General features: G+C 64.1%; 47 protein-coding genes and 1 pseudogene (1 of these 48 only partly in view). 30 read left to right on the forward strand and 18 right to left on the reverse strand.

Features of this window, described 5'->3' with window-relative positions; genetic code table 11:
• Nucleotides 1–72: 72 nt before the first annotated feature.
• Nucleotides 73–1,424, forward strand: a protein-coding gene (locus tag C163_RS27045) for an IS3 family transposase (RefSeq protein WP_371257950.1) whose coding sequence is annotated in 2 segments (ribosomal slippage) — nucleotides 73–544 and nucleotides 544–1,424 — 1,353 coding nt in all. Because the reading frame shifts where the segments join, the coding sequence is not laid out codon by codon here.
• A gap of 95 nt (nucleotides 1,425–1,519) precedes the next feature.
• Here the strand turns inward: C163_RS27045 and C163_RS06265 are convergent.
• On the reverse strand, nucleotides 1,520–2,809 hold the full coding sequence (locus C163_RS06265) for a M18 family aminopeptidase (RefSeq protein ID WP_025338066.1): 1,290 nt from the start codon (nucleotides 2,807–2,809) through the stop codon (nucleotides 1,520–1,522).
• A 285-nt stretch (nucleotides 2,810–3,094) separates the two neighbouring features.
• Between C163_RS06265 and C163_RS06270 the strand changes: the two genes are divergently transcribed.
• Complete coding sequence (locus C163_RS06270) at nucleotides 3,095–4,057, forward strand: IS110 family transposase (protein ID WP_025337484.1); 963 nt, start codon at nucleotides 3,095–3,097, stop codon at nucleotides 4,055–4,057.
• A 93-nt stretch (nucleotides 4,058–4,150) separates the two neighbouring features.
• Here the strand turns inward: C163_RS06270 and C163_RS06275 are convergent, their stop codons facing one another.
• The 4 genes from C163_RS06275 to minC form a co-directional block, all read right to left on the reverse strand.
• Entirely contained in the window at nucleotides 4,151–4,786 is a 636-nt protein-coding gene (locus tag C163_RS06275) for an RluA family pseudouridine synthase (protein ID WP_025338067.1), read from the reverse strand.
• A gap of 160 nt (nucleotides 4,787–4,946) precedes the next feature.
• A complete protein-coding gene (gene minE / locus C163_RS06280) occupies nucleotides 4,947–5,201 on the reverse strand; it encodes a cell division topological specificity factor MinE (protein WP_025338068.1) in 255 nt (84 codons plus the stop codon).
• A 3-nt stretch (nucleotides 5,202–5,204) separates the two neighbouring features.
• The gene (gene minD / locus C163_RS06285; RefSeq protein WP_013971423.1) at nucleotides 5,205–6,017 is read right to left on the reverse strand and encodes a septum site-determining protein MinD; all 813 of its coding nucleotides are present in this window, start codon (nucleotides 6,015–6,017) and stop codon (nucleotides 5,205–5,207) included.
• A 101-nt stretch (nucleotides 6,018–6,118) separates the two neighbouring features.
• Nucleotides 6,119–6,877: a septum site-determining protein MinC gene (gene minC / locus C163_RS06290; RefSeq protein WP_025338069.1), complete on the reverse strand. Its 759-nt coding sequence runs from the start codon at nucleotides 6,875–6,877 to the stop codon at nucleotides 6,119–6,121.
• A gap of 111 nt (nucleotides 6,878–6,988) precedes the next feature.
• On the opposite strand from minC, the gene C163_RS06295 reads away from it, so the two are divergent.
• Both C163_RS06295 and C163_RS06300 read left to right on the forward strand, forming a co-directional pair.
• The gene (locus C163_RS06295; protein ID WP_024086430.1) at nucleotides 6,989–7,924 is read left to right on the forward strand and encodes a lipid A biosynthesis lauroyl acyltransferase; all 936 of its coding nucleotides are present in this window, start codon (nucleotides 6,989–6,991) and stop codon (nucleotides 7,922–7,924) included.
• Nucleotides 7,925–8,071: 147 nt separating this feature from the next.
• On the forward strand, nucleotides 8,072–9,220 hold the full coding sequence (locus tag C163_RS06300) for a patatin-like phospholipase family protein (protein ID WP_025338070.1): 1,149 nt from the start codon (nucleotides 8,072–8,074) through the stop codon (nucleotides 9,218–9,220).
• A 159-nt stretch (nucleotides 9,221–9,379) separates the two neighbouring features.
• On the opposite strand, the gene C163_RS06305 is transcribed toward C163_RS06300, so the two are convergent.
• Nucleotides 9,380–10,204 (reverse strand): VacJ family lipoprotein, encoded by an 825-nt coding sequence (locus tag C163_RS06305; protein WP_025338071.1) that lies wholly within the window; start codon nucleotides 10,202–10,204, stop codon nucleotides 9,380–9,382.
• On the reverse strand, nucleotides 10,197–11,495 hold the full coding sequence (locus C163_RS06310; RefSeq protein ID WP_025338072.1) for a serine/threonine protein kinase: 1,299 nt from the start codon (nucleotides 11,493–11,495) through the stop codon (nucleotides 10,197–10,199). The genes C163_RS06305 and C163_RS06310 overlap by 8 nt, the downstream gene beginning before the upstream one ends.
• A gap of 190 nt (nucleotides 11,496–11,685) precedes the next feature.
• Here C163_RS06310 and C163_RS06315 point away from each other — a divergent pair, with 190 nt between their 5' ends.
• Entirely contained in the window at nucleotides 11,686–12,063 is a 378-nt protein-coding gene (locus C163_RS06315; RefSeq protein WP_025338073.1) for a hypothetical protein, read from the forward strand.
• 121 nt (nucleotides 12,064–12,184) lie between these two features.
• On the opposite strand, the gene C163_RS06320 is transcribed toward C163_RS06315, so the two are convergent.
• The gene (locus tag C163_RS06320) at nucleotides 12,185–13,753 is read right to left on the reverse strand and encodes a beta-1,6-glucan synthase (protein WP_025338074.1); all 1,569 of its coding nucleotides are present in this window, start codon (nucleotides 13,751–13,753) and stop codon (nucleotides 12,185–12,187) included.
• Between the two features lie 197 nt (nucleotides 13,754–13,950).
• Here C163_RS06320 and C163_RS06325 point away from each other — a divergent pair, with 197 nt between their 5' ends.
• From C163_RS06325 to C163_RS27455, 9 genes and pseudogenes are all read left to right on the forward strand, one after another.
• A complete protein-coding gene (locus C163_RS06325) occupies nucleotides 13,951–14,811 on the forward strand; it encodes a glycine betaine ABC transporter substrate-binding protein (protein ID WP_025338075.1) in 861 nt (286 codons plus the stop codon).
• Between the two features lie 250 nt (nucleotides 14,812–15,061).
• Entirely contained in the window at nucleotides 15,062–15,373 is a 312-nt protein-coding gene (locus tag C163_RS06330; protein ID WP_003260090.1) for a DUF485 domain-containing protein, read from the forward strand.
• Complete coding sequence (locus C163_RS06335) at nucleotides 15,370–17,034, forward strand: cation acetate symporter (RefSeq protein WP_013971432.1); 1,665 nt, start codon at nucleotides 15,370–15,372, stop codon at nucleotides 17,032–17,034. Before C163_RS06330 ends, C163_RS06335 begins: the two co-directional genes overlap by 4 nt.
• Nucleotides 17,035–17,250: 216 nt before the next feature.
• Complete coding sequence (locus C163_RS06340; RefSeq protein ID WP_025338076.1) at nucleotides 17,251–17,727, forward strand: CS1 type fimbrial major subunit; 477 nt, start codon at nucleotides 17,251–17,253, stop codon at nucleotides 17,725–17,727.
• A gap of 99 nt (nucleotides 17,728–17,826) precedes the next feature.
• Nucleotides 17,827–20,319 carry a TcfC E-set like domain-containing protein gene (locus C163_RS06345; RefSeq protein ID WP_025338077.1) on the forward strand — a complete coding sequence of 831 codons (2,493 nt, stop codon included), beginning with the start codon at nucleotides 17,827–17,829 and terminating at the stop codon, nucleotides 20,317–20,319.
• Nucleotides 20,316–21,533 carry a hypothetical protein gene (locus C163_RS27290; protein ID WP_025338078.1) on the forward strand — a complete coding sequence of 406 codons (1,218 nt, stop codon included), beginning with the start codon at nucleotides 20,316–20,318 and terminating at the stop codon, nucleotides 21,531–21,533. The genes C163_RS06345 and C163_RS27290 overlap by 4 nt, the downstream gene beginning before the upstream one ends.
• A 197-nt stretch (nucleotides 21,534–21,730) precedes the next feature.
• The gene (locus C163_RS06355) at nucleotides 21,731–22,417 is read left to right on the forward strand and encodes a pilus assembly protein (RefSeq protein WP_049866788.1); all 687 of its coding nucleotides are present in this window, start codon (nucleotides 21,731–21,733) and stop codon (nucleotides 22,415–22,417) included.
• A gap of 39 nt (nucleotides 22,418–22,456) precedes the next feature.
• The gene (locus tag C163_RS06360) at nucleotides 22,457–23,083 is read left to right on the forward strand and encodes a response regulator transcription factor (RefSeq protein WP_025338080.1); all 627 of its coding nucleotides are present in this window, start codon (nucleotides 22,457–22,459) and stop codon (nucleotides 23,081–23,083) included.
• Nucleotides 23,084–23,275: 192 nt separating this feature from the next.
• Nucleotides 23,276–26,164: pseudogene (locus C163_RS27455) on the forward strand (ATP-binding protein); the annotation flags it as partial.
• A gap of 108 nt (nucleotides 26,165–26,272) precedes the next feature.
• Here C163_RS27455 and C163_RS26235 read toward each other — a convergent pair.
• Nucleotides 26,273–26,425 carry a DUF3309 family protein gene (locus C163_RS26235; RefSeq protein ID WP_013971433.1) on the reverse strand — a complete coding sequence of 51 codons (153 nt, stop codon included), beginning with the start codon at nucleotides 26,423–26,425 and terminating at the stop codon, nucleotides 26,273–26,275.
• Nucleotides 26,426–26,740: 315 nt separating this feature from the next.
• On the opposite strand from C163_RS26235, the gene C163_RS06370 reads away from it, so the two are divergent.
• A complete protein-coding gene (locus tag C163_RS06370; RefSeq protein ID WP_025338082.1) occupies nucleotides 26,741–27,550 on the forward strand; it encodes an SDR family oxidoreductase in 810 nt (269 codons plus the stop codon).
• A gap of 120 nt (nucleotides 27,551–27,670) precedes the next feature.
• A complete protein-coding gene (gene csrA / locus C163_RS06375; RefSeq protein ID WP_025338083.1) occupies nucleotides 27,671–27,859 on the forward strand; it encodes a carbon storage regulator CsrA in 189 nt (62 codons plus the stop codon).
• Nucleotides 27,860–27,973: 114 nt separating this feature from the next.
• Here csrA and C163_RS06380 read toward each other — a convergent pair whose 3' ends face one another.
• The 5 genes from C163_RS06380 to mnmC all read right to left on the reverse strand — a co-directional run bounded on the left by C163_RS06380 (nucleotide 27,974) and on the right by mnmC (nucleotide 35,624).
• Nucleotides 27,974–28,201, reverse strand: a complete 228-nt coding sequence (locus C163_RS06380; RefSeq protein ID WP_003252629.1) for a YheU family protein — start codon at nucleotides 28,199–28,201, stop codon at nucleotides 27,974–27,976.
• Nucleotides 28,202–28,368: 167 nt separating this feature from the next.
• Nucleotides 28,369–29,553 (reverse strand): osmoprotectant NAGGN system M42 family peptidase, encoded by a 1,185-nt coding sequence (locus C163_RS06385; RefSeq protein ID WP_025338084.1) that lies wholly within the window; start codon nucleotides 29,551–29,553, stop codon nucleotides 28,369–28,371.
• A gap of 129 nt (nucleotides 29,554–29,682) precedes the next feature.
• Complete coding sequence (ngg, locus tag C163_RS06390) at nucleotides 29,683–31,428, reverse strand: N-acetylglutaminylglutamine synthetase (RefSeq protein ID WP_025338085.1); 1,746 nt, start codon at nucleotides 31,426–31,428, stop codon at nucleotides 29,683–29,685.
• A 3-nt stretch (nucleotides 31,429–31,431) separates the two neighbouring features.
• Nucleotides 31,432–33,219: an N-acetylglutaminylglutamine amidotransferase gene (locus tag C163_RS06395; RefSeq protein WP_025338086.1), complete on the reverse strand. Its 1,788-nt coding sequence runs from the start codon at nucleotides 33,217–33,219 to the stop codon at nucleotides 31,432–31,434.
• Nucleotides 33,220–33,659: 440 nt separating this feature from the next.
• Nucleotides 33,660–35,624 (reverse strand): bifunctional tRNA (5-methylaminomethyl-2-thiouridine)(34)-methyltransferase MnmD/FAD-dependent 5-carboxymethylaminomethyl-2-thiouridine(34) oxidoreductase MnmC, encoded by a 1,965-nt coding sequence (mnmC, locus tag C163_RS06400; RefSeq protein ID WP_025338087.1) that lies wholly within the window; start codon nucleotides 35,622–35,624, stop codon nucleotides 33,660–33,662.
• Between the two features lie 153 nt (nucleotides 35,625–35,777).
• Between mnmC and pap the strand changes: the two genes are divergently transcribed.
• Together pap and C163_RS06410 are read left to right on the forward strand one after the other, a co-directional pair.
• Nucleotides 35,778–37,271: a polyphosphate:AMP phosphotransferase gene (gene pap / locus C163_RS06405; RefSeq protein WP_025338088.1), complete on the forward strand. Its 1,494-nt coding sequence runs from the start codon at nucleotides 35,778–35,780 to the stop codon at nucleotides 37,269–37,271.
• 254 nt (nucleotides 37,272–37,525) lie between these two features.
• Nucleotides 37,526–38,491: a DMT family transporter gene (locus C163_RS06410; protein ID WP_025338089.1), complete on the forward strand. Its 966-nt coding sequence runs from the start codon at nucleotides 37,526–37,528 to the stop codon at nucleotides 38,489–38,491.
• Nucleotides 38,492–38,623: 132 nt separating this feature from the next.
• Here the strand turns inward: C163_RS06410 and C163_RS06415 are convergent, their stop codons facing one another.
• Nucleotides 38,624–40,018, reverse strand: a complete 1,395-nt coding sequence (locus C163_RS06415) for a class II fumarate hydratase (protein ID WP_025338090.1) — start codon at nucleotides 40,016–40,018, stop codon at nucleotides 38,624–38,626.
• Nucleotides 40,019–40,173: 155 nt separating this feature from the next.
• Between C163_RS06415 and C163_RS06420 the strand changes: the two genes are divergently transcribed.
• The 7 genes from C163_RS06420 to C163_RS06450 all read left to right on the forward strand — a co-directional run bounded on the left by C163_RS06420 (nucleotide 40,174) and on the right by C163_RS06450 (nucleotide 48,172).
• Nucleotides 40,174–40,698 (forward strand): DUF2059 domain-containing protein, encoded by a 525-nt coding sequence (locus C163_RS06420; protein ID WP_025338091.1) that lies wholly within the window; start codon nucleotides 40,174–40,176, stop codon nucleotides 40,696–40,698.
• Nucleotides 40,699–40,708: 10 nt separating this feature from the next.
• On the forward strand, nucleotides 40,709–41,005 hold the full coding sequence (locus C163_RS06425; RefSeq protein WP_003252644.1) for a BolA family transcriptional regulator: 297 nt from the start codon (nucleotides 40,709–40,711) through the stop codon (nucleotides 41,003–41,005).
• Nucleotides 41,006–41,233: 228 nt separating this feature from the next.
• Complete coding sequence (locus tag C163_RS06430) at nucleotides 41,234–42,166, forward strand: rhodanese-related sulfurtransferase (RefSeq protein WP_025338092.1); 933 nt, start codon at nucleotides 41,234–41,236, stop codon at nucleotides 42,164–42,166.
• Nucleotides 42,167–42,169: 3 nt separating this feature from the next.
• Nucleotides 42,170–42,802 (forward strand): DsbA family protein, encoded by a 633-nt coding sequence (locus C163_RS06435; protein ID WP_025338093.1) that lies wholly within the window; start codon nucleotides 42,170–42,172, stop codon nucleotides 42,800–42,802.
• Nucleotides 42,795–44,627 (forward strand): ABC transporter ATP-binding protein, encoded by a 1,833-nt coding sequence (locus tag C163_RS06440; RefSeq protein WP_025338094.1) that lies wholly within the window; start codon nucleotides 42,795–42,797, stop codon nucleotides 44,625–44,627. Before C163_RS06435 ends, C163_RS06440 begins: the two co-directional genes overlap by 8 nt.
• A gap of 272 nt (nucleotides 44,628–44,899) precedes the next feature.
• Nucleotides 44,900–47,356 carry an EAL domain-containing protein gene (locus C163_RS06445; RefSeq protein WP_025338095.1) on the forward strand — a complete coding sequence of 819 codons (2,457 nt, stop codon included), beginning with the start codon at nucleotides 44,900–44,902 and terminating at the stop codon, nucleotides 47,354–47,356.
• Nucleotides 47,357–47,386: 30 nt separating this feature from the next.
• Nucleotides 47,387–48,172, forward strand: a complete 786-nt coding sequence (locus C163_RS06450) for a TenA family transcriptional regulator (RefSeq protein WP_015269299.1) — start codon at nucleotides 47,387–47,389, stop codon at nucleotides 48,170–48,172.
• A 121-nt stretch (nucleotides 48,173–48,293) separates the two neighbouring features.
• Here the strand turns inward: C163_RS06450 and C163_RS06455 are convergent, their stop codons facing one another.
• The 3 genes from C163_RS06455 to ubiG all read right to left on the reverse strand — a co-directional run bounded on the left by C163_RS06455 (nucleotide 48,294) and on the right by ubiG (nucleotide 50,551).
• Nucleotides 48,294–49,034, reverse strand: a complete 741-nt coding sequence (locus C163_RS06455) for a YciK family oxidoreductase (protein WP_025338096.1) — start codon at nucleotides 49,032–49,034, stop codon at nucleotides 48,294–48,296.
• Nucleotides 49,035–49,178: 144 nt separating this feature from the next.
• Nucleotides 49,179–49,850 (reverse strand): N-acetylmuramic acid 6-phosphate phosphatase MupP, encoded by a 672-nt coding sequence (gene mupP, locus C163_RS06460; protein ID WP_025338097.1) that lies wholly within the window; start codon nucleotides 49,848–49,850, stop codon nucleotides 49,179–49,181.
• Between the two features lie 2 nt (nucleotides 49,851–49,852).
• Nucleotides 49,853–50,551: a bifunctional 2-polyprenyl-6-hydroxyphenol methylase/3-demethylubiquinol 3-O-methyltransferase UbiG gene (gene ubiG, locus C163_RS06465; RefSeq protein ID WP_025338098.1), complete on the reverse strand. Its 699-nt coding sequence runs from the start codon at nucleotides 50,549–50,551 to the stop codon at nucleotides 49,853–49,855.
• Between the two features lie 111 nt (nucleotides 50,552–50,662).
• Between ubiG and mtnA the strand changes: the two genes are divergently transcribed.
• The 5 genes from mtnA to C163_RS06490 all read left to right on the forward strand — a co-directional run.
• Nucleotides 50,663–51,739 (forward strand): S-methyl-5-thioribose-1-phosphate isomerase, encoded by a 1,077-nt coding sequence (gene mtnA / locus C163_RS06470; protein WP_025338099.1) that lies wholly within the window; start codon nucleotides 50,663–50,665, stop codon nucleotides 51,737–51,739.
• A gap of 366 nt (nucleotides 51,740–52,105) precedes the next feature.
• A complete protein-coding gene (gyrA, locus tag C163_RS06475) occupies nucleotides 52,106–54,871 on the forward strand; it encodes a DNA gyrase subunit A (protein ID WP_025338100.1) in 2,766 nt (921 codons plus the stop codon).
• A gap of 270 nt (nucleotides 54,872–55,141) precedes the next feature.
• Nucleotides 55,142–56,227 (forward strand): 3-phosphoserine/phosphohydroxythreonine transaminase, encoded by a 1,086-nt coding sequence (serC, locus tag C163_RS06480; protein WP_025338101.1) that lies wholly within the window; start codon nucleotides 55,142–55,144, stop codon nucleotides 56,225–56,227.
• On the forward strand, nucleotides 56,227–57,321 hold the full coding sequence (gene pheA / locus C163_RS06485) for a prephenate dehydratase (protein WP_025338102.1): 1,095 nt from the start codon (nucleotides 56,227–56,229) through the stop codon (nucleotides 57,319–57,321). The genes serC and pheA overlap by 1 nt, the downstream gene beginning before the upstream one ends.
• Before the next feature lie 211 nt (nucleotides 57,322–57,532).
• On the forward strand, nucleotides 57,533–57,671 hold the 5' portion of the coding sequence (locus C163_RS06490) for a bifunctional prephenate dehydrogenase/3-phosphoshikimate 1-carboxyvinyltransferase (RefSeq protein WP_025338103.1). 2,069 nt of this gene lie beyond the right edge of the window; the window shows 139 of its 2,208 coding nt (coding positions 1–139); the start codon lies at nucleotides 57,533–57,535; its stop codon lies off the right edge, out of view.

Raw genomic sequence — 57,671 nt, forward strand, 5'->3', positions numbered from 1 at the left:
GCGGGTGAACCCGCTCCCACAGGATGGACTGCCCCCAAGAAGTTGGACACCAATCCAACCCTTGGGGGATCTATGGGTAAATACACAGAGCAGTTCAAGCTCACGGCTATCACCGCTTACCTAGAGGGCAGCCGGGGCTTTCGCAAGGTGGCACAACACTTTGGCATCGATTTCAGCCTGCTTCGGCGCTGGGTTGCTGGCTACCAAGTCGATGCCAGCCTCAGCCCTCGCTCGCATGGTCGCCGCTACACCGAGGAATTCAAGCGGCGGGTGCTCAAGTACATGCTTGAGCATCGCCTGTCCCTGCGCCAAACAGCGGCGCACTTTGACCTTGGACAGTCCTCACAGATAGGCATTTGGCTGCGGCAGCACTACAGTGGCAGTCCTGTAGCCACTCTCGCCAAACAAAGAAAATCAGCCGTGCCGAAGAAAATTAAGCCCATCAAGCCGACAGACACCAATGACGCAGAGAAATCTCGTGAGCAGTTGTTGAGCGAGCTCGAGTATCTGCGCATGGAGAATGATGTCCTAAAGGAGTTAAAGGCTCTGCGAGAGGAGAAGGAGCGAACACGGACGAAAAAGCCCTGATCGTCTGCAAATTCAGACATAAATATCCGCTGCCTGACCTCTTGCAGATGGTGGGGTTGCCACGCAGTACCTTTTATTACCAGGTCAAGTGCCAGCAAAAGCCGGACAGGCACGCCTCGCTCAAGGAGTTGGTGCAGCGTGTCTATCACGAGGAGAAAGGGCTGTATGGCTACCGCCGCATTGCCCTTGCCATCAGGAATCAGGGGACCTTGGTCAACAAGAAGGTCATTGAACGGTTGATGGCTGAGCTTGGTTTGCAGTCCGTTGTACGCCCGAAGAAGTATCGATCCTATCGCGGCATTGTCGGCAAGGTGGCCATGAATTTGCTTGAGCGTAATTTCGTCGCGCAACGCCCCAACCAGAAGTGGGTGACCGATGTCACTGAGTTCAAAGTGGCCCAACAAAAGCTCTACCTGTCGCCCGTGATGGACTTGTACAACGGTGAGATCATCGCCTATGAAACAGCTTGCCGGCCTACCTATGGCTTGGTCGGGAACATGCTGGAAAAGGCGCTCGATGGGTTGGGTGAAAAGCCCAAGCTAGTGATCCACTCAGACCAGGGATGGCATTACCAGCAGCCCCAATACCGCCATAAGCTCGCAGCGCGCGGTGTGAAGCAGAGCATGTCTCGCAAGGGCAATTGTCTGGATAATGCAGCGATGGAAAGCTTCTTCGGCACACTGAAGTCAGAGTTCTTCTACCTGAAGCGCTTTGAAAGCGTCGAACAGCTGAAGGCGGGCCTGGAAGAGTACATCCATTACTACAACCATGACCGCATCAGGCTGAAACTCAATGGCCTGAGCCCTGTCAGCTACAGGACTCAGGCCACTGGCTAAAACTGTCCAACTTTTCGGGGGCAGTCCAGGAACTGTGCGGTACCTGTGGGAGCGGGTTTACCCGCGAAGAGGCCAGGCCTGCTTGCATCAAGGCATCAGGGCAACTCGCGGCATCGGTAGAAGGCACTCAGCACCTTCACCAGGTGCGCCAGGTCATGGCTGCCGCACAGCTCGCGAATCGAATGCATGGCAAAGGTCGGCAAGCCGATATCCACCGTACGCACGCCCAGGTGGCTGGCTGCAATCGGCCCGATGGTCGAGCCACAGCCCATGTCGCTGCGTACCACGAAGCTCTGCACCGGCACTTCCTCGGCCATGCACAGGTGACGGAAGAACCCGGCGGTTTCGCTGTTGGTAGCGTAGCGCTGGTTGTTGTTCACCTTGATTACCGGCCCGGCGTTGAGCTTGGGCCCGTGGTTGCCGTCGTGCTTGTCGGCGTAGTTGGGGTGCACGCCGTGGGCGTTGTCGGCCGACACCATCAGCGAGCGCTGGATGGTGCGCACGTAGGCGTCGCCATCCGGCAGCAGGCGTTGCAGGGTCTGCTCCAGCATCGGCCCGTCGGCGCCACAGGCCGAGCAGCTGCCGACTTCTTCATGGTCGTTGCACACCAGTACGCAGGTTTCGTCGCTGTCGGCGGCCAGCAGGGCCTGCAGGCCGGCGTAGCACGACAACAGGTTGTCCAGGCGCGCACCGGCGATGAAGTCGCCGTTCAGGCCGACCAGCGCGGCGTCCTGGGTGTCGTAGAAGCTCAGCTCGTAATCCAGCACCACATCGGCGATCAGTTCGTGCTCGCGGGCCAGTTGCTCGGTGAGCAGGGCGCGGAAGTCGATGCGTTCGTCACCCGCTACCTGGGCCAGGATCGGCGGCAGCTCGTTCTGCGGGTTGATCGCCCAGCCTTCGTTGGCGGTGCGGTTGAGATGGATCGCCAGGTTGGGGATGACCGCGATCGGCAGCTTGAAGTCGATCAACTGGCTTTCGACCTTGCCGTCACGGCGGTAGGTGACCCGGCCGGCCAGCGACAGGTCGCGGTCGAACCATGGCGCCAGCAGGGCGCCGCCATACACTTCGACGCCCAGCTGCAGGAAGCCCTGGCGCTGCAGCTCGGGCTGCGGCTTGACCCGCAGGCACGGGCTGTCGGTGTGGGCGCCGACCATGCGGATACCGTTCAGCAACGGTGCCTGCTTGCCCAGCTTGATGGCGATGATCGACGAGTCGTTGCGGGTGACGTAGTAGCGGCCGCCAGGCACTGTGGCCCAGCTGTCGCGCTCGTCCAGGCGCTGGTAGCCGGCAGCTTCCAGGCGCTGGGCCAGGCTGGCGGTGGCGTGGAAGGGCGTGGGGGAGGCCTTGAGGAAGTCGATAAGGCCAGAATTCAGTACGTCGCGCATAGCTCACTCCAGACAGCAGTGGCGCGAGTTTAGCGTATTAGGTCGACAAATTGTGTCTGCCTCTTCGCGGCTGAAGCCGCTTGTATGGTGATACTCGAAGGGGTGGTGGGACGAAAAAGCCGAATCTGACTGTTCACAGCAGTACAGACCGTGGGAGAACTCGCCCCACCCCTTCACCAAAGCGCCGATAAAGAATGCATCGTTTGCAAGCGACGATAGAAGCAAGCCAGCGCCTCTTGGTGAAACCCCTCCGAGCCCAAAAACCATACCGTGGGAGTTCAGGCGATGGCAATGCGAGTAGAGAAGTTCATCATTGGCGTCGATGTCGCCAAGGTCGAACTGGTCAGCTATTGCGAGGAAACCGCTCAACAACACTCGTTGAAAAATACAAAGCCTGAGATCCGCAAGTGGCTGGCACTTCAGCCAGCCAATACGGCTATCTGTGTTGAAGCCACCAACGTTTATCACCTGGACCTGGTGGAGATGGCTTACGAAAAGGGTTTTGCAGTCTATGTCGTTGATGGGTACCAACTCAGCAACTACCGAAAAGGGATTGGCGGGCGTGCCAAAACTGATGCATCTGATGCCTGCCTGCTAGCCCGTTTCCTGGATCGTGAGGGCAGCTTGCTTCGTCCTTGGTCACCCCCTCCAGCCGTCTACAGCAAGCTTCAGAGCCTTCTCCGACGCCGAGCAGCACTGGTGTCAGCGCGCACCAGTCTGACCCAGAGTTGGGGTAACGAAGCGTCCCTCAAGGACGCCTTCAATAGCTTCGCCAAACACTTTGAATCGCTTGATCTGCTGATTCAAAAGCGTTTGAAGACGCTGGTTAGAGAAGCGGGGCTGAGCGAGCAGGTTGCCCGCTGCCAGGCAGTTGAAGGCATTGGTTTTCTGACTGCCGTCGCTTTAGTCACCGCCTTCATCCGCGGCGACTTCAAGCGCAGCGATTCATTCATCGCTTTTCTAGGCATGGATCTGAAAGTTGCCGAATCAGGCCAGAAATCCGGACGCCGATGCTTAACCAAGCGAGGCTGCTCAGAAGTGCGCCGGCTACTGCACAATGCAGCCATGGCGGCTAGCAAGACAGCTGCGTGGAAAGAGGTGTATGAACATTATCGGAATACAGGTAAGGCAACCACTCAGGCCCTTGTCATCCTGTCCCGAAAGCTGGCCAGAATTGCATTCGCCTTGATGAAGACTCAAGGCGAATACATGAGCAAAGGGGGCAAAAAGCATTGCCCACAACCATAGAATCTCCCACAGGTACTGCACAACCGTCGAAAGCGGTGCGATCCCTGTGGGAGCGGCTTTAGCCGCGAAGAGGCCAGTACAGGCTGTACACAATCAGAAGGGCGCAGGGCACTCGAACTTCAACCGCACCCCGGACACCGGGTGGGTAAAGCTCAGCATCGAGGCATGCAGGCACAGCCGCTCGTGGGCAGCCAGTGCCTCGGGGTTGGCATACAGCCGGTCGCCCAGCAACGGGTGCCCGATCGACAGCATGTGCACGCGCAACTGGTGCGAACGCCCGGTAATCGGTGTCAGCTCTACCCGGCAGTAATCACCGCAGCGCTCGACGATGCGCCAGAAGGTCAGCGCATGCTTGCCCTGTTCGTGGTCCACCACATGCCGTGGCTTGGTCGGCGGGTCGTAGCGCAGCGGCAGGTCGATGCTGCCGCTGTCCAGCGCCGGCTGGCCCCAGCACAGCGCGGTGTAGGCCTTTTCGGTTTCGCGGTCGTGGAACTGGCGCGACAGCTCGCGGTGGCTGTCGGCATCCCGGGCCAGCAGAATGATGCCGGAAGTTTCCCAGTCCAGGCGGTGCACGATCAGCGCGTCGGGGTAGCCGTTTTCCTGCAGGCGGGTGATCAGGCAGTCCTTGTTGTCCTCGGCGCGGCCGGGTACCGACAGCAGCAGGGTCGGTTTGTTGATCACCAGGATGGCGGCGTCTTCGTGCAGGATCTGGATGTTGGACAGCGGCATTGCTTGGTCTCGGTTATATCGGGGAAAACACTGGGGCCGCTTTGCGGCCCATCGCGACACAAGGCCGCTCCTACAAGGGTTATGCATTTCCCCTGTAGGAGCGGCCTTGTGTCGCGATGGGCTGCAAAGCAGCCCCAATGATCAAAGCCTGGTCGCGAAATCAGCGATCCGGCAAGGTGATGTTCAGTTCCAGAATCGAGCAGCTACCCTGGTTTTCCAGCTCGATATGCACATCATCGTTGCCGATGTTCACATATTTGCGGATCACTTCCAGCAGTTCTTTCTGCAGCGCTGGCAGGTAGTCCGGTTCGCTGCGTTGGCCGCGCTCGTGCGCCACGATGATCTGTAGACGCTCTTTCGCTACCGACGCGCTGGTAGTTTTCTGTCTGCCACGAAAGAAGTCAAAAAGGTTCATGGTTTACTTGCCTCCAAACAGGCGCGCGAAGAATCCTTGCTTCGGCACTTCGATGAACCGCAGGGGCTTTTCTTTGCCCAGCAGACGGTCGACGGTATCGCTATAGGCCTGGCCGGCATCGCTCTGGTCGTCGAGGATGACCGGGATACCCTGGTTGGAAGCCTTGAGCACTGCCTGGCTCTCCGGGATGACACCCTTGAGCTTGATCGCCAGGATCTCTTCGACGTCGGCGATGCTCAGCATTTCGCCCTTTTCCACGCGCTCCGGGTGGTAGCGGGTGATCAGCAGGTGTTCCTTGATCGGCTCTTCGCCGTTCTCGGAGCGGCGCGACTTGCTCGACAGGATGCCCAGCATGCGGTCGGAGTCACGTACCGAGGACACTTCGGGGTTGGTGACCACGACGGCTTCGTCGGCAAAGTACATGGCCAGGTGTGCGCCTTTCTCGATACCGGCCGGCGAGTCGCAGATGACGAAGTCGAAGTCTTTCTTCAGCTCCATCAGGACCTTTTCCACGCCTTCCTGGGTCAGCGCGTCCTTGTCACGGGTCTGGCTGGCGGCCAGCACGTACAGGTTCTCGAGGCGCTTGTCCTTGATCAGGGCCTGTTGCAGGTTGGCTTCGCCGTTGACCACGTTGACGAAGTCGTACACCACGCGGCGTTCGCAGCCCATGATCAGGTCGAGGTTACGCAGGCCCACGTCGAAGTCGACGATGACGGTCTTGTGGCCACGCAGTGCGAGGCCGGTACCAATGGCGGCGCTGGTGGTGGTCTTGCCCACACCCCCCTTGCCGGAAGTAACCACGATAATCTTGGCCAAGGTGTTTCACCCCTAAAATAATCGGGACACAAGTCCCTGCAAAAATACAAATAAACGGCAACGGTAAGAAAAGTTGCACTAAAAATGCTGGCAAGTATCCGTTAAAGACGGGTGATGTTCAACACGTCGCCAGACAGGCTGACTTGCACGCCAGTGCCCCACAGCGGGTCGCGGCGCAGGTCTTCGCATACCTTGTACTGGCCGGCGATGGAGACCATTTCGGCGGTCATCTGCTGGCAGAAGATACGTGCCTTGGTATTGCCTTTGATGCCGGCCAGGGCGCGGCCGCGCATGGCGCCGTACACATGGATGTTGCCATCGGCCAGAAGTTCCGCCCCCGGGCTGACCGAACCGGTCACCACCAGGTCGCCGCCCTGGGCGTAGATCTGCTGGCCGCCACGTACTGGCGAAGTGATGATGCGGGTCGGGCGCACCTCGGGTTCGAGGATTGGCGGCGGGACAGGGGCCGGCTCGGGCTTCTTCACCTCGGGTTCGGGCTCCAGCGGCCGTTCGCGGGCGCCGGATGGCGGCAGCACCGGCAGGTCGATGGCAATGGCGGCGGCGATGTCCTCGATGCGGTTGGCGCGGATGGCCAGGGTACGCAGGCCGTGGTGGCGGCAGATCCGCATCAAGCCGGGCAGGTCGATTGCCCCCTCGTCGGCCGGCAGCTTGTCCAGCGCCAGCACCAGCGGCGTGTTGCTGAAGAAGTTCGGTGCCTGGGCGACTTTGGCCGCCAGTTGGCGGTCGAGGGCTTCAAGGTCATTGCGCGCCAGTTCCAGCACTGTAATGGCGAGCATGCTGCCCTTGAGCTGGAACACGGAGGCGGTGTCGGGTGTGTGGTTTGGGCTCATGGTCTGCATAGACGGCTTGTTGCGAAAAAAGTGCCCTGACTTATAACGATAAGACCGGTTGCCCGCAACATGCGCTGATCCGTTGTAGAATGCGCGGCCTTTGTCTTTCCGGAAGCTTCAATGGAACGCCCGCGTTTTCGTCCCTATTTCCTTCACCCACGTTTCTGGGGCCTGTGGCTGGGCCTGGGCCTGCTGTGGCTGGTGGTCCAGTTGCCGTACCGGGTCCTGTTGAAAGTCGGTGCCGCGCTGGGAGCGGTGATGTACCGCTTTGCCGGTGAGCGGCGGCGCATTGCCGCGCGCAACCTGGAGCTGTGCTTCCCGGAGCTGTCGGTCGACGAACGGCAGCGCCTGCTCAAGGCCAACTTCGCCTCCACCGGTATCGCCTTCTTCGAAATGGCCATGAGCTGGTGGTGGCCCAAGGCCCGGCTGGCGCGCCTGGCCCATGTCGAGGGGCTGGAGCACCTGCAGGCCGCCCAGCAGGCGGGGCAGGGGGCCATCCTGATGGCGGTGCACTTCACCACCCTGGAAATCGGCGCCGCGCTGCTGGGCCAGCAGCACACCATCGACGGTATGTACCGCGAGCACGGCAACCCGCTGTTTGACTTCATCCAGCGCAGCGGCCGCGAGCGGCATAATCTCGACTCGCTGGCGGTGGAGCGCGAGGACGTGCGCGGCATGCTCAAGCTGCTGCGTTCGGGCCGGGCGATCTGGTACGCACCGGACCAGGACTACGGCGCCAAGCAGAGCCTGTTCGTGCCACTGTTCGGCATCCCGGCGGCGACGGTGACTGCCACCACCAAGTTTGCCCGGTTGGGCAAGGCACAGGTGATTCCGTTCACCCAGAAGCGCCTGGAGGATGGCAGCGGCTATCGCCTGGTGATCCACCCGCCGCTGGCGGACTTCCCCGGGGAGAGCGAAGAGGCTGACTGCCTGCGCATCAACCAGTGGGTGGAAAGCGTGCTGCGCGAATGCCCCGAGCAGTACCTGTGGGCGCACCGCCGGTTCAAGTCGCGGCCCGAAGGGGAGCCGCGGCTGTATGACAAGAAGAAGCGCTGAGCCTTGTTTTGCCTGTGCCGGCCTATTCGCGGGCGCGCCCGCTCCCACAGGTTCCCCGCAGGGCCGGGCATTGTGCGGTCCTGTGGGAGCGGGCAAGCCCGCGAATAGGCCGGGCCTGAAAGCACACCAACCCCAGGAAGGACTCCTATGGCCCCACCCCCGGTAACCGGTCTTATCCTTTCTGGCGGCGGCGCCCGCGCTGCCTACCAGGTCGGCGTGCTGGCCGGCATCGCCGAGCTGCTGCCGGCTGGCGCGCACAACCCGTTCCCGGTCATCGTCGGCACCTCCGCCGGCGCCATCAACGCCGTCACCCTGGCCAGCGGCGCCACCCATTTCAACGATGCCGTACAACGGCTCACTGCCTTCTGGCAGAACTTCCGCAGCCACCTGGTCATCCGCAGCGACTGGCCCGGTGTGGTCCGCCAGGCCAGCCGCTTCGTCGCCCACAACCTGCTGGGCGTGGGTGGCCCGGCGCCAGTGGCGCTACTGGACAGCAGCCCACTGCGCGGCTTGCTGCAGGCGCACCTGAACCTGGACGGTATCGCCCACTCCCTGGCCGCCGAGCAACTGCGCGCCGTCGCGGTGACCGCCTTTGGCTACGAGTCCGGCCAGGCGGTGACCTTCTACCAGGGCCGCGGCACCATCGAAGCCTGGTTGCGCCACCGCCGCATCGGCATGCCCACGCCGTTGACCATCGACCACCTGCTGGCCAGCGCGGCCATCCCGCTACTGTTCGCCCCGGTGCGGCTGGGCGACGAATATTTCGGTGATGGCGCGGTACGCCAGTCGGCGCCGATCAGCCCGGCCCTGCACCTGGGCGCCAGCCGGGTACTGGTAGTCGGGGTCAGCGGCAACCCGCAGCGGCCGGCGCCACCATTGCCGACCCAGCGGGTGTTCAGCGGCCAGCAGCCGAGCCTGGCGCAGATCGGCGGGCACATGCTCAACAGCACGTTCATTGACAGCCTGGAAGACGACATCGAGCTGCTGCAGCGCCTCAACCACCTGAGCCACCTGTTGCCGGCGCACCTTGACGCCCGGCGCCTGGGCCTGGCGCCAATCGACGTGCTGGTGGTGGCGCCCAGTCAGCCGCTGGACGAAATTGCCGCGCGGCATCGGCGCGAGTTGCCGGCGGCCTTGCGCATGTTCCTGCGCGGGCCGGGGGCGACACGTACCAGCGGGGCGGGGGTGTTGAGCTATTTGCTGTTCGAGGCCAGTTACTGCCGCGAGCTGATAGAGCTGGGGCGAAAGGATGCCTTGGCCAAGAAGCGGGAGCTTTGCCAGTTCCTTGGAATATGACCTGCTGACACGACACCTGTAGGAGCGGCCTTGTGTCGCGAAAGGGCCGCAAGGCGGCCCCGGCAATTCATGCAGCGCTGCTGAAATTCTGGGGCCGCTTTGCGGCCCTTTCGCGACACAAGGCCGCTCCTACAGGGACCGCGTTAGCCACAAATCCGGTTACTCGGCTATCTGCAACTTGCGCGCCTGGGTATACACATACCGCACCTTCTCGTACTCGAACGGCGAGTTGAGCTGGCCATAGCGGAATTTGGTGCTGTAGCGCTTGTCCACCACGCGCAGCACGGAGATTTCCGGGTGGTCGCTGCTGGCTTCGGCCACGTTCAGGTAGTTGATCGCCTGTTCGCCTGCATAGTCCACCACCAGCCCGGTGGTATCGCGCAGGTTCGACGGCCCCAGCACCGGCAGCATCAGGTACGGCCCGTCCGGTACGCCATAGAAGCCCAAGGTCTGGCCAAAGTCTTCACTTTGCCGCGGCAGGCCCATCTTGGTCGCCGGGTCCCACAGCCCACCCACGCCGATGATGGTGTTGAACATCAGCCGCGCGGTGATCTCCGCCGAGCGCTTGGCCTTCAACTGCAACACGCTGTTGAACAGGTTCGGCACGTCGCCCAGGTTGTTGAAGAAGTTGGTCACCCCGGTGCGCACGAAGCGCGGGGTGACGTACTGGTAGCCGCTTACCATCGGCAGCAGCACCCATTGGTCCAGGCGGTAGTTGAAGTGATAGACGCGCCGGTTGATCGACTCCAGCGGGTCGTACACGTTCAGCGCTTGCAGGGTGGAGCGCTCGAACTCGCGCTGGTCCAGCCCGGGGTTGAATTTCAGCTCGCGCAGCGGGTCGACGAAACCATCGGCTTCGGGCGCCAGTGGTGCCTCGGTGACTTGCGGGGCGGCCTCGATCACGCTGGCCCGGGGGGCGGTTTCGGCTGCCAGGGCCTGGCCGGCGGCGAACAGGGCAGTGGCGAAGAGGAGTTTGTTAACCACGGAAGAACTCCAGCATGGCGTCACTGTTGACGCGGTAATTGAGGTTGCCGCAATGGCCGCCATGGGGGTACAGGGTCAGGCGCTCACCGAACACCTTGCGCAGGAAGCCGATGTCGCCAGGGCCGAGGATGACGTCGTCGGCGTTGTGCATCACGGCGATCTTGTCGCTGCTGCTCAGGTAGTCTTCCAGCGCATACAGGCTGACCTGGTTGACCAGTTGCAGGATGCTGTTGCCGTCGGTGCGGGCGCGCCACATGGGGATGACCTGCTCGGTCATGTAGCAGTCGAAGTCGCACTGCAGGGCACGCTTGAAGAACGGCGTGAGGCTGCTGCCCTCGGTGATCGGGAACTTCGGCGGAATGATCAGGCCGCGGCGGTTGATCAGGTCGGAGGTGAAGGCAATGTCGGCCGCCGAGAAGCGGAACGAGGTGCCGATCAGCATGGCCATCTGTTCGTTGGACAGGTGCTGGCGTGACTGCTGGAAGTCGTACAGCAGGGCTTCATTGAGGTCGATGTAGCCCTTTTCCTGGAAGTAGCGGGTCAGCTTGGCCAGCATCAGCTCGTAGAAGGTGGTGCTGCGGTCGATGCCCTTGACCTGGGTCTGCACCAGCTTGTCCAGGTTGTTGATCGAGGTGTACAGGTTGACTGGCGGGTTCAGCAGCAGCACGCGCTTGAAGTTGAAGCTGCGGCGGGTTTCGTCCAGGTGGCTGACAAAGGCAGCGTCGAGTGCGCCCAGGCTGTAGCCGGTGAGGTAGAACTCGCTGATCGGCAGGCGCGGGTGCTGGGCGCGCACGGCCTGCATCACCCGGTACATGTCTTCGGCATCATCCTGGCTGACGCCTGGGGTGGCGAAGCGCGAGGCGGCGCTCATGAAGTCGTAGCTGGTGGGCGAGGACAGCTGCACCACGTGGAAGCCGGCCTGGTAGAACAGCTTTTTCAGGTATTCGTTGATGCTGCTGGTGTAGGGCGCACCGGTGCCGGCGATGATGAAGATCAGCGGCGCCTCGTGGTCCTGCCGGGCCAGGCGGTACTTGAGCTTCTTCACTGCCCAGAAGTTGTCGGGCAGGGTGAACTCACGGTCCGGGCGCAGGTTGAGGCTGTAGTCGGACTGGCTGATTTCGTCGTCGCCGGGCAGGGTGGGGCGCTGGTCCGGCGGTGTGGTGGCGATGGTTGCCTCGAACGGGTTGGTCAAGGGGTAGCCATAGCTTGCGGCGTCGATATCCCGCGCCGAAGCGGCCACAGCCATGAGCAGGCCGCCGAGCAAGGCAGCGAGGCGCAAAGATCGAAGCATGTAATCCCCCAAAAGAACGCAAGGTCGAGCAGTGTGCAGGCTAGGACCACAACGGGGCGGGCAAAGTTGCCAGGCGCGGTGGTCTTTGGTGTGCTTGTTATCTGCAACATAGCTGCAGGGAAGTGATTTTGCCTTACAACTGGGCATAAGCGATCATGGATGCTTTCGATTTCCGCTATTGGAGAACTGGATGTCTCGTTCGCTGCCGGCTGCGCTGCTTGTGCTGTTTCTGGGGCTTTGGCTTGCTGCCAGTTATGGCGTGCGCTACGGGCTGATGGAGGACGGGCAGTGGGTGGGGCTGTGCACGGCGCCGGCGGCGTACTGGCAGTGCGAGGTACGGTCGTTGCTGGGGCTGGGCATTCATCATCAGGTGATGGCCTGGGGCGGGCTGGGGTTGGCGCTGCTGGCGCAGTTGGTTGCCGGGCGTGGCGGCTGGTGGCTGGCAGTGGTGGCGTTGGTGTTCGCGGTGCCGGCACTGGTGCTGTATACCGCCAGCATTGCCGTGTTCGCGCTGGTGCTGGCGGGGTTGCGGCTGGTGCGGGACGCTGGTGCTACGCGGACTTTGTAGGAGCGGCCTTGTGTCGCGATGGGCCGCAGAGCGGCCCCGGCAATCTATGCCATTGCGCTAATCCTGGGGCCGCTTTGCGGCCCATCGCGACACAAGGCCGCTCCTACAGGGATGTGTATTTTCAGGCCGTGCGAGCAAGGCGCAAGCTCCGCCACAAGGCCGCGGTCATCAGCACACTGATCACTGCCCACCCCCAGGCCTGTTGGTTCTCCAACCCTTCCACAAACAACTGCGGCGCCACCCCGGCACCGACGATGAACGCCAGCAACGCCACCTCCGCTCGCCGCGCCGGCACCGGCCACAGTGCAAACACCAGCGCCGGCAACGCCAACGCTGCGCTGGGGAAGCTGCGATAGCGTGGGTCGAACACCATCGCCAGCATGCTCACCGCCGCGGCAAAACCCGCTGCCAGCAACAGCCAGCCGGCCCGCGCCTGCAGCCAGGCGTACAGGCGCTCGCGCCAGCCCGTGCGCCGCGCCAGGGCCAGCACGGCATGGGCCAGCACCAGCAGGTTCAGCCCTGCCAGCAGCACCGCCCACAGCCACTCCCCGGCAAAGCGCGCATGGGTGCGCATCAGCTCGCCCCAAAGCCCCAGGCAGCCTGCCCCAAACGCTGCCAGCAACGGCAGCAGCATGGCCGCCGCCGGGGTGGCGGGGCGCCCGGCAAGCATCAGCATCAGCACCATCAGCAGGGCACTGGCCAGCAACCACTGCGGCCAGTAAGGCAGGTTGCTCACCGGCCCTTCGAGTACGCCCTTGTCCTGCCGGTCGGCATCGTATAGCCCCCAGTAACCGCCGACCGCCCCCTCATTGGCGCGCTTCCATGGCTGGTCGAACGCCTCGATCAGGTTGTAGTGCCAGCCGTTGCTTTCGGCCATGGCCACGAACCCGCGAATGAAGCGCGCCTCGTTGACCCGGCTGGGCTCCGCGGTTTCGCGCTGGCGGCCTTCGCTGGGCCAGCCGGTTTCGCCTATCAGGACGTCCTTCGGCGCGAAGCGTGTGCCGAACACCCGGCGTACATCGGCGACATGGGCCAGGGCTTCGTCGATGCCACGCGGGTCGTCTTCCCAGTAAGGCAGCAGGTGGATAGTCAGGAAGTCCACCGCAGGCGCCACCTGCGGGTGCTGCAACCAGAACTCCCACACATCGGCGTAGGTCACCGGCACCTTGACCTGGCTTTTCACCCGGGCGATCAGCGTGGCCAGGTGCGCGCCGGTCACTTCCTTGCGCAGCAGCGTCTCGTTGCCGACGATCACCGCGCTGACCACGTCGGGGTTGGCATTGGCGGCGGCGATCAGCAGCTCGATTTCTTTCTCGGTGTCGGCCGGGTGGGCGTTGACCCAGGCACCCAGCATCACCTTCAGGCCATGCTTGCGTGCCAGCGCCGGGATTGCCTCAAGACCGGTCTGGGAATAGGTACGGATGCACTGAAAACGCTCGGCCAGCAACGCCAGGTCGGCATCCATGCGCGCCGGGCGCAGGCGCAACGGCCGGTCGTAGGGCGACTGGTCCTTGTCGAACGGGGTGTACGAGGCGCATTGCAGCTTGTGCGTCGGGCTGGCCGCGTCGGGCAGTTGCACCGGCTTGCCAAGCCCGTACCAGAGCCCTCCGAGCCCGAGCAGGGCGAGCAGGCAGGCAAGCAGGTACAACGGCAGCAGCAGGCGGGTAGAACTGGGCATCGGGCGGTCCATCGTCAGGCGCAAAAGGGTAGATAGTAGCCCGGCGCCAAACCTTTGGCATGCAAGGATCGCGCAGGTCGGCGCAGGCCGATGGCGCTAATGGCATAGTGCTGTCGCATATGGGGCGGCTACAGGTCGTAGCTGGAGCAGGTCGACTATTGTTGCAGGACGATGATGCAAATTCCGAGACCTGACGAGGGGATGCTTTGATGGCTGCTATTACAAGAATGCGACGTTTCCTGGGTGTGGGCACCGCCATGGTACTGGCCATGAGTGCGGCACAGGCAATGGCCAAAGAAGTCAGCATTGGTTACGTGGATGGTTGGGCTGACAGCGTGGCGACCACCAACGTGGCCGCCGAAGTGATCAAGCAGAAACTCGGCTACGACGTGAAGTTGCAGGCCGTGGCCACCGGGATCATGTGGCAGGGCGTGGCAACCGGCAAGCTCGATGCCATGTTGTCGGCCTGGTTGCCGGTGACCCATGGCGAGTACTGGGCAAAGAACAAGGACAACGTGGTCGACTACGGCCCGAACTTCAAGGACGCCAAGATCGGCCTGATCGTCCCTGAGTACGTCAAGGCGGTGAGCATCGCCGACCTCAAGACCGACGACACCTTCAAGCAGAAGATCGTCGGCATCGACGCCGGCTCCGGCGTAATGCTCAAGACCGACCAGGCCATCAAGGACTACGACCTGACCGGTTACAAGCTGCAGGCCAGCTCTGGCGCGGCGATGACTGCGGAACTGGGCCGTGCCTATGCCAAGCAGCAGTCGATTGCGGTGACTGGCTGGGTACCGCACTGGATGTTCGCGAAGTGGAAACTGAAGTTCCTCGAAGACCCGAAAGGCGTGTATGGCGCCGCGGAAACCGTGAACAGCATCGGCAGCAAGGAACTGGCCACCAAGGCCCCGGAAGTGGCGGAGTTCCTGAAGAAGTTCAACTGGCAGTCGAAGGACGAGATTGGCGAAGTGATGCTGGCTATCCAGGAAGGCGCCAAGCCTGAAGCGGCGGCCAAGGACTGGGTGGCCAAGCACCCTGAGCGTGTGAAGGAGTGGACTGGCAAGTAACAACCCGTTCCGTTGTAGGAGCAGCCTTGTGCTGCGAAGAGGCCGGTGCAAGCTGCGAAGATTCGGGCAGCCTGTACCGGCCTCTTCGCAGCACAAGGCTGCTCCTACAGGGATATGTGCCAGCTGTTTTGTTGCGTGATCTGTAAAACACCGTTGCATCTAAGACTAAGGTCGTCTGGTTGGCGTCCGATAGCCGCATAAAGTAAGGGTCGTGGGTTCCACCCCTATCTGTGCTGCTAGGACAAAAACAATGAACGACAGCATTTACCTCTCGATACAAAACAGCCCCCGCTTCAAGGAGCTGGTCACCAAACGCGAACGGTTCGCCTGGATTCTCTCGGCGATCATGCTCGGCCTGTACTGCGCCTTCATCCTCCTGATCGCCTACGGTCCTCAGATCCTGGGCACCAAGCTCAGCCCTGAGTCGTCGATTACCTGGGGTATTCCCCTGGGCGTCGGCCTGATCGTCTCGGCATTCGTCCTGACTGCCATCTACGTACGCCGCGCCAACGGCGAATTCGATGAGCTGAACAAGGCCATCCTGAAGGAGGCGCAACAATGATTCGCCACGCCAAAGCCCTGGCCGTACTGGCCTGCGGAGCCTTCGCACCCGCCGTGTGGGCCGCCGATGCCCTGACCGGCGAGGTGCAGAAGCAACCGCTAAACGTCTCCGCGATCGCCATGTTCGTGGCCTTCGTCGCCTTCACCCTCGGCATCACCTACTGGGCCTCCAAGCGCAACAAGTCGGCGTCGGACTACTATGCCGCCGGTGGCAAGATCACCGGATTCCAGAACGGCCTGGCGATTGCCGGTGACTACATGTCGGCCGCCTCGTTCCTGGGTATTTCCGCACTCGTGTTCACCTCTGGCTACGACGGCCTGATCTACTCGATCGGCTTCCTGGTCGGCTGGCCGATCATCCTCTTCCTGATCGCCGAACGCCTGCGCAACCTGGGCAAGTACACCTTCGCCGACGTGGCCTCGTACCGCCTCGGGCAGAAGGAGATCCGCACCCTGTCGGCCTCCGGTTCGCTGGTGGTGGTGGCGTTCTACCTGATCGCGCAGATGGTCGGTGCCGGCAAGCTGATCGAGCTGCTGTTCGGTCTGGACTACCACGTGGCGGTGATCCTGGTGGGTATCCTGATGTGCCTGTACGTACTGTTCGGCGGCATGCTGGCCACCACCTGGGTACAGATCATCAAGGCCGTGCTGCTGCTGTCCGGTGCCAGCTTCATGGCGCTGATGGTGATGAAGCACGTGGGCTTCGACTTCAACACCCTGTTCTCCGAAGCGATCAAGGTGCACGCCAAGGGCGAGGCGATCATGAGCCCGGGCGGCCTGGTCAAGGATCCGATCTCGGCGTTCTCGCTGGGCCTGGCGTTGATGTTCGGTACCGCCGGCCTGCCGCACATCCTGATGCGCTTCTTCACCGTCAGTGACGCCAAGGAAGCACGCAAGAGCGTGCTGTACGCCACCGGCTTCATCGGCTACTTCTACATCCTCACCTTCATCATCGGCTTTGGCGCCATCCTGCTGGTCAGCACCAACCCGGACTTCAAGGACGCCGCTGGCGCCCTGCTGGGTGGCAACAACATGGCAGCGGTGCACCTGGCCAACGCCGTGGGTGGCAGCGTGTTCCTCGGCTTCATCTCGGCTGTTGCCTTTGCCACCATCCTGGCAGTGGTTGCCGGCCTGACCCTGGCCGGTGCCTCGGCGGTGTCCCACGACCTGTACGCCAGTGTATGGCGCAAGGGCAAGGCCAACGACAAGGACGAGATCCGCGTGTCGAAGATCACCACCGTCGCCCTGGGCGTACTGGCGATCGGCCTGGGCATCCTGTTCGAGAAGCAGAACATCGCCTTCATGGTCGGCCTGGCGTTCTCCATCGCGGCCAGCTGCAACTTCCCGGTACTGCTGCTCTCGATGTACTGGAAGAAGCTGACCACCCGCGGTGCCATGATCGGCGGCTGGCTGGGCCTGGTGAGTGCGGTGACGCTGATGATCCTCGGCCCGACCATCTGGGTGCAGATCCTCGGCCACGAGAAGCCGATCTACCCGTACGAGTACCCGGCACTGTTCTCGATGCTGATCGCCTTCGTCGGTATCTGGTTCTTCTCGGTCACCGACAAGTCCAAGGCTGCCGAAGACGAACGTGCGCTGTTCTTCCCGCAGTTCGTGCGCTCGCAGACTGGCCTGGGCGCCAGCGGGGCGGTATCCCACTGATCCGGCACTGACGCTTCAGCAAAACGCCCCGCTTGCCGGGGCGTTTTGCTGTCTGGCACACCCGACGGGATGTCGTTGGGAAATTTCAACAATTCGCTCGGAGGGTTCCCGTATTTTCCTTGTGGGTAAGTGCGAATAATCCAACCTGTCAACGGCGCTTTGCCTGATTGACTCTCAATCAAAGCTTATGTCTACAGGTTTCCAGGAGATCTATTCGTGAAAGCATTCATGCTGGCACTTCCCTTCGTTGCACTTGTCGCCGGCCAGGCCATGGCCGGGGACCCGATCGAGAAACAGGTGCTCATCACTGCCACCGTGCCCACCGCCAACTTCTACGTCGAACCCGTCGGCGGCAACTGGATGAACGACCCGCAAGAGATGGCCTGGAACTCGTTTCAAGGCAACCTGACCCCCGTTCGCAAGCAGCTGCAGGCCAAGAGCACCATCGGCCCGATCACTGCCCACCTGCTGTCGCCGGCCGTGGTCAGCAGTGGCCTGGACGCCATCGACCTGGATGTGAAGATCGGCACCACCATTCTCACCACCAGCGCCGCAGAAATCCTCACCGACACCGAGGCTGCGCCGGGTGCCATTGTCGACTTCGAAGTCGCCGCGCAGGTTCCGGCCGGTGGCTACAAACCAGGCAACTACCAGGGCCTGGTCAGCATGATGTTCGAAACTGCCGCGCCCTGATTCGTCCTTACGCTTCTTATCCTTTCATCCGTTGTTGCTCACCTTCACCCCTTGGGTCGCGCCGGGGGTGAGGGCGGCGTCTTGCTTGCAGACAGGGTCATGGCCTTTACCTCAACTACAAAGACTTTGCTGCTGACCGCATGCTTTGCCGTGCTCCCGGTCACTGCCCAGGCTTCTGACAATGCGATGGGCGTGGTCAGCCAGGCCCAGGGGCTGCCACGGGAGTTTGAAGAACACTTTTTCGACGTGCCGCTGGCGGTGCGGGTAGACCTGGACGGCCGCTACCTGGGCGATGCGATGGTGGTGCTCAGCCGCGACGAGCGCGTCCAGCTGCTGGAGTTCACCGACCATTTCGACAGCCGCGAGCCAGAAACCCTGCGCCGCCGCTGGCAGGAGCGCCTGGCTTCCGGCCGCCCCCTGGGCGATTGCAAGCGCGACTGCCCGGATGGCTTGCGCGCTATTCACTACAGCCTGGTCAACTCGCAGCTATCCTTGCTTACCCATGCCGCCGAGCTGGCCGGCGACGCACCGCGCTACCACGCCTTGCCCGACCAGGGTGGCGGGCTGCTGCTGCGCAACCAGCTCAACCTGGTCAGCGATGGCCGCGATACCAGTGGCCTGTTTTCTCTGGCAGGCCAGGGCAGCCTGGGCAACTGGACTACCCTGGGCGATGCCCAGTTCGACCGTGGCAGCGCGAGCAACCAGCAGACCCGCCACCGGGTCAGCCAGCTGTACGCCGAGCGCCTGCACGATGAACATTTCTTTCGCCTGGGCTACTTCACCCCGGGCGTCCAGGGCCTGACCCGACAGCCGCGGCTGCTCGGGCAGAGCCCCGATACCACGCTTGGCCTGATGTTCGGCAGCAGCGACAGCCTGCTTGTCGACAATGGCCAGCCCAGCTCGACGCCAATCTACGTCACCCCCAACCGCCCCGGCGTGGTGGAAATCTACCGCAATGGCTCGCTGATCAACAGCCAGCCGGTGCAGCCTGGCTTGCAGGCCCTGGATACCCGGGTGTTGCCAGGCGGCATCTATCAGGTCGAAGTGCGCCTGCTGGAAGACGGCCAGGAAACCGCACGCACCGAAGAGTTCGTCTACAAACCCAACAGCTGGCGCAACCCTGACAGCCGCTGGCGCTACAACCTGTACCTCGGCCAGCAGGCCAGCCTGCTCAGCAGCTGGGACGAGGACCACACCGACAGCCTCAGCGCCGGTGTCATTGCCAACTACCTGCTGCACCCGCGGGCAATCCTCGGTCTGTCCGTGCAGCAGGTGGACGAAGCCATGCAGTACGGCACCTCGCTGGACTGGGACGTGCTCGATCGCCTCAAGTTCTACGGCAACCTCTACCGCACCGAAGACCAGGGCAATGGCTACGACCTGCAGGTGATCCACAACCATGATCTGGGCTCGCTGGTGTTCAGCCACAGCCGTTCCTGGCTGGAAACCGTCAGGCGCCCGACCCACAGCCAATTCGTGCGCTACGAAGAACAGAGCCAGACCTCCATGTTGTTGACCCACCGCCTGAACAACCGCAGTACTGCCACCATTCGGCTGGCCCACAGCTCCGGCGCAGCCGACGGCGTCGGCATCGACCTGGGCTGGTCGTACTACGGCAAGTTGCTGGGTTCCGATGCCAACTGGCGCCTGAGCCTGTTCGACCGCCCCGGCACCCGCAGCAGCGGCGACACGCGCAGCCGTGGCGTCAACCTGACCGTGAGCATGAGCCTGGGTGGCCCCGGCGAGCGCATTGCCGCCAGCATCGGCAGCCGCACCTCCCATGATGGCGGGCGTGACCAGAATGCCTCGTTGTCCTACCAGCGCGACGTCGACCTGGGTGTTGTGCGCAGCCTTGGCGGTACCGTGACGGCGGACCGTTATGGCGCCGGTTTCGGTGGCGATGCCCAGTTCCAGAACGAGGTGCTGTATGGCGACGCCTATGCGCAGAGTTCGTCCTACAACGGTGAGATCAGCGCCGGCCTCAACCTGCAGAGCATCGTTGCCGTGGGCGAGGGCAAGCTGGCCATGACCGGCCAGTACCTGCCCCACGATGCCGGGCTGATCGTCGATGTCGAGAGCGACATCGATGGCCTGGCCCTGCGTGCCGACGACCAGTACGGGCTGAGCGCCACGCTGCACCCCGGTCGCAACCTGATCCCGGTGGGGGCCTACAAATCCGGCTACGTGCAGTTCGATCTCGACGGCGACAACGAAGCGGCGGCGGTGATCCAGCCGACCAGCTTCGACTACCACCTCAACCGCGGGGGCGTGGGTTATCGCAAGTTGCGGGTGATGCGTACGGTGACCGTGCTGGGGCGCCTGCTTGACCGCCATGGCCAACCGATGCAGGGCGCGCAGGTGGTCAATCACGCCAGTCGTGGCGTCAGTGAAGCCGGAGGGCATTTTGCCGTGGAAATGAGTGAGTCAACGCCGACGCTGGAGGTGCGCAAGGGAGGGCAGGCGCTGTGCCTGCTTGAACTGGCGCTGACGCAACTCGAACGCGAGGGCGATGTATTGCTGGCAGGCGACCTGGCCTGTGAGCCGGGCAATATCGCTCGGATCGGGTCAGTACAAATGGAGGACAAGGGTTGAGCGAGTGCCTGAACAACAGAGGGGCGTCCCGACTGTCCTGGGGGTTATGGCTGTTGCTTGGCCTGGCCGCTGCCGGGCGAGAGGCTGTCGCCCTGGAAGCGCTCGTCAGCGCCGAGTACCTTGGGGATGCTTCGGGACGCTTCGAGAACACCACCCCGCTGGCGGCCTATTGCCAGCGCTGGTCTGCAGACTGCCGGGAAATGCGTGCCATGCAGCTTCCCATCACTTATGACAGGACGACAATCAAGAACAGCGGCGATGTACGTGACCATTTCTACGTTCAGTTGCCTTCAGCCCGAACGCTGGACGTGTTCAACAGTACTACCGGAGAGTCCTATCGCCTGAACTTCGAGTTTCTTGGCGTCAGTCAACAGGTTCAGGGAACGCCCGAATTACGTGTCAATCCTGTGTGGACACAATTCATCAAAGGAGGCTGTACGTATCGGCGGACATTCGGTTATGCCAGCCGCCCTTATGCCACGCATTACCTGTGGCTGGTACGCGACCCGAAGTCACCTGCCGGTTGCTACTCCATTCATGATGCGATGTCGACTGGGTATACGGTCAAGACTTCGGTCAGCAACATGGGCATCGCGTATCGGCTGACCATGCCCGAGCCCAGTCGAATGAAGCCCGGCTTTTATACCGGTAGCCTGACCTACAGCATCGGGCCAGGTGGCGACTTCGACTTCGGCAATGGTGTCAGTGCTATCAATGGCAATAGCCTCACATTGAACTTTGAACTCGATGTGCAGCATGCCTTTGTCTTCGAGTTTCCACCTGGGTCGGACCGGGCTGTGCTGGAGCCGCCAGGTGGGTGGAGTGCCTGGCTGGGAGGCCGGGGAACGCCCCAGCGGTTGCAGCGGGATGTTCCGTTTCGGCTCTGGTCCACAGGCCCGTTCAAGGTCTACAAGCTTTGCCAGCAATACCAGGGCAGTGGATGCGCCATCCGCAGTAGCGACAACCATAGCGTGCCAGTCTCCATTGCCTTGAGCCTGCCGGGGGGCATCCAGCACCAGGGCAAGCCGGTACAGAGGCTGGAACTGCCCACCGGCCGTGCCGCGGCATTGGCGTTCGAATCGGTGACTCCGGTACTCAACCGCCCCGGGCAGTTGCATTTCACGGTGGGCCCAGAGGATGTCAAGGCCATGCTGGGCCACCCGGGCAGCCGCTATGAGGGTTTGGTGACGGTGGTGTTTGACGCGGAACTATGACCGGAAGGAGCTATTACCGGAAGCTTGTCTTTAGGAAGTTTCCTCAAGCGATAGGGAAATTTCCTGCATTTTGCGTGCGAGCAAAAGACCACAATCGGTCCATTGATGCTGATTGGCTATCAAGGGCTTTCTGCTATGAGGATTCTGTCGTGAAACCACTTCGCTATTTCTGCCTGGCTTTGGCGCTGTTGCCGTGCATGGCCCATGCAGCGCCGGAGCTGAACGTCGGCGGGCTCTACGATTACCTGGAGGAAGGCAAGAGCACCTTGCTCAAGCGCGTGCGCAATGGCGGTGATTCCACTGCCTTCGTCAAGGTCAGCGTGGTCGAGTTGGTGTATGACGGTAGCGCCGCCCCTCGTGAAGTACCCCTCGACGGCCTGGCCCTGGAGCAGCGGGGCCTGGTGGTCAGCCCGGCACGGCTGATCGTGCCGGCGCGTGGGATGCAGGCAGTACGCCTGTTGTACCGCGGCGAGCGTGACAAGGAGCGCTACTACCGCCTGCGTTTCATCCCGGTGTTGCCGGAGCTGGGCGACGGCTTTGCCGTCAGCGAAGCCGAAGCCGGGCAGTACCGCGACAGCCTCAAGGCCGGCGTCAACCTGCTGGCCGGCTACGGTACGCTGCTGTTCGTGCGCCCCGACCAGACTCGCTATGAAACGCCGATCCGTCGTCAGGGCGGCGCGTTGACCGTGACCAACCAGGGCAACGCCACCGTGGTGCTCGACCACTTCCGCCAATGCCAGGCCCAGGATCAGGTGTGCGAGCCGGCCACCAAGCACCATCTGCTACCCGGGCGCACCCGCAAGTTCGAAGGCCAGGCCGCCAAGGTGCACCAGTTCGAGCTGCAGGAAGGTACCGAGCGCAAGGCCATGGTGCTGGAAGGATGAGCGCCGCTGCAGCAGCGTATCAACCAGGCGGGGTGGGCGATGCATAGAGCACTGGTCGTCGACGACCACCCCTTCATCCGCTCCACGGTGTGCATGCTGTTGCGCCAGGAGCGCCTGCAGGTCATCGGCCAGACCGACAACGGCATCGATGCGGTGCGCATGGCGCGCGAGCTGGCCCCCGATATCATCATCCTCGACATCAGCCTGCCCGGGCTCGACGGCATGGAGGTGATCGCCCGGGTCAAGCGCCTCGAACGCCCGGTCAAGACCCTGGTGCTGACCTCGCACCTGGCCGAAGCCTATTCCCTGCGCTGCATGCAGGCCGGGGCTGCCGGTTTCGTCTCCAAGACCAACGACCTGGGCGAGCTGAACAAGGCGGTACGTGCGGTGCTGTCCGGGTTCACCTACTTCCCCGACGTGGTCATGAGTTCGGTGCACAGCCACGAACTGCATGCCACCGACGCCCAGCGCATCGCCAGCCTCAGCGACCGCGAGCTGATGATCCTGCAGTACCTGGCCCGCGGCCTGAGCAACAAAGCGATCGGCGAGGCCATGCTGTTGAGCAACAAGACCGTCAGCACCTACAAGGGGCGCCTGCTGGAAAAGCTGCGCCTGAACTCGCTTATCGACATGGCGGATTTCGCTCGTCGCAACCAGCTGATCTGAACCGTGCGTACGATCTGGCTGCTGTTGCTGTGCTGTGTGTTTCCCCTGCCGGGCCTGGCTGTGCCCGTGTTTCATGGCCGCGCTACGTTCGAAGGGCCACGCGCCGAGCCAGCTGGCAGTGACCTGCGCTGGCTGTGGCAGCAACGGGTGTTGCGCCTTGGGGTGCTGGGCAGCGACCAGCCGCCGCTGGATGTGCTCGGTAACGGGCGTGCCTACGAGGGCATCACGGCCGATTACGCGGGGCTGGTGGCCGAACACCTGCACCTGGACATGCAGGTACAGGTGTTCGACTCGTTCGAGGCGGCGGTCGCAGCGTTGCACGAGGGCAGGGTCGACATGCTCGGTTCGGTTACCACTGAGCAGGCGCAGCAGGCCGGCTTGCACCTGTCGTTGCCCTACGCCGAGGACCACCCCTTGCTGCTGGCCGAGGAACACAAGGCCGGCATCCCGGGCACCGAGCCGCTGCGCCTGGTGATGGTGGACGGCTACCGCACAGCGGAGCAGGTCAGCCAGTACTACCCGCAGGCCAGCCTTCAGGTACACCCTACCGCGTTCAGCGCCCTGGCCGCGCTGGCCCTCGGCCAGGCCGACCTGTACCTGGGCAATGCGCTGGTCGCACGCTACGTACAGGGTCGCAGCCCGTTCAGCGGGGTGGAGGAAATCGGCCACGCGGCCATGCCGCGCCAGGGTATCGGCTTTGCCATGCTCGACAGCGGTACGCCCCTGCTGCGGCTGGTGGACTCGGTGCTGGCGGGTATCAGCGCGAACCAGCGTGCACGCATACAGGCGCGCTGGAGCCCGCTGGCGAGCGGCGCGCGCTCGGGCCAGGCGGTGCACTTGAGCGAGGCTCAGCAGCGCTGGCTGGCTGCCAACCCGAAGGTGCGGGTATTGGTGGACGAGCAAGTGCTGCCGCTGAGCTACCGCGACAGCAAGGGCCAGTTGCACGGCCTTACCCTCGATGTACTGCAACTGATCAGCCGGCGCACCGGCCTTGAGTTCGACGTGCAGTCAGGGGTGGGCGTGGAGCAGATGATCGGCCAGGTAACCCAGGGCAAGGCGCAGCTGATTGCCGGGCTGCCCTACAGCGACAGCCTGGCGCAGCGGCTGGGCTTCAGCCGGGCCTACCTCAGTGCTTCGCGGGTATTGGTCAGCCGCACGGGCGCCCAGGCGCCTGCCAGCCTCGAGCAACTGGCCGGGCGGCAGGTGGCCCTGGTATGGGGCAGTGCAATGGTCGAACTGCTGCGGGAACGATATCCGCAGGTGCGCCAGCGCTTGCTGCACGGCCCGCTGGAGGCCCTGCACGCGGTTGCCGATGGCCGGGTGGACGCGGCCTTGCTGACCCTTGACGACGCCCGGCCACTGGTCGCCCGCTGGTACCCCGGGCAGTTGCAGGTCAGTGCCAGCCTGGCCCTGCCGCCAGCGCACTTCGCCCTGGCCGGAGCCCGGGGCGCCAGCGAGCTGCTGGGCATCATCGACAGCGCGTTGCTCAGCCTTGCGCCGCAGGAGACCAATGCGCTGGTGCGCCGCTGGCGCAACCCGATGATCGTCCCCGACGGCGTCTGGCCGCGCTTGCGCGGCAAAGTCCTGATCGGCTTCGGCATTGCCCTGTGCCTGCTGCTGATGGCCTTGCTGTGGATTCGCTACCTGGGCCGCCGGCAGGTGCGGTTGCGGCGGGCCAAGCGTGCGGCAGATGCGGCCAACCAGGCCAAGACCGAATTCCTCGCCACCATCAGCCACGAGATCCGCACGCCGCTGCATGCGGTGCTGGGCATGCTCGAGCTGGCCCAGCGCAAGGCCGCCCAAGGTGTGCTCGACCGCCTGGCCATCGAGGTGGCCACCGAGGCGGCGCGCGGGCTGAAAGAGCTGATTGGCGACATACTCGACATCACCCGCATCGAAACGGGCCATCTGCAGCTTTCGCCACAACGGGTACGGGTGAGCGAACTGGTCGGGCGGGTGGTGCAACTGTTCGAGCAGTTGGCCCGTGGCAAAGGCCTGGAGTTGCAGATGCAGCTCAGCGGGGCAGTGGGGGCCGAGGTCATGCTCGACCCCCTGCGTTTCAAGCAGGTGCTGGCCAACCTGCTGAGCAACGCGATCAAGTTCACCCAGCGCGGGCGCATCGTGGTCAGCCTGCAGGCGGCTTCGGTAGACGGGCAGCTCGATATCGTGCTGCGGGTCAAGGACAGTGGCGTGGGTATCGCCGCCAGCGAGCTGGCGGCACTCGGCGAGCCGTTCAGGCAGGCCAGCAACCACCACCAGTCGCCACGTGCCAGCACGGGCCTGGGCTTGAACATCAGCCGCAGCTTGTGCCAGTTGATGGGCGGCAGTTTGCAGCTGCGCAGCACGCTAGGGGAGGGCACCGAGGTGCAGGTGCAGCTCAAGTTACCGTTGTTGCCGAGCTCGGGGGCGCAGGCTGGCACCTCGCCCTTGCCGGATGTCGAACCTGGCGCGCGGTTGCGGGTGCTGGTGGTGGACGACTACCCGGCCAACCGGTTGCTGTTGGCGCAGCAGCTGGATTATCTCGGGCACCAGGCCCGGGTGGCGGAAGATGGCGCACAGGCCTTGCGCCTGTGGCTGAAGGAGCATTTCGATGTGGTCATCAGTGACTGCAACATGCCGAGGCTGGACGGCGACGGACTGGCCCGTGCGATCCGCGAGCACGAGCGCCGTAGCGGGCGCCCACGCTGTCGGCTGATCGGCCTGACTGCCAGCGCACAGGAGGTCGACCGCCGGCGCAGCTGCGAGGCGGGGATGGACGATTGCCTGTTCAAGCCCCTGGACCTTGGCAGCCTCACCCAGGCCCTGATCAGCGCACGGCCTGTGCCGGAACCCGATGACGGTGGCAGCCTGCTCGACCTGCATCACCTGAGGCACCTGGTGGGCAACGACGAAGCTGCGCTCAAGGCGCTGCTGGGCGACCTGCGCGCCAGCAACCGTGAAGACCTGCAACGCCTGGAAAGCCTAGGCGATGCGCCTGCGGCGATCGCCGGCCTGGCGCATCGGGTAAAGGGCGGCGCACGCATTGTCCGCGCCGGTGCCCTGGTTGCCCTGTGCGAGCAGGTCGAACAGTGTTGCCACGCCCAGCCGCTGGAGCGCGCTGCGCTCAGCCTGGCGGTGCGTGCCATGGGCGACGCCATGCGGCGCCTCGAACGGCAGCTGGCGCGCCAGGCCGGGCAGGGCGTGGCGGGGTCATATCATGCCGAGCAACAACAACACCAACAAGACCACCAGCACCACGCCGATGATGCCGGACGGGCCATAGCCCCAGCTGCGCGAGTGCGGGAAAACCGGTAAGCCACCAATCAGCAGAAGGATCAGGATGATGATGAGAATCGTGGTCATGACGGAGTCCTTGCGTGGTTGAGGGTCAAGGGCCTCGGACTGCTGGCCTCTTGTAAATAAGGACTGGTGGTGAGTGTCAAAGATTCCATTTGTGTGCTGCCTGTACCGGCCCCTTCGCGGGCTTGCCCGCTCCCACAGGATCATCACAGGCCTGAGGGCAGCGCCGTACCTGTGGGAGCGGGCAAGCCCGCGAAGGGGCCAGTACAGGCTATCCACACAGCCATGCCCCTCTATTCACTACCCTGATAAACCCTGCTGCTACCCGGCCCCTTGTTTAGACTCCTTTCACCAGTCAGCAGAACAAGGCCAGCCACCATGCAAAACCGCATCATGATCACCGGCGCCGGATCCGGCCTCGGTCGCGAAATCGCTCTGCGCTGGGCGCGTGAGGGCTGGCGCCTGGCGCTGGCCGATGTCAACGAAGCCGGCCTGCGCGAAACCCTGGAGCTGGCCCGCGCAGCTGGCGGCGAAGGCTTTGTCCAGCGTTGCGATGTGCGCGACTACAGCCAGCTCACCGCCCTGGCCCAGGCTTGCACCGAACAGTTCGGTGGTATCGACGTGATCGTCAACAACGCCGGCGTCGCTTCGGGCGGGTTCTTCGCCGAACTGTCGCTGGAGGACTGGGACTGGCAGATCGCGGTCAACCTGATGGGCGTGGTCAAGGGCTGCAAGGCCTTCCTGCCGCTGCTGGAGCGCAGCAAGGGCCGGATCATCAACATCGCCTCGATGGCCGCGCTGATGCAGGGCCCGGGCATGAGCAACTACAACGTGGCCAAGGCCGGCGTGCTGGCCCTGTCGGAAAGCCTGCTGGTCGAGCTACGCCAACTGGAGGTGGCGGTGCATGTGGTGTGCCCGTCGTTCTTCCAGACCAACCTGCTGGACTCGTTCCGCGGGCCGAACCCGGCGATGAAAGCCCAGGTTGGCAAGCTGCTGGAAGGCTCGCCGATCAATGCGGCGGACATCGCCGAGTACATCCACCGGCAGGTTGCCGCTGGCGAGTTCCTGATCCTGCCCCATGAGGCCGGGCGCCAGGCCTGGCAACTGAAGCGCCAGGCCCCTGAGCGGCTGTACGACGAGATGGCCGAAATGGCGATGAAAATGCGGGCCAAGGCTCAGTCGCGATGATTCGTCTGTAAGGAAAATTACCTAGAAATGTAGGGCGCTTCTGAAACACGGCAGAACTATTGAGTAGCCCTATGCCGTCAAGGCAGGCTCCGGTTTTCCCTTTCGCTGGAGGATCGGAGCATGCTGGTAATAGGGCGCGAAGTGGGAGAGATCATCGTGATTGGTGATGACATTCGGATCATGGTCGTGGAAACGCGGGACGGGGTGGTGCGCTTTGGCGTTGATGCGCCACGGCAGGTACCGGTGCATCGGGCCGAGGTGTACAAGCGCATCAAGGAAGGGCAGCAGGCCAAAGCCCGCAGGGTTTGATGTTGCCTGTGCCGGCCTCTTCGCGGGCACGCCCGCTCCCACAGGTACTGCACCGCTCTCAAGACTTGTGAAATTCCTGTGGGAGCGGGCGTGCCCGCGAAGAGGCCAGGCCTGCTAGTCGAGCAGCTCGCGGGGCACATCATGCTTGGCCAGCAACTGGCACTGCTGGCTTTCCAGGTCGAACAGGATGAACGCCTGGCCCTTGGCCAATGCCTGGCGCACCCGCAGCACGCGGGTTTCCAGCGGGGTGTCGTCGCCGTTGTCGGTACCGTCACGGGTGACGAAGTCCTCGATCAGGCGGGTCAGGGTTTCGGCTTGCAGTTGGTCGTAGGGGATCAGCATGTCGGGCGTTGCCTAGGGTGTTGGTGGTGGCATGCTACGCGAAACATTCGGGATTTTGGGGCCGCGTTGCGGCCCATCGCGACACAAGGCCGCTCCTACAGGGCACGCGTATCGTCTGTAGGAGCGGCCTTGTGTCGCGATGGGCTGCAAAGCAGCCCCCAGGGCCCTCAGCCCTTGTTGCCAACCAGGCTATCCACCGCCGGCACCCGCGTATCGCTCTCCATCTGCGCATCATGTTCAAGCTGATGGCTGAAGCGCTCCAACGACGCATTGGCCGGCTGCGAATCACTGGCAAACACCGGCGGGCTCAGCAGGTACGCCGACAACAAGCGGCTCAACGCCGCCAGGCTGTCGATGTGTGTTCGCTCGTAGCCATGGGTGGCATCGCAACCAAAGGCCACCAGCGCGGTACGAATATCGTGCCCCGCCGTCACTGCCGAATGGGCATCGCTGAAGTAGTAGCGGAACAGATCGCGCCGTACCGGCAGGTCGTGGTCGCCGGCCAGCTTCAGCAGGTGCCGGGACAGGTGGTAGTCGTAAGGCCCCGACGAGTCCTGCATGGCCACGCTCACCGCATGCTCGCTGGAGGCCTGCCCGGGCGCCACCGGGGCAATGTCGATGCCGACGAACTCGCTGACATCCCAGGGCAGGGCGCCAGCCGCTCCCGAGCCGGTCTCTTCGGTGATGGTGAACAGCGGGTGGCAGTCGATCAACGGTTGGCGGCCGCTTTCCACCACGGCTTTCAGCGCCGCCAGTAGTGCTGCCACGCCGGCCTTGTCGTCCAGGTGGCGGGCGCTGATGTGGCCGCTTTCGGTGAATTCGGGCAGCGGGTCGAAGGCAACGAAATCACCGATGCTTACACCCAGCGCCTCGCAGTCGGCGCGGGTGGCGCAGTAGGCGTCCAGGCGTACCTCAACGTGCTCCCAGCTGATCGGCATCTGGTCGATGGCGGTGTTGAAGGCATGCCCGCTGGCCATCAGCGGCAGCACGCTGCCCCGGTATACGCCGGTATCGGTGAACACGCTGACCCGGCTGCCTTCGGCGAAGCGGCTGGACCAGCAACCGACCGGCGCCAGGGCCAGGCGACCGTTGTCCTGCAACTGGCGCACGCTGGCGCCGATGGTGTCCAGGTGAGCGGACACGGCGCGGTCAGGTGAGGTCTGGCGGCCCTTGAGGGTGGCGCGGATGGTGCCGCGGCGGGTTAGCTCGAAGGGGATGCCCAGTTCGTCCAGGCGTTCGGCCACGTAGCGCACGATGGTGTCGGTGAAACCGGTGGGGCTGGGGATGGCGAGCATCTCCAGCAGCACGCGCTTGAGGTAGTCGAGATCGGGTTCGGGATGTCGGTCGGACATGGTTGGGGACTCCTTTACTCCTGTGCCGGCCTCTTCGCGGGCACGCCCGCTCCCACAGGAACCCCACAAGTCTCGAGGGCTGTGCTGGACCTGTGGGAGCGGGCGAGCCCGCGAAGAGGCCATCAGCCTTTACGCCAAAGGCCGGCTATGCGGAAACAGCAGGTCGATGAAGCGCTCGGCGGTCGGTTGCGGTTCATGGTTGGCCAACCCGGCACGCTCGTTGGCCTCGATGATCACGTACTCCGGTTGCCCGGCATCACGCACCATGAAGTCCAGCCCCACCACCGGGATCTCCAGCGCCCGTGCAGCGCGCACGGCGGCGTCGGCCAGCACCGGGTGCAGGCGTTCGGTCACGTCTTCCAGGGTGCCGCCGGTGTGCAGGTTGGCGGTGCGTCGCACGGCCAGGCGCTGGCCGGCGGGCAACACATCGTCGTAGCCAAAGCCCGCCGCGCGCAGGGTGCGCTCGGTTTCGTCGTCCAGCGGAATGCGGCTTTCGCCACCGGTTGCGGCCTGGCGCCGACGGCTCTGGGCATCGATCAGCTGGCGGATGCTGTGTTTGCCATCGCCCAGCACCTGCGCCGGATGACGGATGGCTGCCGCCACCACTTCATAGCCGATCACCACGATGCGCAGGTCATGCCCGGCATGGAAGCTTTCCAGCAACACGCGGCTGTCGAACTGGCGAGCCTGCGCCACGGCGTGGGTGATGTCGTCGATGCAGGTGAGGTTCACCGCCACGCCCTGGCCTTGCTCGCCATCGACCGGCTTGACCACTACCGCGCCATGCTCGTCGAGAAACGCCAGGTTGTCGTCGGCATTGCCGGCCAGTTGCTGCGCCGGCACCTGCAGCCCGGCATTGTGCAGGGCATGCTGGGTCAGGCGCTTGTCCTGGCACAGGGTCATGGTCACGGCGCTGGTCAGGTCGCTAAGCGACTCACGGCATCGAATGCGGCGCCCGCCCAGGCTGAGGGTGAACAGGCCGCCAGCCGCATCGTCCACTTGTACCTCGATGCCCCGGCGCAGCGCCTCGTCGACGATGATGCGTGCGTACGGGTTGAGGTCGGCTTGAGGCCCCGGCCCCAGAAACAGTTGTTCGTTGATGCCGTTCTTGCGCTTGACCGCGAAGGTCGGCAGGTTGCGAAAACCCAGTTTCTGATACAGGCGCTTGGCCTGGCGGTTGTCGTGCAGCACCGACAGGTCCAGGTAGGCCAGCCCACGGCTCATGAAGTGCTCGATCAGGTGGCGCACCAGCACTTCACCCACGCCGGGGCGGGTGCAGTGCGGGTCTACCGCCAGGCACCACAGGCTGCTGCCGTGCTCGGGGTCGTCGAACGCCTTGGCGTGGTTCAGGCCCATGACGCTGCCGATCACCGCGCCGCTGTCTTCGTCCTCGGCCAGCCAGTACACCGGGCCGCCCAGGTGCAGAGGGGTGAGCAGCTCGGCGTCGACCGGCAGCATGCCGCGCGCCTGGTACAGGGTGTTGATCGCCTGCCAGTCGCCCGGGTTCTGCGCCCGGCGCACGCGGAAGCCGCGGAACACTCGCTGCGCCGGGCGGTAGTCGGTGAACCACAGGCGCAGGGTGTCGGACGGGTCGAGGAACAGTTGCTGCGGGGCCTGGGCCAGCAGCTGCTGCGGCGCGGCCACGTACAGGGCGATGTCGCGCTCGCCGGGGCGTTCTTCCAGCAGGTCGGCGGCCAGGTCGGCCGGGTTGGGGTAGGTGTGGCCGATCAGTAGCCGGCCCCAGCCGCAATGCACGGCGCGCGGCTGGTCGTGGGGCTGGCTGCCGTCGCCGGCCAGGCGCGCCTGCAGGCGCTCGTAGGACGGCGCCTGGCCGCGCAGCAGGCGCTGACCGTAAGCGATTTCATGGGCTTTCATCGGTCAGATTCCTTGTTCGCTCAGCCACAGGTTCAGCGCCGCCAGCTGCCACAGCTTGGAGCCACGTAGCGGCGTCAGCTGGCCGTGCGGGTTGCTCAGCAGGCGGTCGAGCATGGCCGGGTTGAACAGCCCGCGGTCCTGGCTGGGGTCGGTCAGCAGTTCACGTACCCAGCCGAGGGTGGCGCCTTCCAGATGCTTCAGGCCCGGCACCGGGAAGTAGCCCTTCTTACGGTCGATCACCTCGTGCGGGATCACCCGCCGCGCCGCCTGCTTGAGCACCTGCTTGCCGCCGTCGGGCAGCTTGAAACGCGCCGGAATGCGCGCCGACAGCTCCACCAGGCGGTAGTCGAGGAACGGCGTGCGCGCCTCCAGGCCCCAGGCCATGGTCATGTTGTCGACCCGTTTGACCGGGTCGTCGACCAGCATCACCGTGCTGTCCAGGCGCAGCGCCTTGTCTACCGCATCGGGGGCACCGGGGCGGGCGAAGTGTTCACGGACGAAGTCGCCGGCCGCGTCGGTTTCCAGAAGCCAGGGTGCCTGCACGGTGTCGCGGTACTCGGCGTGGCTGCGATCGAAGAAGGCTTCGCGGTAGGCGGCAAAGGCATCCTCTGCGCCGTCCACCTGCGGGTACCAGTGGTAGCCGGCGAACAGCTCGTCGGCGCCCTGGCCGCTTTGCACGCCCTTGCAGTGCCGGGCCACTTCCCGCGACAGCAGGTAAAAGGCGATGCAGTCGTGGCTGACCATCGGCTCGCTCATGGCGCGGAAGGCGGCTGGCAACTGCTCGATGATCTCGTGCTCGGCGATGCGCAGCTGGTGGTGACGGGTGCCGTAGTGCTTGGCGATCAGGTCGGAATACTGGAACTCGTCGCCGCGTTCGCCGCCGGCATCCTCGAAACCGATGGAGAAGGTCGACAGGTCGTCCACGCCCACTTCGCGCAGCAGGCCGACCAGCAGGCTGGAATCGACCCCACCGGACAGCAGCACACCCACGTCCACCGCTGCCCGTTGGCGAATGGCCACGGCGTCGCGGGTGGCGTCGAGCACTCGGGTGGTCCAGCCTTCCAGGTCCAGCTCACGTTCATCGGGGTTGGCGCCGTAGTGCAGCTGCCACCAGGTCTGGCGTTCCACTTCGCCATGGCGGTCGATGCGCATCCAGGTACCGGGTTCCAGCTTTTGCACGTTGGCCAGCAGGGTACGTGGCGCCGGCACCACGGCGTGGAAATTCAGGTAGTGGTTGAGTGCCACCGGGTCGAGCATCGGGTCGATGTCACCACCCTTGAGCAGCGCCGGCAGGGTCGAGGCGAAGCGCAGGCGCTCGCCGTTGCGCGACAGGTACAAGGGTTTGACGCCCAGGCGGTCGCGGGCGAGGAACAGGCGCTGGTTGTCACGCTCCCAGATGGCCAGGGCGAACATGCCATTGAGCTTGGGCAGCAGGGCCGCGCCCCAGGCGTGGTAGCCCTTGAGCAGCACCTCGGTGTCGCCGTCGGACCAGAAGCTGTAGCCCAGGGCTTGCAGCTCCTGGCGCAGTTCGGGGAAGTTGTAGATGGCGCCGTTGAAAGCCAGCGACAGGCCCAGGGTGTTGTCGACCATCGGCTGGGCAGAGCCGTCGGACAGGTCCATGATTTTCAGGCGCCGGTGGCCGAGGGCGATCGGGCCTTGGCTATGGAAGCCCCAGGCATCCGGGCCGCGGGGCGCCAGGTGGTGGGTTATGCGCTCTACCGCAGCCAGGTCGGCTGGGCGAGGGGCTTGGTCGATGGGGGTGAAACGCAACTCTCCTGCTAATCCGCACATAGGTCCTTACCGGTTTTTCCGTTGGGGAGGGGGTGCCCCGGATTAGGGCACCTTAAGGAACTGACCCATGTGGTTTGTGAGAGTTTTAGATCGATCTGTTATATGAGGTTGGAGTGAAGGGGGGGCTTTGGATTTGTTGTGGCTTTGAGACCGAGCGCCGCCCGCGCGGCGCTTCGCGGGACAAGCCCGCTCCCACATTTGTTGCAACGTGGCCATGCCTGTGGGAGAGGCGTTGCCCGCATTGGTGGAGAGTTTGAGACTGGCGAGACGGCGGTAGCGCCAGCCGGGAAATCGCGTCAAGGCAACAAGGCTGACAACCATGGCCTGACAGGTTCGGCACGTTGCAACAAATGTGGGAGCGGGCTTGTCCCGCGAAGCGCCGCGCGGGCGGCGCTCGGTCTCAAAGCCACAACAAATCCAACGCCATGCCCCCGGCCCGATCACTTCCCGCGAATCAACCTGCGCAAGGCAAACCGGTTCGGGTGGCACGCCTCCGCTACCGCCCGTGGCAACGGCAGCGGTTCCCCGCACACCCACGCCGCCACCAGTTCGCCGCTCAACGGCGCCGTGATCAACCCGCGCGAGCCATGCCCGCTGTTCACATACAACCCATCCAGCCAGGGGCAGGCCACATCCGGCACCTGCCGTGCATCCCGGCTCAGCACTGCATAGGCCTGGGTGAACGCCTGCGCATCCGCCACCGGCCCGACGATCGGCAGGTAATCCGGGCTGGTGCAACGGAACGCCGCACGCCCCTGCAATTGCCCAGGGTCCAGCTCGGCCGTACCCAGGCGCTGGGCCAGGTCGACCGAAATCTCGTCGAGCAACGTCAGGTTGCCCTGGTGCTCGGCCACCGTCGGTGCCAGGTCTGTGCTGTGGAAGTCGAAGCTCGCGCCCAAGGTGTGTTCATCCCCGCGCGGCGGCGCCACATAGCCTTCCGCACACACCACGGTGCGCAGCGCGCGGCTGCTGGCGGTGGCCGGCAGGCGGGTGATCTGCCCGCGGATGCGCTTGAGCGGCAGCTGCGCGCATGGCTCGAAGCGCAGTACGTCGGCGGCACCGGCCAGGACCACCACCGGCGCGCAGGCCAGCAAACGTTCGCCAGCCCAGGCTTGCCACTGCCCGTCGACCTTGCGCAGTTCGAGCACCTCCTGGTGCGTCAGCAGGCGAATATCCGGGTGCTGCAACTGCTGCTGGCACAGCGCCGGCGGGTGTACCCAGCCACCTTCGGGATAGAACAACCCACCAGCCGGCAAGGCCACCCCGGCGATGGCTTCGGCCTCTGCACGTTCCAGCGAGTGCAACAGGCCAGCTTCGAAGGCGCCAGCCAGTTTCCCCTGGCGTTCGGCTTCCTTGCTGTCGAAGGCCAGTTGCAGCACGCCGCAGGCATCCCAGTCGCGGCCACGTTGCAGGCGCTGCAGCTGGCGCCGGGTGTAACCGAAACCGGCCAGGATCATCTGCGACAGCGCCGTGCCATGGGCGGACAGCTTGAGGTACAGCACCCCTTGCGGGTTACCCGAAGCTTCCTGTGCCGGGGTGTCGTGGCGTTCCAGCACGGTAACCTGCCAGCCACGCCGGGCCAGGCTGGCGGCGGTTGTGCTACCGGCGAGCCCGGCGCCTATCACCAGCGCTTCACGCGGCCCCGCTATGGCAGCCGGGCGCGCGTACCATGGCGCGCCGGGGCTGGGCACGGGGCCGACATAGGCGCCGCTCATCACTTCCCATTTCTTGCCGATGCCCGGCACCTTCTTCATGGCGAAGCCGGCGTCGACCAGGCTGCGGCGTACCCAACCGGTGGTGGTGAAGGTGCCTAGCACCGTGCCCGGGTGTGACAGCCGTGCCAGCTGCGCGAACAGCTCCGGGGTCCACATGTCGGGGTTCTTGGCCGGGGCGAAGCCGTCGAGGAACCACACGTCGATCTGCGCATCGAGTTGCGGCAGCTGTTCCAGTACGTCGCCTATCAACAGGGTGAGGGTGACCCGGCCGTTGTCGAAGGTGAACTGTTGGAAGCCAGGGTGCACTGCCACGTACTGCTCCAGCAGGGGCTCGGCATAGGCGGCAAGTTCAGGCCACAGGCATATGGCGCGGGCCATGTCGTCGCGATCGAGGGGGTACTTTTCGACGCTGACGAAATGCAGGCGAGCCTCGGTGTGGGCGTGTTGCTCGAACAGTTGCCAGGCGCAGTAGAAGTTCATGCCGGTGCCGAACCCGGTTTCGCCGATCACCAGGCAGGCGTGCGGGGCGAGGTCGGCAAAGCGCTCGGCCAGGCGGGTTTGCCCAAGAAACACGTGCTTGGTTTCTTCGATGCCTTCGTTGACTGCGAAATAGACGTCGTCGTATTGCCGCGAATGGGGGCGGCCCTGGTCGTCCCAGTCGATCTGGGCGTGCTGGAGGAGGGTGGACATGGTTGGCTCGGTTGCAGCGGATGGGCGGATTTTATGCCATCCGGGAGGTTTGCGCAGGCTGTGCCGGCCTCTTCGCGGGCACGCCCACTCCCACAGGTACTGCACAAGCCTTCAAATCCGCTAGTCTTGCTTATCCATTGAAGGAGCCAGTGCATGTTCGAATCCGCCGAAATCGGCCACAGCATCGACAAGGAGGCTTACGACGCCGAGGTACCCGCTTTGCGCGAGGCCCTGCTCGAAGCCCAGTACGAACTCAAGCAGCAGGCGCGTTTCCCGGTAATCGTGCTTATCAACGGTATCGAAGGCGCCGGCAAGGGCGAGACGGTCAAACTGCTCAATGAGTGGATGGACCCGCGCATGATCGATGTGCTCACCTTCGACCAGCAGACCGACGAAGAGCTGGCCCGCCCGCCGGCTTGGCGCTACTGGCGGGCCCTGCCACCGAAGGGGCGGATGGGCGTGTTCTTCGGCAACTGGTACAGCCAGATGCTGCAGGGGCGGGTGCACGGGGTGTTCAAGGACGCCGTGCTCGACCAGGCCATCACCGGTGCCGAGCGGCTGGAGGAGATGCTGTGCGACGAAGGCGCGTTGATCATCAAGTTCTGGTTCCACCTGTCCAAGAAGCAGATGAAGGCGCGGCTGAAATCGCTCAAGGACGACCCGCTGCACAGCTGGAAGATCAGCCCGCTGGACTGGCAGCAGTCGGAGACCTACGACCGTTTCGTGCGCTTTGGTGAGCGCGTGCTGCGCCGCACCAGCCGCGACTACGCACCGTGGCATGTCATCGAGGGCGTCGACCCGAACTACCGCAGCCTGGCGGTAGGTCGCATCCTGCTGGAAAGCCTGCAGGCGGCACTGGACAACAACCCCAAAGGCAAGCACCGGGGCAACGTCGCCCCGCTGGGCCGCAGCATCGACCAGCGCAGCCTGCTTGGCGCGCTGGATATGACCCTGCGCCTGGACAAGTCCGACTACCAGGAGCAACTGGTCACCGAGCAGGCCCGCCTGGCCGGCCTGCTGCGGCACAAGCACATGCGCCGGCATGCCTTGGTGGCGGTGTTCGAAGGCAACGACGCTGCCGGCAAGGGCGGTGCCATCCGCCGCGTGGCCGCCGCGCTGGACCCGCGCCAGTACCGCATCGTGCCGATTGCCGCGCCCACTGAAGAAGAACGCGCGCAGCCATACCTGTGGCGGTTCTGGCGGCACATTCCGGCGCGTGGCAAGTTCACCATCTTCGACCGTTCCTGGTATGGCCGGGTGCTGGTGGAGCGGGTGGAAGGCTTCTGCAGCCCGGCCGACTGGATGCGTGCCTACAGCGAGATCAACGATTTCGAGGAACAGCTGGTGAATGCCGGCACGGTGGTGGTCAAGTTCTGGCTGGCGATCGACCAGCAGACCCAGCTGGAGCGCTTCGAAGAGCGCGAGCAGATCCCGTTCAAGCGCTACAAGATCACCGAGGACGACTGGCGCAATCGCGACAAGTGGGACGACTATGTTCAGGCGGTGGGAGACATGGTCGACCGCACCAGCACCGAGATTGCACCCTGGACGCTGGTGGAGGCCAACGACAAGCGCTGGGCGCGGGTGAAGGTGTTGCGCACCATCAACCAGGCGCTTGAGGCGGCGTTTGCCAGGGACAAGAAATAGCCAAGCTTGTTGGTTGCCTGTTCTGGCCTCTTCGCGGGCACGCCCGCTCCCACAGGGACCCCACAAAATTCAGCCCTGTGGTATTCCTGTGGGAGCGGGCGAGCCCGCGAAAGGGCCAGAACAGGCAGCACACCTGCCAAGCCATGCCGCAGAAGAATGACCTGATGAATTCTTTTCCCGGCACTTGCCACCGTCCCCGCCCTCCAAGCCCGTAGAATTCAACTACCCCCACCACGGGCTTGATCGAGGATTTTATGCACACCATTACCGGCCGCTGGGGCTATGGCCTGTTCCTGGCACTTCTGACTGCATTGCTCTGGGGCATCCTGCCGATCAAGCTCAAGCAGGTGCTGCAAGTGGTCGACCCGGTCACCGTCACCTGGTACCGCCTGCTGGTTTCCGGTGGCCTGCTGTTTGCCTGGCTGGCCGCCAAGCGCAGGTTGCCCTCCTTGCGCAAACTGGCGCCCAAGGGCAAAGGCCTTGTGGTAGTGGCCGTGCTTGGCCTGATGGGCAACTACGTGCTGTACCTGATCGGCCTCAACCTGCTCAGCCCGGGCACCGCGCAACTGGTCGTGCAGATCGGCCCGGTGCTGTTGCTGGTGGCCAGCGTGTTCGTGTTCCGCGAGCGTTTCAGCCTGGGGCAGGGCGTGGGCCTGCTGATCCTGCTGGCGGGGTTCGGGCTGTTTTTCAACCAGCGCCTGGAAGAGTTGCTGACCTCGCTCGGCACCTATACCACCGGCGTGCTGACCATCCTGCTGGCCACCAGCATCTGGGTGTTCTATGCGCTTAGCCAGAAGCAGCTGCTGACTGTGTGGCATTCGCAGCAGGTAATGATGGTGATCTACCTCAGCTGCGCCGCGCTGCTGACGCCCTGGGTCCACCCGTTGGAGGCGTTGCAGCTGACCCCGGTGCAAGGCTGGCTGTTGCTGGCCTGTTGCCTGAATACCCTGGTGGCCTATGGCGCGTTCGCCGAGGCGCTGGCGCACTGGGAGGCGTCGCGGGTGAGTGCCACGCTGGCGCTGACCCCGCTGGTGACCTTTGTCGCGGTGGCGCTGGCGGCGTTGGTGTGGCCTGAGTATGTGCACGCCGAGGACATCAATGCCCTGGGCTATGTGGGGGCAGTGACGGTGGTGCTGGGTTCGGCGCTGGTGGCGCTGGGGCCTTCGCTGGTGGCCGGGTGGCGCGCCCGCAAGTTCAAGAGGGTTGCGCGCTCTGTGTAGGAGCGGCCTTGTGTCGCGATGGGCTGCGCAGCAGCCCCAGAAATCTCGGCAGTGACATAGATTTTTTGGGGCTGCTGCGCAGCCCATCGCGACACAAGGCCGCTCCTACAGGTGAGTGCGGTCTCTGAGCTGTCAGCCCTTGCCCCCCGGAGCCAGCATGTTCTCCGGCCTCACCCACTGGTCGAACTGCTCATTGGTCAGGTATTTCAGCTCCAGTGCCGCCTCGCGCAAGGTCTTGCCTTCGCCATAGGCCTTCTTGGCAATTTCCGCCGCCTTGTCATAGCCAATATGCGGGTTCAGCGCCGTCACCAGCATCAACCCCCGTTCCAGGTGCGCCGCCATCTGCTCGGCATCCGGCTCGATGCCCGCCACGCAGTGCTGCTGGAAGTTGCGGCAGCCGTCAGCCAGCAATTCGATCGACTGCAGCAGGTTGTGGATGATCACCGGCTTGAACACGTTCAGCTGCAAATGCCCCTGGCTGGCGGCAAAGCCGATCGCCGCGTCGTTGCCCAGCACCTGGCAGGCCAGCATCGACAGCGCTTCGCACTGGGTCGGGTTGACCTTGCCTGGCATGATCGAGCTGCCCGGCTCGTTGGCCGGCAGGCGTACCTCGGCCAGCCCGGCGCGGGGGCCGGAACCCAGCAGGCGCAGGTCGTTGGCGATTTTCATCAGGGCCACGGCCAGGGTCTTCAGGGCGCCGGCCAGGCTGGTCAGCGGCTCGTGGCCGGCGAGGGCAGCGAACTTGTTCGGCGCAGTGACGAACGGCAGGCCGGACAGCGCTGCCAGCTCGGCGGCGATGGCTTCGGCAAAACCATGCGGGGCGTTGAGCCCGGTACCCACGGCAGTGCCGCCCTGGGCCAGTTCGCACACCGCCGGCAGGGTGGCGCGGATGGCGCGCTGGGCGTAATCGAGCTGGGCGACGAAGGCCGACACTTCCTGGCCGAAGGTGATCGGCGTGGCGTCCATCATGTGCGTGCGGCCGGTCTTCACCAGCTTGTGGTGGCGTGCCGACAGCTCGGCCAGCCCCGAGGACAGCTCTGCGATGGCCGGCAGCAGCTTGTCGTGCACCGCGTGCGCCGCAGCGATGTGCATGGCGGTGGGGAAGCAGTCGTTGGAACTCTGCGAGCGGTTGACATGGTCGTTGGGGTGCACGGGCGCCTTGCCGCCACGGCCCTTGCCGGCCAGTTCGTTGGCCCGCCCGGCGATCACTTCGTTGACGTTCATGTTGCTCTGGGTGCCGCTGCCGGTCTGCCAGACCACCAGCGGGAACTGGTCGTCATGCTGGCCGCCCAGCACTTCGTCGGCGGCCTGCTCGATCAGCCGGGCGATGTCGGCTGGCAAGTCGCCGTTACGGTCGTTGACGCGGGCCGCGGCCTTCTTGATCAGCGCCAGGGCGTGCAGCACCGCGATGGGCATGCGTTCCTTGCCGATGGCGAAGTTGATCAGCGAACGCTGGGTCTGCGCACCCCAGTAGGCGTCCTCAGGAACTTCGACCGGGCCCAGGCTGTCTGTCTCGATACGGCTCATTCTGTACTCACTCCTGTGTAGTTCGAAATCGCAGTTTAGGCCCTGATTCGACCGAGCGGTTCCGTCGCTCGTCGTGCCACTTGAGCACATCGCCACCACGGCGCAGAATGCTCTACTCTGAGGTACCCGCCTCCCTCTCTTCTGAAGGAAATGCAATGACCCGTCTCCGTGTCCTTTGTGCCGCCGTTGCCCTGGCTTGCGCCAGCGGCCAGGTACTCGCTGCCACCGCCAGCCACAACGCTGCTGCCGAGAAATTCCTGACCCTGGCCAACGCCGACAAGCTGGGCACCCCGGTGTACATGCAGGTCCAGCAGATGTTCGCCCAGCGTTTCGCCCAGACCAAGGCCCCGACCACCAAGCAGGCGGTGCTGGAAAGCTACCAGGCCAAGGCCAACGCCGCGCTGGACAACGCCATCGGCTGGAACAAGCTGAAGCCGAAGATGGTCGACCTGTACACCCAGACCTTCACCGAGCAGGAGCTCAAGGACCTGGTCAAGTTCTACGAATCGCCGCTGGGCAAGAAAGTGCTGCGCGAAATGCCCAAGGTCACCCAGCAGTCGGCCCAGCTGACCCAGCAGAGCCTGGAGCCAGCGGTACCGGTGGTGAACAAGCTGCTGGACGACATGACCAAGGAACTGGACCCGAACGCTGGCAAGGCCGCCGCCCCGGCGAAGAAGTGAGTACGCCGCGATGACCATGCAACAGCGTATCGAACAGCAGCTGGCCGCCCTGGCGCCGCAACACCTGCAAGTGCTCAACGAAAGCCACATGCACAGTCGTGGTCAGGAGACCCACTACAAGGCAGTGATCGTCAGCGAGCAGTTTGCCGGGTTGAACAGCGTCAAGCGCCACCAGAAGGTGTACGCCACCATGGGTGAGCTGATGGGCGAGATCCATGCCCTGGCCATCCACACCTACACCGCCGAAGAGTGGGCCAAGGTCGGCGTTGCACCGGCCTCGCCGGTGTGCGCGGGCGGCGGGCACTGAAACCTTGCTGTTGTTCTGGTAGAATCCTGCAAAATCCGGGGGCCGCTTTGCGGCCCTTTCGCGATACAAGGCCGCTCCTACAGGGGATCGTAACAGCCATCGGGTTGTGCATTCCCTTGTAGGAGCGGCCTTGTATCGCGAAAGGGGCGCAAAGCGCCCCCAAGCTTTTTCTACACCTGTCAAACCCGGTCCGCCCCTTACGAGGGCAACCACTGGAGATCCTGCTTCATGTCCCAACCCATCGTCGTCGCGGCGCTGTACAAGTTCGTCACCCTGGAAGACTACGTCGAGCTGCGCGAGCCGCTGCTCAAGACCATGCTCGACAACAACGTCAAGGGCACCCTGCTGCTGGCCCACGAGGGCATCAACGGCACCGTGTCGGCCACCCGCGAAGGCATCGACGGCCTGCTGGCCTGGCTGCGCAACGACCCGCGCCTGGTCGATGTCGACCACAAGGAATCGTACTGCGACGAACAACCGTTCTACCGCACCAAGGTCAAGCTCAAGAAAGAGATCGTCACCCTCGGCGTGCCGGGCGTGGACCCGAACCAGGCGGTCGGCACCTACGTCGAGCCCAAGGACTGGAACGCGCTGATCAGCGACCCGGAAGTGCTGCTGATCGACACCCGCAACGACTACGAAGTGGCCATCGGTACCTTCAAGGGCGCCATCGACCCGAAGACCGAAACCTTCCGCGAGTTCCCCGACTACATCAAGGCCAACTTCGACCCCAGCAAGCACAAGAAGGTTGCCATGTTCTGCACCGGCGGTATCCGTTGCGAAAAAGCCTCCAGCTACATGCTCGGTGAAGGCTTCGAGGCGGTCTATCATCTTAAGGGCGGCATCCTGAAATACTTCGAGGAAGTGCCTCAGGAAGAAAGCCTGTGGGACGGCGACTGCTTCGTCTTCGACAACCGCGTCACGGTGCGCCATGACCTGAGCGAAGGCGAGTACGACCAGTGCCACGCCTGCCGCCACCCGATCAATGCAGAGGAGCGCGCGTCCGAACACTATTCGCCAGGGGTCAGCTGCCCGCATTGCTGGGACACCCTGAGCGAGAAGACCCGGCGTAGCGCCATCGACCGGCAGAAGCAGATCGAGCTGGCCAAGGCCCGCAACCTGCCGCACCCGATCGGTTACAACTACAAAGCCGAGGCTTGATGCATGTCTGCACGCCTGATCTATGTGATGGACCCGATGTGCTCCTGGTGCTGGGGTTTCGCACCCGTGGCCGCGGCCCTGATCGCCCAGGCGCGTGACGCAGGCGTGCCCACCCGCCTTGTGCCGGGCGGGCTGCGTACCGGCGGCAGTGCCCTGGACAGCTCTACCCGCAAGTACATCCTCGAACACTGGCAGGCGGTGGCCGATGCCACCGGCCAACCGTTCCGCTTCGAGGGGGCCATGCCCGACGGCTTCGTCTACGATACCGAGCCGGCCTGCCGTGCCTTGGTCACCGCCCGCGAACTGGACGCCGAGCGCGTCTGGCCGCTGCTGGCGCTGATCCAGCGTTCGTTCTACGAACAGGGCGTGGACGTGACCGTTGCGCCGCATCTGGTCGACCTGGCCGAACAGGCAGGCTTCGACCGTGCCGTGTTCGCCGAGGCCTTCGCCCGTGCCGACACCCGCGCCGCCACTGCAGCCGATTTCAGCTGGGCCCAGGACCTGGGCATCGCCGGTTTCCCGACCTTGCTTGCCGAACGCAATGGCCAACTGGCCCTGCTGACCAACGGCTACCAGCCGCTGGAGCGCCTGCAACCCTTGCTCGGCCGCTGGCTGCAGCAGGCCGCCTGTGCTTGATGTGCCTGGGTCACCCGACCCGGTACCGGGCAAACCTCACACTGTGGCCGATCGATTGAGCTGGGCGGAAATCCGCCGCCTGGCCCTGCATCACAAGAAAAACCTCTGGTCTGCCAACCTCATCGCCGTATTGGCGGCCTGCTGCAGCGTGCCTATCCCACTGCTGCTGCCGCTGCTGGTGGACGAAGTGCTGCTGGGCCATGGCGATGCCGCGCTGAAGTGGATGAACCACCTGCTGCCGTCCAGCTGGCAGGTGGCCGCGGGCTACATCGGCCTGATGTTGCTGCTGACCCTGTGTCTGCGCCTGGCCGCCCTGGCGTTCAACGTGATCCAGGCCAAGCTGTTCGCCGGCCTGGCCAAGGACATCGTCTACCGCCTGCGCATTCGGCTGATCGAGCGGCTCAAGCGCATCTCGCTGAAGGAATACGAAAGCCTGGGCAGCGGCACGGTGACCACCCACCTGGTCACCGACCTGGACACCCTCGACAAGTTCGTCGGCGAAACCCTGAGCCGCTTCCTGGTGGCCATGCTGACCCTCACCGGCACGGCGGCCATCCTGATCTGGATGCACTGGCAGCTGGCCTTGCTGATCTTGCTGTTCAACCCGCTGGTGATCTACTTCACCGTGCAGCTGGGCAAGCGCGTCAAGCACCTGAAAAAGCTCGAGAACGACAGCACCGCACGCTTTACCCAGGCGCTGGCGGAAACCCTCGACGCCATTCAGGAAATCCGCGCCGGCAACCGCCAGGGCTACTTCCTCGGTCGCCTTGGCCTGCGCGCCCGCGAAGTGCGTGACTACGCCGTGGATTCGCAGTGGAAGAGCGATGCCAGCGGCCGCGCCAGTGGCCTGCTGTTCCAGTTCGGCATCGATATCTTCCGCGCTGCGGCCATGCTCACCGTGCTGTTCTCCGACCTGTCGATCGGCCAGATGCTGGCGGTGTTCAGCTACCTGTGGTTCATGATCGGCCCGGTGGAGCAGCTGCTCAACCTGCAATACGCCTACTACGCCGCCGGCGGTGCGCTGAGCCGCCTCAACGAACTGCTGGCCCGCGACGACGAGCCGCAGTACCCGGCTGCCAGCGACCCGTTCGCCGGCCGCGAGACGGTGGGTATCGAAGTGCGCGACCTGCGCTTTGCCTATGCCGACGAGCCGGTGCTCGAGCACCTCGACCTGTCCATCGCCCCGGGCGAGAAGGTGGCGATCGTCGGTGCCAGCGGTGGTGGCAAGAGCACCCTGGTACAGCTGTTGCTGGGCCTCTACAGCGCCCAGGCCGGCACCATCCGCTTTGGCGGTGCCAGCCTGCAGGAAATCGGCCTGGAAACCCTGCGTGAAAACGTCGCGGTGGTATTGCAGCACCCGTCGTTGTTCAACGACACCGTGCGCGCCAACCTGACCATGGGTCGTGACTGCAGCGACGAGGCCTGCTGGCAGGCGCTGCGCATTGCCCAGCTGGATGCCACCATCGCCGCCCTGCCCCAGGGCCTGGACAGTGTGGTGGGGCGCTCCGGCGTGCGCTTGTCCGGTGGCCAGCGCCAGCGCCTGGCCATTGCCCGCATGGTGCTGGCCGAACCCAAGGTGGTGATCCTCGACGAAGCCACCTCGGCCCTGGATGCCGCCACCGAATACAACCTGCACCAGGCCCTGGCGCACTTCCTCAGCGGCCGCACCACACTGATCATTGCCCACCGCCTGTCGGCGGTGAAACAGGCCGACCGGGTGCTGGTGTTCGACGGCGGGCACGTGGCCGAGGATGGCGACCATCAGCAGCTGATTGCCGAGGGTGGGTTGTATGCCAAGCTTTACGGGCACCTGCAGCAGAGCTGATCCCCACAAGCAAGTGCGCTGTGTATGTAGGAGCGGCCTTGTGTCGCGATCGGGCCGCAAAGCGGCCCCTGGATATCAGCGGTGATGCAAAAAACCTGGGGCCGCTTTGCGGCCCGATCGCGACACAAGGCCGCTCCTACAAAAAGCGCGTCGACGTAATCGAAAATGGCGTTGAGCCTGGCATAAAAAACCCAACCGCCGGGATGGCAAATGGCCTACGCTGTGCTTGTCTGGGTTGATTTGCGCCTTATCTGCTCTGTGACAGGGACTCCATGAAGGGACATCGCACTCTAGAAGCGCCAAAGTTGCTCGGCATCACCTGGCCCTTCATCGCCGTTGTGGTCTTCCAGGTAGCCTTGGGCAGCCTCAGCCTTTATACGCTCTCGGCCGTGCGTGCCTATGTAGCGGGCGAAAGCCTTTGGTCCAAGGCGCAGAAAGACGCCATCTACTACCTCAACCTGTACGCCGAAACCCGCGACGACAGCACCTACCATCGCTATCGCCAAGCCATCACCGTGCCCCAGGGCGACCACCAGCTGCGCGAAGTGCTGGACCAGCCCAGCCCCGACCTGGACGCCGCGCGCCAGGCCGTGCTGCAAGGTGGCAACCACCCCGACGATGTCGAGCGGATCATCTGGTTCTACCGCAACTTTCGCAACGTCAGCTACATGCAGACGGCCATCGACTACTGGGACATCGGCGACGACTACCTGGGCAAGCTGGATATGCTGGCCATGGAAATGCGCAGCAGCTTCGCCGCTGGCCCGGTCGACGCCCGCACGGTCAGTGACTGGAAGGCGCGCATCGTCACCATCAACGAAGGGGTAACCCCGGCCGCCAAGGCGTTCAGCGATGCCTTGGGCGAGGGCTCGCGCATGCTGCTGCGGGTGCTGCTGATCACCAACCTGCTGACCGCGATGTTCCTGATTGCCATTGCCTGGCGCCGCTCCAGCAAGCTGTTGGCCCAGCGTCAGGCCTTTGCCAGCGCCCTGCAGGAAGAAAAGGAGCGGGCGCAGATCACCCTGCAGGCCATTGGCGATGCGGTGATTACCGCTGACGTGGAGGGCAGTATCGGCTACATGAACCCCGCCGCCGAGCAACTGACCCACTGGCAGGCCGGCCATGCCCAGGGCCTGCCGCTGTCGGCGCTGTTCAGCCTGGTGGACGAGCAGGCCGAGGAAGAGGGCCGCAGCCTGGTCGAACAGGTGCTCAGCGGCAGCCTCAAGGGTGGCGCCGAACATGCCCGGCTGATCCAGCGCCTGGACGGTAGCACCGTGTCGGTCAACCTGGTCGGTTCGCCGATCGTCAATGACGGCCAGGTCAGCGGCATCGTGCTGGTGCTGCACGACATGACCCAGGAGCGCCAGTACATCGCCAACCTGTCCTGGCAGGCGACCCACGATGCCTTGACCGGCCTGGCCAACCGCCGCGAGTTCGAATACCGCCTGGAGCAGGCGCTCAATGACCTGGCGCGCCAGGCCGGGCGGCATTCGCTGATGTTCCTCGACCTCGACCAGTTCAAGCTGGTCAACGATACCTGCGGGCATGCCGCTGGCGACGAGCTGCTGCGGCACATCTGTGCCGTGCTGCAGTCCGGCCTGCGCGAAGGCGATACCCTGGCCCGGCTGGGTGGTGATGAATTCGGCGTGCTGCTGGAAAACTGCCCGCCCGACCAGGCCGAGCGCATTGCCGAGCAGCTGCGCCAGCTGGTGCAGAGCCTGCATTTCGTTTGGAAAGGGCGGCCGTTCGTCACCACCGTCAGCGTCGGCCTGGTACACATGGCCCAGTCCCCCGGCACCCTCGAAACCTCGCTGCGCGCCGCCGACATGGCCTGCTACATGGCCAAGGAAAAGGGCCGCAACCGCGTGCAGGTGTACCATGCCGACGACAGCGAGCTGTCCATGCGCTTTGGCGAAATGGCCTGGATCCAGCGCTTGCACGTGGCCCTGGAAGAAAACCGCTTCTGCCTGTACGCCCAGGAAATCGCCCCGCTGAAAACCTTCGAAGGCCCCGGCCATATCGAGATCCTGCTACGCCTGCACGACGAAAGCGGGCGTACCATTCTGCCCAGCAGCTTCATCCCGGCGGCCGAGCGCTACGGCCTGATGACCGCGCTGGACCGCTGGGTGGTGCGCAATGTGTTCCTGGTCATCCGCCAGTGCCTGGACGAAGGGCGCGAGGGGCCGCTGTCGATCTGTGCGATCAACCTGTCGGGGTCGAGCATTGGCGATGACAAGTTCCTCGAATACCTGCAACGCCTGTTCGTCGAATACGCCATTCCGCCGCGAATGATCTGTTTCGAAATCACCGAAACCAGCGCCATAGCCAACCTTGGCAGCGCCATCCGCTTCATCAACGAGTTGAAGGGGCTGGGTTGTCGCTTCTCGCTCGATGATTTCTGCGCCGGCATGTCGTCGTTCGCCTATCTCAAGCATTTGCCCGTGGATTACCTGAAGATCGACGGGAGTTTCGTCAAGGACATGCTCGACGACCCGGTCAACCGGGCCATGGTCGAGGTCATCAACCACATCGGTCACGTAATGGGTAAGCGCACCATTGCCGAATTCGTCGAAACACCCTTGATCGAGCAGGCCTTGCAGGAAATTGGCGTGGATTACGCCCAGGGCTATCTCATCGAACGCCCTCAGGTGTTCACCTGTGACAGTCTGCAGCGCCAACGGATCGCCGCCCGGCCTCTGTTGCAGCGGGCACCTGGCACGTTTCGCTAGCTAGAAATCACAAGGATCAAGGAGCTGAAAGTGATTGACGCATTCGTTCGTATCGGGCCTTTGATGGATCCCGCCAGCTACCCCCAATGGGCCCAGCAACTGATTGAAGACTGCCGCGAGAGCAAGCGCCGGGTAGTCGAGCATGAGTTCTACGCGCGCCTGCGCGATGGCCAGCTGAAGCAATCGACCATTCGCCAGTACCTGATCGGTGGCTGGCCGGTGGTGGAGCAGTTTTCGCTGTACATGGCCCACAACCTGACCAAGACCCGCTATGGCCGTCACCAGGGCGAAGACATGGCGCGGCGCTGGCTGATGCGCAACATCCGTGTCGAGCTCAACCATGCCGACTACTGGGTGAACTGGTGCCAGGCGCATGGCGTGCACCTGCACGAGCTGCAGGCCCAGGAAGTGCCGCCAGAGCTGAACGGCCTGAATGACTGGTGCTGGCGCGTGTGCGCCACCGAGAACCTGGCCATTTCCATGGCGGCGACCAACTACGCCATCGAAGGTGCGACCGGTGAATGGTCGGCGGTGGTGTGCTCCACCGACACCTATGCGCTGGGCTTCCCGGAGGATCAGCGCAAGCGGGCGATGAAGTGGCTGAAGATGCATGCCCAGTATGACGACGCGCACCCGTGGGAGGCACTGGAGATCATCTGCACCCTGGCCGGCGAGAACCCGACCCTGGGGCTGCGCAATGAACTGCGCAAGGCGATTTGCAAGAGTTATGACTGCATGTACCTGTTCCTGGAACGGTGCATGCAGCTGGAAGGGCGCCAGCAGGGGCGCATGCGCCCGGTGTTGGCAGCGGGGTAGGGCCGGGGGCCGCCATGCGGCCCATCGCGACACAAGGCCGCTCCTACATGGGTATGCGATCCCCTGTAGGAGCGGCCTTGTGTCGCGATGGGCTGCAAAGCAGCCCCGGCAATTCCAAGCCTTACTGGGCGTTGAACGCCTGCCCATTCACCCCTTTGCTGTCCGGCCCCATCAGGTACAGGTACACCGGCATGATCTCTTCCGGCAGCGGGTTGTTCTGCGGGTTTTCGCTAGGGTAGGCCTGCGCCCGCATCGCCGTGCGCGTGGCACCCGGGTTGATGCTGTTGGAGCGCACCGGTGCCACGCCTTCCAGTTCATCGGCCAGGGTTTGCATCAGGCCCTCGGTGGCGAACTTGGACACGCCATAGGCGCCCCAGTAGGCCCGGCCCTTGCGCCCGACGCTGCTGCTGGTGAACACCACCGAAGCGTCTTCCGACAGCTTCAGCAGCGGCAGCAGGGTGCTGGTGAGCATGAAGGTGGCATCGACGTTGATGTGCATCACGCGCATGAAGTTGTCACCCGACAGCTGCTCCAGCGGCGTGCGCGGGCCGATGATCGAAGCGTTGTTCAGCAGGCCGTCGAGGCGACCGAACTGGTCTTCGATCATCACCGCCAGTTCGTCGTACTGGTGGGGCAGGGCGGTTTCCAGGTTGAACGGTATCACCACCGGTTGCGGGTGCCCGGCGGCTTCGATCTGGTCGTAGACCTCGTTCAGGTTGGCCTCGGTCTTGCCCAGCAGCAGTACGGTGGCACCCAGCGCAGCGTAGGCCTTGGCGGCAGCGGCGCCGATGCCGCGGCCGGCACCGGTAACCAGGATGACCCGACCTTGCAGCAGGTCGGGGCGGGCGGTGTAGTCGAACATTTTGTATTCCCTATTTATGCCGCGACACATACCCTTGTGGGAGCGGGCGTGCCCGCGAACACCGGCAAAGCCGGTGCCATCCACCTCAGTGCCTGCTTCGCGGGCGTGCCCGCTCCCACAGGGTCCGTCGTCAGCCGTTGCAACTCAGCAGCCGCACAGCGCGCTGTCGATCACTTTGCGCAGTTCCAGCGGGTGGTCCACCACCACATCGGCGCCCCAGTTGTTGGGGTTGTCCTCTGGATGAATATAGCCGTAGCGCACCGCCGCCGTGCGGGTGCCGGCGTCGCGGCCAGACTCGATGTCGCGCAGGTCGTCGCCGACGAACAGTACGCTGGCCGGGTCCAGGCCCAGGGTCTTGCAGGCGAGGATCAGCGGCTCGGGGTCGGGCTTGCTGTTCTTGACGTGGTCCGGGCAGATCAGCAGCGCCGAACGCTCGGCCAGGCCCAGTTGCTGCATGATCGGCTCGGCGAAGCGCACCGGCTTGTTGGTGACCACGCCCCACAGCAGGTTGCCTTTCTCGATGTCGGCCAGCAGCTCGGCCATGCCGTCGAACAGCTTGCTGTGCACCGCGCAGTCGCGCTGGTAGCGCTCGAGGAACTCCAGGCGCAGGGCCTCGAAGCCTTCGGCCTCCGGGCTGATGGCGAAGGTCGCGGCGACCATCGCCCGGGCGCCGCCCGAGATCACGTCGCGGATCAGCTTGTCATCGACGGCCGGCAGGCCGCGCTCGGCGAGCATGGCCTGGCAGATGGCGATGAAGTCCGGCGCCGTGTCGAGCAAGGTGCCGTCCATGTCGAAGAGTACTGCTCGCAAACGCATGCTTATTCCTCGCGCAGGGTCTGGATCATGTAGTTGACGTCGACGTCGCTGCTGAGCTTGTAGTGCTTGGTCAGCGGGTTGTAGGTCAGGCCGATGATGTCCTTCACCTGCAGGCCGGCAACGCGGCTCCAGGCGCCCAGCTCGGACGGGCGGATGAACTTCTTGAAGTCGTGGGTGCCGCGCGGCAGCATCTTCAGGATGTACTCGGCGCCGACGATGGCCAGCAGGTAGGCCTTGGGGTTGCGGTTGATGGTGGAGAAGAACACCTGGCCGCCAGGCTTGACCATGCGGTAGCAGGCGCGGATGACCGAAGACGGGTCGGGCACGTGCTCGAGCATTTCCAGGCAGGTGACCACGTCGAACTGTTCAGGCATTTCCTCGGCCAGGGCTTCGGCGGTGATCTGCCGGTATTCCACCTGCACGCCCGACTCCAGCTGGTGCAGCTGGGCCACGGCCAGTGGCGCTTCGCCCATGTCGATGCCGGTGACCGTGGCGCCGCGCAGGGCCATCGCCTCGCTGAGGATGCCGCCGCCGCAACCCACGTCCAGCACTTTCTTGCCGGCGAGGCTGGCGCGCTCGTCGATCCAGTTGACGCGCAGCGGGTTGATTTCGTGCAGCGGCTTGAACTCGCTTTCGCGGTCCCACCAGCGGTGGGCCAGCGCTTCGAACTTGGCGATTTCGGCGCGGTCGACGTTGCTCATTAGAACAGTCCTCTGAAACTTCGCAAAATTGCGCCGGAGTATACCCGAGCGCTCGGCCCCGAGGGTCGCTATAATCGCCGGCTTTTGATATCCGAACGACGGGGAGAGGCGATGCGCGAGCGACTTTTGGCGGCGGAGAAGGTGACCGGGATCCGCTGGCAGGGCGGCGTCTTGCACCTGCTCGACCAGCGCCTGCTGCCGTCGGAAGAGCGCTGGCTGGCCTGCGACAATGTCGCGCAGGTGGCGGCGGCGATCCGCGACATGGCCGTGCGCGGCGCCTCGGCCATCGGCATTGCCGCGGCCTATGGCCTGGTGCTGGCCCTGGAGGAGCGGCTGGCCGAGGGTGGCGACTGGGAAATGGACCTGGAAGAAGACTTCCTTGTCTTGGCTGAAGCGCGCCCTACCGCCGCCAACCTGTTCTGGGCGCTGAACCGCATGCGTGAGCGCCTGCAGCGCCTGCGTCCGGATGAAGGCGTGCTGGCGGCGCTGGAGGCCGAAGCGGTGGCCATCCACGAAAGCGACCGGGAAGCCAACCTGACCATGGCCCAGCACGGTATCGAGCTGATCCGCCGCCACCAGGGCAACGCCCAGACCCTGCTCACCTACGGCAACGCCGGCGCCCTGGCCTGTGGAGGTTTCGGCACCGCGCTGGGGGTGATCCGCGCCGGTTACCTGGAGGGCATGGTCGAGCGGGTGTATGCCGGCGAGACCCGCCCCTGGCTGCATGGTTCGCGCCTGACTGCCTGGGAGCTGGCCAACGAGGGCATTCCAGTGACCCTGTGCGCCGACTCGGCGCTGGCCCATCTGATGAAAAGCAAGGGCATCACCTGGGTGGTGGTGGGCGCGGACTGCATCGCCGCCAATGGCGATGTGGCCAGCAAGATCGGCACCTATCAGCTGGCGGTCAGCGCCATGCATCACGGCGTACGTTTCATGGTGGTGGCGCCGAGCACCAGCATCGACCTGAACCTGGCCACGGGCGAGGACATCCCGCTGGAAGAGCGCGCTGCCGACGAGTTGCTGGACATTGGCGGTACCCGCGTGGCGCCGGATGTCGAGGTGTTCAACCCGGTGTTCGACGTGACACCGGCCGACCTGATCGACGTGATCGTGACCGAGCGCGGCATCGTCGAGCGGCCGGATGCCGCCAAGCTGGCACAATTGATCTGCCGCAAGCGCCTGCACTGATATTCGTGGCGCCTGTGCCGGCCTCTTCGCGGGTAAACCCGCTCCCACAGGGATAGCACAAGGCCTGAGGGCGGTGGTGTACCTGTGGGAGCGGGTTTACCCGCGAAGAGGCCGGCACAGGCTATAAAAAATCCAGATTCAACCTCGTGTGAGGCCACCTGCCACATCTCCCCACCGCCCCTGCCTTTGTGATAACATCCGGCAGTTTCCAAGACCGCCCACCACGGCGGCCTTCATTGCGCAGATCCATGGCACAACTCATTGATTTGTCGTAAGTCGTCGCACCCTTATGCGCTGCGGCGGCGAGCTTCGTTCGGCCCTTGATGGAGCTGCGAAGTTTCACCAGAAAAAGGAATCAGGCTTCTCATGGGCGAACTGGCCAAAGAAATCCTCCCGGTCAATATCGAAGACGAACTGAGACAGTCTTACCTCGACTACGCGATGAGCGTGATTGTCGGGCGAGCGCTGCCCGATGCGCGTGACGGCTTGAAGCCCGTGCATCGTCGCGTTCTCTATGCGATGAGCGAACTGGGCAACGACTGGAACAAGCCGTACAAGAAATCCGCCCGTGTGGTCGGTGACGTGATCGGTAAGTACCACCCGCACGGCGACACCGCGGTCTACGACACCATCGTGCGTATGGCCCAGCCGTTCTCGCTGCGCTACCTGCTGGTCGACGGCCAGGGCAACTTCGGTTCGGTGGACGGCGACAACGCCGCAGCCATGCGATACACCGAAGTGCGCATGGCCAAGCTGGCCCACGAGCTGCTGGCCGACCTGCACAAGGAGACCGTCGACTGGGTGCCCAACTACGACGGCACCGAGCAGATCCCGGCGGTCATGCCGACCCGTATTCCCAACCTGCTGGTCAACGGTTCCAGCGGTATTGCCGTGGGCATGGCGACCAACATCCCGCCGCACAACCTCGGCGAGGTCATCGATGGCTGCCTGGCACTCATCGACAACCCCGAAGTCACCATCGATGAGCTGATGCAGCACATCCCTGGCCCGGACTTCCCGACTGCCGGCCTGATCAACGGCCGCCAGGGCATCATCGAGGCCTATCGTACCGGCCGTGGTCGCATCTACATGCGTGCCCGCTCCGAGATCGAAGACATCGACAAGGTCGGTGGCCGCCAGCAGATCGTGGTTACCGAGCTGCCGTACCAGCTGAACAAGGCTCGCCTGATCGAGAAGATCGCCGAGCTGGTCAAAGAGAAGAAGATCGAAGGCATTACCGAGCTGCGCGACGAGTCCGACAAGGACGGCATGCGCATCGTCATCGAGCTGCGTCGCGGCGAGGTGCCGGAGGTGGTGCTCAACAACCTCTACCAGCAAACCCAGCTGCAGAGCGTATTCGGCATCAACGTGGTGGCCCTGGTCGACGGCCGTCCGCGCCTGCTCAACCTCAAGGACCTGCTCGAAGCGTTCGTGCGTCACCGCCGTGAAGTGGTGACCCGCCGTACCGTGTTCGAGCTGCGCAAGGCCCGCGAACGCGGCCATATCCTCGAAGGCCAGGCGGTCGCGCTGTCCAACATCGACCCGGTCATCGCCCTGATCAAGGCCTCGCCGACCCCGTCCGAGGCCAAGGAAGCCCTGATCTCCACTGCCTGGGAATCCAGTGCCGTGCAGGTCATGGTCGAGCGCGCCGGCGCCGATTCCTGCCGCCCCGAGGACCTGCCGGAGCAGTACGGCCTGCGTGAAGGCAAGTACTACCTTTCGCCGGAACAGGCCCAGGCCATTCTCGACCTGCGCTTGCACCGCCTGACCGGCCTGGAGCACGAGAAGCTGCTGGCCGAGTACCAGGAAATCCTCGAGCAGATCGGCGAACTGATCCGCATCCTCAGCAGCGCCGAGCGCCTGATGGAAGTGATCCGCGAAGAGCTGGAAGCCATCCGCGCCGAATATGGCGATGCCCGCCGTACCGAAATCCTCGATGCGCGCCACGACCTCAACTACGGCGACATGATCCCGGAAGAAGAGCGCGTGGTGACCATCTCCCACGGCGGCTACGCCAAGACCCAGCCGCTGTCCGCCTACCAGGCCCAGCGCCGTGGCGGCAAAGGCAAGTCGGCTACCGGGGTGAAGGACGAGGACTACGTCGAGCACCTGCTGGTTGCCAACAGCCATGCCACCCTGCTGCTGTTCTCCAGCAAGGGCAAGGTGTACTGGCTGAAGACCTACGACATCCCTGAAGCGTCCCGCGCCGCCCGCGGCCGCCCGCTGGTCAACCTGTTGCCGCTGGAGGAAGGTGAGCGCATCACCGCCATGCTGCAGATCGACCTCGAGGCCCTGCAGCAGAACGCTGACGCCGACGAAGAGCTGGAGGACGCGGAAGACACCGTGCTCGAAGGCGAAGTGGTCGAGGCCGAGGAAGCGGACGAGGAAGACGGCGACACCCCTGAGTGGGTGGCCGAGCCGACTGGCGCCTACATCTTCATGGCCACCGCTTCGGGTACCGTGAAGAAGACCCCGCTGGTGCAATTCGCCCGTCCGCGCTCCAACGGCCTGATCGCCCTGAAGCTGAAGGAAGGTGACACCCTGATCGCCGCGGCCATCACCGACGGTGCCAAGGAAGTCATGATGTTCTCCGACGCCGGCAAGGTGATCCGCTTCGCTGAAAGCGTGGTGCGCGAGATGGGCCGTAACGCCCGTGGCGTGCGCGGCATGAAGCTGGGCAAGGGCCAGCAGATCATCTCCATGCTGATCCCGGAATCCGGCGCGCAGATCCTCACCGCCTCCGAGCGTGGCTTCGGCAAGCGCACACCGCTGTCCAAGTTCCCGCGTCGCGGCCGTGGTGGCCAGGGCGTGATCGCCATGGGTACCAAGGGGCGCAACGGCCTGCTGATCGGCGCCATCCAGGTGCAGGAAGGCGAAGAGATCATGCTGATCTCCGACCAGGGCACGCTGGTGCGTACCCGCGTTGGCGAAGTGTCCAGCCTGGGCCGTAACACCCAGGGCGTGACGTTGATCAAGCTGGCTACCGACGAGACGCTGGTGGGCCTGGAGCGTATCCAGGAGCCTTCCGAGGACGAACTCGATGATGTGATCGAGACGGACGAAGAGGGCGTCGAGGCTGAAGCGCCAGACAACGAAGAAGCTGCTGGTGCCGAAGAGGCCCCGCAGGAGTAAGCAAGCGTAAAACCCGAACGGGGCGACCAAGGTCGCCCCGTTTGACTGATTACAGCAGGCAATGCTGAACCTCCCTTTGGTGGGGCGAGCTTTTTGTAGGAGCGGCCTTGTGTCGCGAAAGGGCTGCACAGCAGCCCCAGGATTTCAGCGGCGCTGCAAAAAGCTGGGGGCCGCTTTGCGGCCCTATCGCGACACAAGGCCGCTCCTACAAAGAGCAGTGAGTGGCCTGCAAGAAACGATTTTGTACCATTTGGCAGAGCGAGAGTGGATGTGAGCAAACGAGCCTTTAACTTCTGCGCAGGCCCTGCCGCGCTTCCTGACGCTGTTCTGCAGCGCGCCCAGGCCGAGATGCTGGATTGGCGTGGCAAGGGCTTGTCGGTGATGGAAATGAGCCATCGCAGCGACGATTACGTGGCCATCGCCGAAAAGGCCGAGCAGGACCTGCGTGACCTGCTGTCCGTCCCCTCCAACTACAAGGTGCTGTTCCTGCAGGGCGGCGCCAGCCAGCAGTTCGCCGAAATCCCGCTGAACCTGCTGCCGGAAAACGGCACCGCCGACTACATCGAAACCGGCATCTGGTCGAAAAAGGCCATCGAGGAAGGGCGCCGCTTCGGCAACGTCAACGTCGCCGCCAGCGCCAAGCCCTACGATTACCTGGCCATCCCGGGCCAGAACGAGTGGAAGCTGACCAAGAACGCTGCCTACGTGCACTATGCGTCCAACGAGACCATCGGTGGCCTGCAGTTCGACTGGGTGCCGGAAACCGGTGACGTACCCCTGGTGGTCGACATGTCGTCCGACATCCTCTCGCGCCCGATCGACGTGTCGCAGTACGGCCTGATCTACGCTGGCGCGCAGAAGAACATCGGCCCGAGCGGCCTGGTCGTGGTGATCGTGCGCGAAGACCTGCTGGGCCGCGCCCGCAGCAGCTGCCCGACCATGCTCGACTACAAGGTCTCGGCCGACAACGGCTCGATGTACAACACCCCGGCCACCTACTCCTGGTACCTCTCGGGCCTGGTGTTCGAATGGCTGAAAGAGCAGGGTGGCGTCGATGCCATGGAGCAGCGCAACCGCGCCAAGAAAGACCGCCTGTACGGTTTCATCGACAGCAGCGAGTTCTACACCAACCCGATCAGCCACAACGCCCGTTCGTGGATGAACGTGCCGTTCCGCCTGGCTGACGAGCGCCTGGACAAGGCCTTCCTCGCCGGCGCCGATGCCCGTGGCCTGCTCAACCTCAAAGGCCACCGTTCGGTAGGCGGCATGCGCGCCTCCATCTACAACGCCCTGGGTCTTGAAGCAGTCGAAGCCCTGGTGGCCTACATGACCGAATTCGAGAAGGAGCACGGCTGATGTCCGAGCACGAACTGAAGGCGCTGCGCGTTCGCATCGACAGCCTCGACGAGAAGATCCTCGAGCTGATCAGCGAGCGCGCCCGTTGCGCCCAGGAAGTGGCCAAGGTCAAGACCGCCTCGCTGGCGGAAGGCGAAAAGCCGGTGTTCTACCGCCCCGAGCGTGAAGCCGCCGTGCTCAAGCGCGTGATGGAGCGCAACAAGGGCCCGCTGGACAACGAAGAGATGGCGCGACTGTTCCGCGAAATCATGTCGTCGTGCCTGGCCCTGGAAGAGCCGCTGAAAATCGCCTACCTCGGCCCTGAAGGCACCTTCACCCAGGCCGCGGCCATGAAGCACTTCGGCCACGCGGTGATCAGCCGGCCGATGGCGGCCATCGACGAAGTGTTCCGCGAAGTGGCGGCCGGTGCCGTCAACTTCGGCGTGGTGCCGGTGGAAAACTCCACCGAAGGCGCGGTCAGCCACACCCTGGACAGCTTCCTCGAGCACGACATGGTGATTTGCGGCGAGGTCGAGCTGCGCATCCACCACCACCTGCTGGTGGGCGAGAACACCAAGACCGACAGCATCACCCGCATCTACTCCCACGCCCAGTCGCTGGCCCAGTGCCGCAAGTGGCTGGACGCGCACTACCCGAACGTGGAGCGCGTGGCCGTGTCGAGCAATGCCGAGGCGGCCAAGCGGGTCAAGGGCGAGTGGAACTCGGCGGCGATCGCTGGCGACATGGCGGCCAACCTGTACGGTTTGACTCGCCTGGCCGAAAAGATCGAAGACCGCCCGGACAATTCCACGCGCTTCCTGATGATCGGCAGCCAGGAAGTGCCGCCGACCGGCGACGACAAGACCTCGATCATCGTTTCGATGAGCAACAAGCCGGGTGCCTTGCACGAGCTGCTGGTACCGTTCCACCAGAACGGCATCGACCTGACCCGCATCGAGACCCGCCCATCGCGCAGCGGCAAGTGGACCTACGTGTTCTTCATCGACTTCGTCGGCCACCACCGCGACCCGCTGATCAAGGCGGTGCTCGAGCAGATCAGCCAGGAGGCTGTGGCGCTGAAGGTGCTGGGCTCTTATCCGAAGGCGGTGCTTTGATTTGAGATGGTTGGGGCCGCTTCGCGCCCCATCGCGACACAAGGCCGCTCCTACAGGTATTGTGCAGGCCTCGAAACTGTACTGGCCCCTGTAGGAGCGGCCTTGTGTCGCGATGGGCTGCAAGGCAGCCCCAATGGCCCTCACAGGCTGTCTAGATTTCTGAACAGGGTTCGCACCAGTGGTAAATGCAGCAAAAACCAAACCCGCACCAATCATCAACCGCCTGGTCGTGGTCGGCCTCGGCCTGATCGGTGGCTCGTTCGCCAAGGGCCTGCGTGAAAGCGGCCTGTGCCGCGAAGTGGTCGGTGTCGACCTGGACGCCCCCTCGCGCAAGCAGGCCGTGGCCCTGG

It is taken from the genome of Pseudomonas sp. FGI182 (assembly GCF_000511325.1).
Taxonomy (GTDB): Bacteria; Pseudomonadota; Gammaproteobacteria; order Pseudomonadales; family Pseudomonadaceae; genus Aquipseudomonas; species Aquipseudomonas putida_Z.

Coding starts and splice junctions, on each gene's coding strand:
- C163_RS06265 (WP_025338066.1), bottom strand. CDS start 2,809: ATGCGCGACGTACTGAATTCTGGCCTTATCGACTTCCTCAAGGCCTCC.
- C163_RS06270 (WP_025337484.1), top strand. CDS start 3,095: ATGGCAATGCGAGTAGAGAAGTTCATCATTGGCGTCGATGTCGCCAAG.
- C163_RS06275 (WP_025338067.1), bottom strand. CDS start 4,786: ATGCCGCTGTCCAACATCCAGATCCTGCACGAAGACGCCGCCATCCTG.
- minE (WP_025338068.1), bottom strand. CDS start 5,201: ATGAACCTTTTTGACTTCTTTCGTGGCAGACAGAAAACTACCAGCGCG.
- minC (WP_025338069.1), bottom strand. CDS start 6,877: ATGCAGACCATGAGCCCAAACCACACACCCGACACCGCCTCCGTGTTC.
- C163_RS06295 (WP_024086430.1), top strand. CDS start 6,989: ATGGAACGCCCGCGTTTTCGTCCCTATTTCCTTCACCCACGTTTCTGG.
- C163_RS06300 (WP_025338070.1), top strand. CDS start 8,072: ATGGCCCCACCCCCGGTAACCGGTCTTATCCTTTCTGGCGGCGGCGCC.
- C163_RS06310 (WP_025338072.1), bottom strand. CDS start 11,495: ATGCTTCGATCTTTGCGCCTCGCTGCCTTGCTCGGCGGCCTGCTCATG.
- C163_RS06315 (WP_025338073.1), top strand. CDS start 11,686: ATGTCTCGTTCGCTGCCGGCTGCGCTGCTTGTGCTGTTTCTGGGGCTT.
- C163_RS06320 (WP_025338074.1), bottom strand. CDS start 13,753: ATGGACCGCCCGATGCCCAGTTCTACCCGCCTGCTGCTGCCGTTGTAC.
- C163_RS06325 (WP_025338075.1), top strand. CDS start 13,951: ATGGCTGCTATTACAAGAATGCGACGTTTCCTGGGTGTGGGCACCGCC.
- C163_RS06330 (WP_003260090.1), top strand. CDS start 15,062: ATGAACGACAGCATTTACCTCTCGATACAAAACAGCCCCCGCTTCAAG.
- C163_RS06335 (WP_013971432.1), top strand. CDS start 15,370: ATGATTCGCCACGCCAAAGCCCTGGCCGTACTGGCCTGCGGAGCCTTC.
- C163_RS06345 (WP_025338077.1), top strand. CDS start 17,827: ATGGCCTTTACCTCAACTACAAAGACTTTGCTGCTGACCGCATGCTTT.
- C163_RS06355 (WP_049866788.1), top strand. CDS start 21,731: ATGGCCCATGCAGCGCCGGAGCTGAACGTCGGCGGGCTCTACGATTAC.
- C163_RS06360 (WP_025338080.1), top strand. CDS start 22,457: ATGCATAGAGCACTGGTCGTCGACGACCACCCCTTCATCCGCTCCACG.
- C163_RS26235 (WP_013971433.1), bottom strand. CDS start 26,425: ATGACCACGATTCTCATCATCATCCTGATCCTTCTGCTGATTGGTGGC.
- C163_RS06370 (WP_025338082.1), top strand. CDS start 26,741: ATGCAAAACCGCATCATGATCACCGGCGCCGGATCCGGCCTCGGTCGC.
- csrA (WP_025338083.1), top strand. CDS start 27,671: ATGCTGGTAATAGGGCGCGAAGTGGGAGAGATCATCGTGATTGGTGAT.
- C163_RS06380 (WP_003252629.1), bottom strand. CDS start 28,201: ATGCTGATCCCCTACGACCAACTGCAAGCCGAAACCCTGACCCGCCTG.
- C163_RS06385 (WP_025338084.1), bottom strand. CDS start 29,553: ATGTCCGACCGACATCCCGAACCCGATCTCGACTACCTCAAGCGCGTG.
- ngg (WP_025338085.1), bottom strand. CDS start 31,428: ATGAAAGCCCATGAAATCGCTTACGGTCAGCGCCTGCTGCGCGGCCAG.
- C163_RS06395 (WP_025338086.1), bottom strand. CDS start 33,219: ATGTGCGGATTAGCAGGAGAGTTGCGTTTCACCCCCATCGACCAAGCC.
- mnmC (WP_025338087.1), bottom strand. CDS start 35,624: ATGTCCACCCTCCTCCAGCACGCCCAGATCGACTGGGACGACCAGGGC.
- pap (WP_025338088.1), top strand. CDS start 35,778: ATGTTCGAATCCGCCGAAATCGGCCACAGCATCGACAAGGAGGCTTAC.
- C163_RS06410 (WP_025338089.1), top strand. CDS start 37,526: ATGCACACCATTACCGGCCGCTGGGGCTATGGCCTGTTCCTGGCACTT.
- C163_RS06415 (WP_025338090.1), bottom strand. CDS start 40,018: ATGAGCCGTATCGAGACAGACAGCCTGGGCCCGGTCGAAGTTCCTGAG.
- C163_RS06420 (WP_025338091.1), top strand. CDS start 40,174: ATGACCCGTCTCCGTGTCCTTTGTGCCGCCGTTGCCCTGGCTTGCGCC.
- C163_RS06425 (WP_003252644.1), top strand. CDS start 40,709: ATGACCATGCAACAGCGTATCGAACAGCAGCTGGCCGCCCTGGCGCCG.
- C163_RS06430 (WP_025338092.1), top strand. CDS start 41,234: ATGTCCCAACCCATCGTCGTCGCGGCGCTGTACAAGTTCGTCACCCTG.
- C163_RS06435 (WP_025338093.1), top strand. CDS start 42,170: ATGTCTGCACGCCTGATCTATGTGATGGACCCGATGTGCTCCTGGTGC.
- C163_RS06445 (WP_025338095.1), top strand. CDS start 44,900: ATGAAGGGACATCGCACTCTAGAAGCGCCAAAGTTGCTCGGCATCACC.
- C163_RS06455 (WP_025338096.1), bottom strand. CDS start 49,034: ATGTTCGACTACACCGCCCGCCCCGACCTGCTGCAAGGTCGGGTCATC.
- mupP (WP_025338097.1), bottom strand. CDS start 49,850: ATGCGTTTGCGAGCAGTACTCTTCGACATGGACGGCACCTTGCTCGAC.
- ubiG (WP_025338098.1), bottom strand. CDS start 50,551: ATGAGCAACGTCGACCGCGCCGAAATCGCCAAGTTCGAAGCGCTGGCC.
- mtnA (WP_025338099.1), top strand. CDS start 50,663: ATGCGCGAGCGACTTTTGGCGGCGGAGAAGGTGACCGGGATCCGCTGG.
- gyrA (WP_025338100.1), top strand. CDS start 52,106: ATGGGCGAACTGGCCAAAGAAATCCTCCCGGTCAATATCGAAGACGAA.
- pheA (WP_025338102.1), top strand. CDS start 56,227: ATGTCCGAGCACGAACTGAAGGCGCTGCGCGTTCGCATCGACAGCCTC.